This is a genomic window from Arthrobacter rhizosphaerae, assembly GCF_023062595.1.
GTDB lineage: Bacteria > Actinomycetota > Actinomycetes > Actinomycetales > Micrococcaceae > Arthrobacter > Arthrobacter rhizosphaerae.
The window spans coordinates 166,064-223,734 of record NZ_JALLAN010000006.1; the positions used below are offsets into that span (position 1 = coordinate 166,064).

The 57,671-nt window shown below is 61.9% G+C and carries 45 protein-coding genes, 1 tRNA gene and 2 pseudogenes (2 of these 48 running past the window's edge); 24 read left to right on the forward strand and 24 right to left on the reverse strand.

What is annotated here, in order from left to right:
- The 5 genes from MU551_RS10505 to MU551_RS10525 form a co-directional block, all read left to right on the forward strand.
- On the forward strand, positions 1-449 hold the 3' portion of the coding sequence (locus MU551_RS10505) for a recombinase family protein (RefSeq protein WP_247043737.1). The gene continues 148 nt to the left of window position 1, outside the view; the window shows 449 of its 597 coding nt (coding positions 149-597); the start codon falls outside the window, past its left edge; it ends in the stop codon at positions 447-449.
- 7 nt (positions 450-456) lie between these two features.
- Positions 457-1,842 (forward strand): TnsB C-terminal domain-containing protein, encoded by a 1,386-nt coding sequence (locus MU551_RS10510; protein WP_247043745.1) that lies wholly within the window; start codon positions 457-459, stop codon positions 1,840-1,842.
- The gene (locus tag MU551_RS10515; protein WP_247044048.1) at positions 1,842-2,654 is read left to right on the forward strand and encodes an AAA family ATPase; all 813 of its coding nucleotides are present in this window, start codon (positions 1,842-1,844) and stop codon (positions 2,652-2,654) included. Before MU551_RS10510 ends, MU551_RS10515 begins: the two co-directional genes overlap by 1 nt.
- Positions 2,655-2,818: 164 nt before the next feature.
- Positions 2,819-3,988, forward strand: a complete 1,170-nt coding sequence (locus tag MU551_RS10520) for an IS30 family transposase (RefSeq protein ID WP_247043748.1) — start codon at positions 2,819-2,821, stop codon at positions 3,986-3,988.
- Between the two features lie 700 nt (positions 3,989-4,688).
- Complete coding sequence (locus tag MU551_RS10525; protein WP_247043750.1) at positions 4,689-5,345, forward strand: hypothetical protein; 657 nt, start codon at positions 4,689-4,691, stop codon at positions 5,343-5,345.
- A gap of 176 nt (positions 5,346-5,521) precedes the next feature.
- On the opposite strand, the gene MU551_RS10530 is transcribed toward MU551_RS10525, so the two are convergent.
- The 3 genes from MU551_RS10530 to istA all read right to left on the reverse strand — a co-directional run bounded on the left by MU551_RS10530 (position 5,522) and on the right by istA (position 8,394).
- Positions 5,522-5,806: a nuclear transport factor 2 family protein gene (locus tag MU551_RS10530; RefSeq protein ID WP_082506735.1), complete on the reverse strand. Its 285-nt coding sequence runs from the start codon at positions 5,804-5,806 to the stop codon at positions 5,522-5,524.
- A gap of 96 nt (positions 5,807-5,902) precedes the next feature.
- Positions 5,903-6,721, reverse strand: a complete 819-nt coding sequence (gene istB / locus MU551_RS10535; protein WP_247043752.1) for an IS21-like element helper ATPase IstB — start codon at positions 6,719-6,721, stop codon at positions 5,903-5,905.
- The gene (gene istA / locus MU551_RS10540) at positions 6,718-8,394 is read right to left on the reverse strand and encodes an IS21 family transposase (protein WP_247043754.1); all 1,677 of its coding nucleotides are present in this window, start codon (positions 8,392-8,394) and stop codon (positions 6,718-6,720) included. Before istA ends, istB begins: the two co-directional genes overlap by 4 nt.
- Positions 8,395-8,712: 318 nt before the next feature.
- Here istA and MU551_RS10545 point away from each other — a divergent pair, with 318 nt between their 5' ends.
- The 3 genes from MU551_RS10545 (at position 8,713) to MU551_RS10555 (ending at position 10,611) form a co-directional block, all read left to right on the forward strand.
- On the forward strand, positions 8,713-9,099 hold the full coding sequence (locus MU551_RS10545) for an Hpt domain-containing protein (protein WP_247043762.1): 387 nt from the start codon (positions 8,713-8,715) through the stop codon (positions 9,097-9,099).
- Between the two features lie 432 nt (positions 9,100-9,531).
- Positions 9,532-10,056 (forward strand): hypothetical protein, encoded by a 525-nt coding sequence (locus MU551_RS10550; RefSeq protein WP_247043764.1) that lies wholly within the window; start codon positions 9,532-9,534, stop codon positions 10,054-10,056.
- Between the two features lie 132 nt (positions 10,057-10,188).
- On the forward strand, positions 10,189-10,611 hold the full coding sequence (locus tag MU551_RS10555; RefSeq protein WP_247043766.1) for a hypothetical protein: 423 nt from the start codon (positions 10,189-10,191) through the stop codon (positions 10,609-10,611).
- 1,015 nt (positions 10,612-11,626) lie between these two features.
- Here MU551_RS10555 and MU551_RS10560 read toward each other — a convergent pair.
- From MU551_RS10560 to MU551_RS10575, 4 genes are all read right to left on the reverse strand, one after another.
- Positions 11,627-12,403 carry a class I SAM-dependent methyltransferase gene (locus tag MU551_RS10560; RefSeq protein WP_247043768.1) on the reverse strand — a complete coding sequence of 259 codons (777 nt, stop codon included), beginning with the start codon at positions 12,401-12,403 and terminating at the stop codon, positions 11,627-11,629.
- Positions 12,404-12,718: 315 nt separating this feature from the next.
- Positions 12,719-13,738, reverse strand: a complete 1,020-nt coding sequence (locus tag MU551_RS10565; protein WP_247043771.1) for a protein kinase family protein — start codon at positions 13,736-13,738, stop codon at positions 12,719-12,721.
- An 81-nt stretch (positions 13,739-13,819) separates the two neighbouring features.
- A complete protein-coding gene (locus MU551_RS10570) occupies positions 13,820-14,131 on the reverse strand; it encodes a hypothetical protein (RefSeq protein ID WP_247043773.1) in 312 nt (103 codons plus the stop codon).
- Positions 14,132-14,467: 336 nt separating this feature from the next.
- Entirely contained in the window at positions 14,468-14,635 is a 168-nt protein-coding gene (locus MU551_RS10575) for a hypothetical protein (protein WP_247043775.1), read from the reverse strand.
- Positions 14,636-14,749: 114 nt separating this feature from the next.
- On the opposite strand from MU551_RS10575, the gene MU551_RS10580 reads away from it, so the two are divergent.
- Positions 14,750-15,733 (forward strand): family 43 glycosylhydrolase, encoded by a 984-nt coding sequence (locus MU551_RS10580; protein WP_247043777.1) that lies wholly within the window; start codon positions 14,750-14,752, stop codon positions 15,731-15,733.
- 25 nt (positions 15,734-15,758) lie between these two features.
- Here the strand turns inward: MU551_RS10580 and arfA are convergent, their stop codons facing one another.
- From arfA to MU551_RS10615, 7 genes are all read right to left on the reverse strand, one after another.
- The gene (gene arfA / locus MU551_RS10585; RefSeq protein WP_247043779.1) at positions 15,759-17,294 is read right to left on the reverse strand and encodes an arabinosylfuranosidase ArfA; all 1,536 of its coding nucleotides are present in this window, start codon (positions 17,292-17,294) and stop codon (positions 15,759-15,761) included.
- Between the two features lie 306 nt (positions 17,295-17,600).
- Positions 17,601-17,741, reverse strand: coding sequence for a hypothetical protein (locus MU551_RS10590; RefSeq protein WP_247043781.1), 141 nt, complete (start codon positions 17,739-17,741; stop codon positions 17,601-17,603).
- Positions 17,742-17,826: 85 nt separating this feature from the next.
- Positions 17,827-18,837 carry a hypothetical protein gene (locus MU551_RS10595; RefSeq protein ID WP_247043783.1) on the reverse strand — a complete coding sequence of 337 codons (1,011 nt, stop codon included), beginning with the start codon at positions 18,835-18,837 and terminating at the stop codon, positions 17,827-17,829.
- A 181-nt stretch (positions 18,838-19,018) separates the two neighbouring features.
- Positions 19,019-20,539 carry an L-arabinose isomerase gene (araA, locus tag MU551_RS10600; protein ID WP_247043785.1) on the reverse strand — a complete coding sequence of 507 codons (1,521 nt, stop codon included), beginning with the start codon at positions 20,537-20,539 and terminating at the stop codon, positions 19,019-19,021.
- A 25-nt stretch (positions 20,540-20,564) separates the two neighbouring features.
- The gene (locus tag MU551_RS10605; protein WP_247043787.1) at positions 20,565-21,260 is read right to left on the reverse strand and encodes an L-ribulose-5-phosphate 4-epimerase; all 696 of its coding nucleotides are present in this window, start codon (positions 21,258-21,260) and stop codon (positions 20,565-20,567) included.
- On the reverse strand, positions 21,257-23,032 hold the full coding sequence (araB, locus tag MU551_RS10610; RefSeq protein ID WP_247043789.1) for a ribulokinase: 1,776 nt from the start codon (positions 23,030-23,032) through the stop codon (positions 21,257-21,259). The genes MU551_RS10605 and araB overlap by 4 nt, the downstream gene beginning before the upstream one ends.
- Positions 23,033-23,191: 159 nt before the next feature.
- The gene (locus MU551_RS10615; RefSeq protein ID WP_247043791.1) at positions 23,192-25,735 is read right to left on the reverse strand and encodes an alpha-L-arabinofuranosidase family protein; all 2,544 of its coding nucleotides are present in this window, start codon (positions 25,733-25,735) and stop codon (positions 23,192-23,194) included.
- Positions 25,736-26,027: 292 nt separating this feature from the next.
- On the opposite strand from MU551_RS10615, the gene MU551_RS10620 reads away from it, so the two are divergent.
- The 5 genes from MU551_RS10620 to MU551_RS10640 all read left to right on the forward strand — a co-directional run bounded on the left by MU551_RS10620 (position 26,028) and on the right by MU551_RS10640 (position 32,241).
- Positions 26,028-27,008, forward strand: a complete 981-nt coding sequence (locus tag MU551_RS10620) for an ABC transporter substrate-binding protein (protein WP_247043794.1) — start codon at positions 26,028-26,030, stop codon at positions 27,006-27,008.
- Between the two features lie 98 nt (positions 27,009-27,106).
- Positions 27,107-28,630, forward strand: a complete 1,524-nt coding sequence (locus MU551_RS10625; RefSeq protein WP_247043797.1) for a sugar ABC transporter ATP-binding protein — start codon at positions 27,107-27,109, stop codon at positions 28,628-28,630.
- Positions 28,630-29,661, forward strand: coding sequence for an ABC transporter permease (locus MU551_RS10630; protein WP_247043799.1), 1,032 nt, complete (start codon positions 28,630-28,632; stop codon positions 29,659-29,661). Before MU551_RS10625 ends, MU551_RS10630 begins: the two co-directional genes overlap by 1 nt.
- Positions 29,661-30,677, forward strand: coding sequence for a galactofuranose ABC transporter, permease protein YjfF (gene yjfF / locus MU551_RS10635; protein WP_247043801.1), 1,017 nt, complete (start codon positions 29,661-29,663; stop codon positions 30,675-30,677). Before MU551_RS10630 ends, yjfF begins: the two co-directional genes overlap by 1 nt.
- 106 nt (positions 30,678-30,783) lie before the next feature.
- Entirely contained in the window at positions 30,784-32,241 is a 1,458-nt protein-coding gene (locus MU551_RS10640) for a family 43 glycosylhydrolase (protein ID WP_247043803.1), read from the forward strand.
- Positions 32,242-32,344: 103 nt separating this feature from the next.
- On the opposite strand, the gene MU551_RS10645 is transcribed toward MU551_RS10640, so the two are convergent.
- The 3 genes from MU551_RS10645 to MU551_RS10655 all read right to left on the reverse strand — a co-directional run bounded on the left by MU551_RS10645 (position 32,345) and on the right by MU551_RS10655 (position 35,450).
- Complete coding sequence (locus MU551_RS10645; RefSeq protein WP_247043805.1) at positions 32,345-33,373, reverse strand: LacI family DNA-binding transcriptional regulator; 1,029 nt, start codon at positions 33,371-33,373, stop codon at positions 32,345-32,347.
- Between the two features lie 66 nt (positions 33,374-33,439).
- The gene (locus MU551_RS10650; protein WP_247043811.1) at positions 33,440-35,107 is read right to left on the reverse strand and encodes a VWA domain-containing protein; all 1,668 of its coding nucleotides are present in this window, start codon (positions 35,105-35,107) and stop codon (positions 33,440-33,442) included.
- 270 nt (positions 35,108-35,377) lie between these two features.
- Positions 35,378-35,450, reverse strand: a tRNA-Lys gene (locus MU551_RS10655).
- A gap of 280 nt (positions 35,451-35,730) precedes the next feature.
- On the opposite strand from MU551_RS10655, the gene MU551_RS10660 reads away from it, so the two are divergent.
- The 6 genes and pseudogenes from MU551_RS10660 (at position 35,731) to MU551_RS10680 (ending at position 42,898) form a co-directional block, all read left to right on the forward strand.
- Positions 35,731-36,390, forward strand: coding sequence for a hypothetical protein (locus MU551_RS10660; protein WP_247043813.1), 660 nt, complete (start codon positions 35,731-35,733; stop codon positions 36,388-36,390).
- A 282-nt stretch (positions 36,391-36,672) separates the two neighbouring features.
- The gene (locus MU551_RS10665; RefSeq protein ID WP_247043815.1) at positions 36,673-37,290 is read left to right on the forward strand and encodes a DUF47 domain-containing protein; all 618 of its coding nucleotides are present in this window, start codon (positions 36,673-36,675) and stop codon (positions 37,288-37,290) included.
- 1 nt (position 37,291) lies between these two features.
- Positions 37,292-38,308 carry an inorganic phosphate transporter gene (locus tag MU551_RS10670; RefSeq protein ID WP_247043817.1) on the forward strand — a complete coding sequence of 339 codons (1,017 nt, stop codon included), beginning with the start codon at positions 37,292-37,294 and terminating at the stop codon, positions 38,306-38,308.
- 516 nt (positions 38,309-38,824) lie between these two features.
- Positions 38,825-40,651 (forward strand): annotated as a pseudogene (locus MU551_RS23750) (LamG-like jellyroll fold domain-containing protein); the annotation flags it as partial.
- Between the two features lie 195 nt (positions 40,652-40,846).
- Positions 40,847-41,341: pseudogene (locus tag MU551_RS23755) on the forward strand (LamG domain-containing protein); the annotation flags it as partial.
- Positions 41,342-41,434: 93 nt separating this feature from the next.
- Positions 41,435-42,898 (forward strand): family 43 glycosylhydrolase, encoded by a 1,464-nt coding sequence (locus MU551_RS10680; protein ID WP_247043821.1) that lies wholly within the window; start codon positions 41,435-41,437, stop codon positions 42,896-42,898.
- 118 nt (positions 42,899-43,016) lie between these two features.
- Here MU551_RS10680 and pstB read toward each other — a convergent pair whose 3' ends face one another.
- From pstB to pstS, 5 genes are read right to left on the reverse strand one after another with little or no spacing between them, the layout of a single operon-like run.
- A complete protein-coding gene (pstB, locus tag MU551_RS10685; protein ID WP_247043837.1) occupies positions 43,017-43,796 on the reverse strand; it encodes a phosphate ABC transporter ATP-binding protein PstB in 780 nt (259 codons plus the stop codon).
- 58 nt (positions 43,797-43,854) lie between these two features.
- Positions 43,855-44,958, reverse strand: a complete 1,104-nt coding sequence (gene pstA, locus MU551_RS10690; RefSeq protein ID WP_372489844.1) for a phosphate ABC transporter permease PstA — start codon at positions 44,956-44,958, stop codon at positions 43,855-43,857.
- Between the two features lie 12 nt (positions 44,959-44,970).
- Positions 44,971-45,903 (reverse strand): phosphate ABC transporter permease subunit PstC, encoded by a 933-nt coding sequence (pstC, locus tag MU551_RS10695; protein ID WP_247043849.1) that lies wholly within the window; start codon positions 45,901-45,903, stop codon positions 44,971-44,973.
- Between the two features lie 16 nt (positions 45,904-45,919).
- On the reverse strand, positions 45,920-46,051 hold the full coding sequence (locus tag MU551_RS23320; RefSeq protein WP_281507065.1) for a hypothetical protein: 132 nt from the start codon (positions 46,049-46,051) through the stop codon (positions 45,920-45,922).
- A 51-nt stretch (positions 46,052-46,102) separates the two neighbouring features.
- Positions 46,103-47,221 (reverse strand): phosphate ABC transporter substrate-binding protein PstS, encoded by a 1,119-nt coding sequence (gene pstS, locus MU551_RS10700; protein ID WP_247043851.1) that lies wholly within the window; start codon positions 47,219-47,221, stop codon positions 46,103-46,105.
- A 356-nt stretch (positions 47,222-47,577) separates the two neighbouring features.
- Between pstS and MU551_RS10705 the strand changes: the two genes are divergently transcribed.
- From MU551_RS10705 to MU551_RS10720, 4 genes are all read left to right on the forward strand, one after another.
- Positions 47,578-49,419 (forward strand): amylosucrase, encoded by a 1,842-nt coding sequence (locus MU551_RS10705; protein ID WP_247044051.1) that lies wholly within the window; start codon positions 47,578-47,580, stop codon positions 49,417-49,419.
- A gap of 76 nt (positions 49,420-49,495) precedes the next feature.
- Positions 49,496-50,389 (forward strand): polyphosphate kinase 2, encoded by an 894-nt coding sequence (gene ppk2 / locus MU551_RS10710; protein ID WP_247043853.1) that lies wholly within the window; start codon positions 49,496-49,498, stop codon positions 50,387-50,389.
- A 4-nt stretch (positions 50,390-50,393) separates the two neighbouring features.
- Positions 50,394-54,344 (forward strand): Pls/PosA family non-ribosomal peptide synthetase, encoded by a 3,951-nt coding sequence (locus MU551_RS10715; protein WP_372489845.1) that lies wholly within the window; start codon positions 50,394-50,396, stop codon positions 54,342-54,344.
- The gene (locus tag MU551_RS10720; RefSeq protein ID WP_247043855.1) at positions 54,341-55,741 is read left to right on the forward strand and encodes a M1 family metallopeptidase; all 1,401 of its coding nucleotides are present in this window, start codon (positions 54,341-54,343) and stop codon (positions 55,739-55,741) included. The genes MU551_RS10715 and MU551_RS10720 overlap by 4 nt, the downstream gene beginning before the upstream one ends.
- 19 nt (positions 55,742-55,760) lie before the next feature.
- On the opposite strand, the gene MU551_RS10725 is transcribed toward MU551_RS10720, so the two are convergent.
- Positions 55,761-56,441 carry a 4'-phosphopantetheinyl transferase family protein gene (locus MU551_RS10725; RefSeq protein WP_247043861.1) on the reverse strand — a complete coding sequence of 227 codons (681 nt, stop codon included), beginning with the start codon at positions 56,439-56,441 and terminating at the stop codon, positions 55,761-55,763.
- A gap of 133 nt (positions 56,442-56,574) precedes the next feature.
- On the reverse strand, positions 56,575-57,671 hold the 3' portion of the coding sequence (locus tag MU551_RS10730) for an RICIN domain-containing protein (RefSeq protein WP_247043864.1). 805 nt of this gene lie beyond the right edge of the window; only the last 1,097 of its 1,902 coding nucleotides appear in the window; its start codon lies beyond the right edge, outside the window; it ends in the stop codon at positions 56,575-56,577.

The following is a 57,671-nucleotide window of genomic DNA, read 5'->3' on the forward strand; positions in this document are numbered from 1 at the left end:
TGAAGAAACTCCTCGCGTATGTGGAGCCAGGTGACACGGTCGTCGTGTGGCGGGTGGACCGGCTCGGTCGGTCCTTGATCGATGTGTTGAACACGGTGAACCTGCTGCGGGAACGCGGTGTGTACCTGAGATCCATTTCGGACGGTATTGATCCCACCACAATGTCGGGCCGTCTGATGCTGAACATGCTTGCGACTTTGGCCGAGTACGAGCGGGAGCTGATCGTCGAACGCGTGAACGCGGGCATTGCCGCGGCGCGCCAGGGCGGAACCCGGTTCGGTCGGCCACTCTCCGATCCTGTCGTGATAGCCGACAAGCTTCGGATTGTCACCGACGCGCGGGCAAAGGGCCGCACCGCCGAAGAAGCAGCCCGGCTCGTCGGTTGGAGCCGGGCAACGCTATACCGTCACCAACAGGCCCTCGCCACCCGCGAGAGCACCAAGATGTAGCTGCGGCATGGACGGCGCGGAGCGGTGGCGGATCCTTCGACTGCACGTCGAAGATGAGATCCCACTCGCGGAGCTGGCCCGGGATACGAAGGTCAGCCTGCGCACTCTGGAACGCTGGCACAGGTTGTTCCAGGAAGGTGGCATCGCAGCGCTGGACCCACGTCCCCGCATCGATGCCGGCACGCGCCGCACGGCAGCGGAGACCGTGGCGTTCATCGAACGGCTCGCTCTGACAAAGCCGCGCCCGAGCCTTTCGACGCTTCACCGGCTCGCTGGCGCCGACGCCCGACAAAGGAACGCCCCGGCGCCAGGCTATTCAACCGTCCGGGACATTGTTACTGCCCTGGACCCAGGGCTCGTCACACTCGCTCTGGAGGGGCCGGCCTCATACCGTGATCGGCACGAACTCGTGTACCGCCGGCGGGCGGAACGGCCGAACCAGATATGGCAGGCAGACCACACCGAGCTCGACATCCTCATCATTGGCGCCAACGGCAAACCGGACCGTCCCTGGCTGACCGCCGTGATGGACGACTATTCCCGGGCAATCTGCGGATACACCGTCTTTACCGGCGCACCCTCAGCCCTGAATACAGCACTAGCACTGCGGCAGGCGATCTGGCCCAAACAGAATCCGTCCTGGGTGATGTGCGGACTGCCTGACATCCTGCACGTCGATCACGGCTCTGACTTCACCAGCCACCACCTTGAACGCACCGCCGTCGCGCTGCACATCCGAACCATCCACTCCACCGTCGGCCGGCCTCAAGGCCGCGGCAAGATCGAGCGTTTCTTCGGAACGATCAACACGGAAGTGCTCGCCGCGCTGCCAGGACGCCTGGGACCGGGAACCCGCACACCGCAGCCCGTGCTCGACCTGCCCACACTCGACCGCGAGATCGGGGCATTCATCACCACGTACAACGAGCGGACTCACAGCGAGCTCGGCACATCACCCAGGGACGCATGGGTCGCTGACGGCTGGCTTCCACGCATGCCCGACACTCTCGAAGAACTCGACGGGTTCCTCCTCGCCGTCCCGAAGAACCGCGTCGTGCAACGCGACGGCATCCACTTCCAAGGCCAGCGCTACCTCTCGCCCACGCTGGCACCATTCGTCGGGCGCACTATCACCATCCGCTACGACCCCCGAGACATCTCCGAGATCCGCGTCTATGACCATGGCACCTTCATCTGCACCGCCATCGACGAGGACCACCCGAATCTCCGGCTGAGTTTGCGTGACGTCGAAGCCGCGCGCCGGGCACGTCGGCGCGAACTGCGCCGCACTATCAACGACCGCATCCCGATCATTGCTGCCCGCGAACGACCTCGAACCGCTGAACCACCGCCCCGCCGGCCGCGGCTTCGCACCTACGAAGAGGACGAATGATGGACCAGCCATTCATCGTGACCAAAGAACACCGGCGTTTCACCGAGTTCGCCAACGCCGTGCGAAAAGAGCACACCATCGGCATCTGCCATGGCGACGCCGGCGTCGGCAAAACCAACTCCGCCCGGCGCTATGCAAATTGGGATGCCCTGGAACCCTACATAACAGAGTGGCGGTCCCGCGACGCAGAGGAAGATGCCAAACACTACTCACTCGCCAACAGATCCCGCGCCGTCTTCTACACACCCGAAGTACTCTGCCGCCCCAGAGAACTCATGGCAGAAATCCACCTCTCCCAGGTCCGGATCGCCTCCTGCATCGATGGCCACCTCCGCCGAAACGACCCAACAACCCCTCGCATCATGAACGACATCACCAAGCTGGTCGAACTGCTCATTATTGATGAAGCCGAACGCCTCACCCCAACCGCGCTGGAACTCCTCCGCGACAACCACGACCGCACCCATCTCGGGATCGTCCTCATCGGCATGCCCGGCATCGACCAGCGATTCCGCCACTACCCTCAGCTCTACAGCCGTCTCGGCTTTTCCCACCGCTACAGAGCACTCGGTCGCGACGAGCTCTTGTTCGTCCTGGATCGGCACTGGAAACGACTCGGCCGATCACTTGACCCGGACGACTTCACCGACGCCCAGGCAATCGCCGCGATCGAACGGATCACCCGCGGAAACTTCCGGCTCCTTGAGCGGCTCTTCCCCCAGATCACCCGTGTACTGAAGATCAACCAACTCGAAACCATCACCGACGATGTCATCGAAGCAGCCGCCAGCACCCTGGTCATCGGCAACTAACGACAAAGAGCGTCAACAAAACACCGCCAAAAAGCTCCGAAGTCCACACGAAATCCTCCTGTGAATCGCAGGGATACGCGTCGGCATTTTTGTGGCCCTAATTGTCACGCCTAGCGCCCGTAAGCCGAACCTTGGGTTCTTGCGGTGATTGCAACACTTAGCGGATGGGTGTTGTCATGGCGAGGTATTCGATTTATGTAAGACCGGATCTTCTGCAGCTGTTCTGGGCCGGGATGCAGGCTGGTGATTTCATCACTGACGCGGTTGTCCCGATCAATTCGAACAGGCGGACCGGGCGCCGGGTCCTGTTCGAGGCCGGGGGTGTCAGGCCACGCCGCGGCAGGGATTTGAAGGGCAGGTGCCTGACCTTTGCCCAGCGTGAAGAGATCGCGGTGTTGCGCGGCCAGGGACATTCGTTGCGCCGGATCGGGGCGGTGATCGGCAGGTCTGCCTCGACTGTGTCCCGGGAGCTTCGGCGCAATTCATTACCCGGGTTGCCCTATCGGGCGACGTCGGCCCACGCGCTGGCGTATGAGCGCGCTTCTCGGCCCAAACCGGCGAAACTGCACACGAACACTGGGTTGCGTGCGAAGGTGGAGGAGGATCTGCAAAAGAAGTACTCGCCTGAGCAGATCGCAGGACGCCTGCGGGTGGAGTTTCCCGATGAGCCGGAGATGCGGGTGTCACCAGAGACCATTTACCAGTCCCTCTATGTTCAGTCCCGTGGAGCCCTGAACCGTGATCTGGCCGCGTGTTTACGCACAGGACGTGCACTCAGGCAGCCCTGCAGGAAGGCCGGCCAGCGGAAGAACCGGATCCCGGGGATGATCAATATCTCTGAACGTCCCCCCGAGGTTCAGGACCGTGCGGTGCCGGGGCATTGGGAGGGCGATCTCATCATCGGCAAAGGCAACCTGTCCGCGATCGGGACCCTCGTGGAGAGAACCACCAACTACACGATGCTCGTTCATCTGCCCGATGGCTACAAGGCAGAGCAAATGCGAGACGCCCTGGCAGCGAAGATCAAGACACTCCCCGAGGCGCTGAGGCATTCCCTCACCTGGGACCAGGGCATCGAAATGCAGGCCTGGAAGAGCGTGAAAATGGACACCGGCATAGACATCTACTTCTGCGACCCGCACTCACCCTGGCAACGCGGCATCAACGAAAACACCAACGGCCTGCTGCGCCAGTACTTCCCCAAAGGCACCGACCTGAGCATCCACAGCGCCGAAGACCTCGACTGGGTCGCCCAGGAACTCAACGACCGGCCACGCAAACGACTAGAGTTCAAAAAACCGATCGAACTGATCGAAGGACTCCTGTTGCAATGACCGCCTGAATCCGCCGAACCCTCAACGTTCACTTTTTCATGGATCGGATCGAGTGTTTGGAAGCTGCATTCAGCGTTTTCGCACGTCACTCGGTTCGCTCTGACTATGTCAATCCTTTTTGGCCCCGGCAGGACGGTTATGTCTGGCCCCACCAAAAGTCCTCAAGCTCTGTTCCTGGACGAACCAGCGGAGTCACTGAGCCATAGGAGATGCAGGTAGCGGATCCCCGACACGTGTTGGTTAGAGAAGCGGACCTGCATGTCCGGCGACAAGCAGCCAGCCCTCTTCTTCATGAACCCATACTTGCGTCATAGGCATGCGGTAGGGCAGTGGCCCAAGCCCGCGCCACCAGGGACGAGGTGCGCCGGCTTATCGGTGGAGCCGGACCTCGTCGGCAGCTCATTGACTTGGAAGCGCAGGCCGGGGCCTGATCAGGCGGCGAGGGCGTAAGAACCAGACCGATATCGGGCGCGGATCGGTATTTCCAAGGTGTATCAAATGCAGCGCTATTGGTGATCGATTCGACGCATGAATCGGTCGAAGGGTGTACCGGAGGCGTGCCTTCTCTGGGCGGCGCAGTCCGCAGCAAGTGGGCAAAGCGTTACTAAAATCAGTCCTAGATCTCCTCGCGTCAACAACGCCGCTTCCATTCTCCGGACCACGAACTACCGGAATTGAGCCGAACCCGTAAGCTAACGTCATGACCGCGTCGAGCTTTCTTTTCCAGGACCGATCTTGGCGAACAATAGTGATCCCCTGGGGCACAGACTTCAACTCACGCTTGCGAAGTGCCGTCGCGGACGCGCCCCCTGAAATAGCTAATCCGGCAATCCCTTCGGAACTTGATAGATACCGGATCACGAACGATAGTTCGCTTAGCCTCCTGGACTCGCGTCAGGTCGAGCCGAACGGTCTGTTGCCCTTCCACATCTGCGCCACGGCGTTCCGAAGTTGGGCTCCCGCCGAGGAGGAACTCCTCGACTACCAGCGGCAGTGGATAACGCATCCCGAGGCCACCTTGGAATTTCGGCTAGTCGATAATTACCTTTACGCTCTCATCTGCGTTTACCAATTCAATCTGGCGAACCTCTCTCTGGTTGACGAGTCGAGCGACTTCTCCATGCTCCAAGGTGCCCTGTCGAGCATCCAGAGGGCCCGTGGCCTACTCCAGCAGGCGATCCCATTCGAGGCGTCCCTAAGGGATGACCTCAACGGCTTTCCTTGCCCGACCGAGCAGGTTCGCAACGCCGTCGAGCGCGCCACCGCCACCCACGCCGCAAAGATATCAATACCGCCCTTTCCTCGGCTACCGCCCACTGCTCGGCTGCATCAATCTGCATCTCCTCTGGATAATTAAGTCCTATTCGGTTCAGTGGTCGTAGGCCGTCAGTGAGCGTTTTCGGGGGTTCGTTGGTTTCCGGCTGTGTCCATGGCGGTTCGGCGCACGAGCAGCCGGTCGGCCAAGCTCCAGAGCACGTAGGTGGGGCCGCTACAGTTGTCCAGTGAGACCCAGTGCACCAACCCCGACATGCACTATTGGTTTTGGCTGCCCATCGTTGTTACGTCGTCGGTGACGAGGCACGTAAGAACTGCCATGTCCCCGATCACCGTGATATCCGCCTGCTCAAGGGTTTGGGCGTGCCACGTGTTCTGGCCTTCTATGTTGGACCGAAGGTACGTCTCCCGATTGAACTGGTCTCCTTTATGGGATGTCCAGCAAAACTTGGGGTGCAAAAGCCGACTTAGCGTTTCTCCGTCACGTCGCGCCAGGGCATCTGCGCGCTTTAGTGCAGCACTCAACACTTCGTGATCGGTCATTGGTCCAGTCTGTCAGTTATTGCTAAACACTGAACATCTGCCGCAGTGTCGAGTGCCCATACTTTCCCCAGGACGGTCGTAACCATGATCGACCGATTAGCTCGCGCTCTGTTGGGCGATGGTGTGGGCGAGCCGGTAGGAGTCCGTGCCGGTTTCGATGATCGTGCCATTGAAGGTCAGCCGGTCCACGATCGCGGCGCACAGGCGTGGGTCGCTGAAAGTTTTGGTCCAGCCGGAGAATGACTCGTTCGATGCGATTGCGATGGAATTCTTCTCCTCTCGTTCGGTCAGGACCTGGAACAGGAGTTCGGCGCCCCGGCGGTCCAGTTCCATGTAGCCAAGCTCGTCGATGCAAAGCAGGTCCACGCGGCCGTAGCGGGCGATGGTCTTGGCCAGGACCTTTTCATCGGCGGCTTCGACGAGTTCGTTTACGAGCCGGGTAGCGAGGGTGTACTTAACCCGATAACCCTTCTCCGCGGCGGCAGTACCGAGTCCGATGAGCAGGTGGGATTTGCCGGTTCCGGAGTCCCCAATCAGGCAGAGGGATTGTCCTTTGCGGATCCATTCCCCGGTGGCCAAAGTGTGGATGGTGGCGGGGTTGATGTTCGGGTTTGCATCGAAATCAAAGTCCCCGAGCCACTTATCCCGGGGAAAGTTCGCAGCTTTCACACGGCGGATGGACGAGCGCCGGTCCCGGTCGTCGCACTCCGCCAGCAACAGCTCGGCCAGAAATCCGTGGTAGGAGAGTTGTTCCTTCCCGGCGACGGTGAGGGCTTCGTCCAGAACCCCACGGATGGTGGGCAAGCGCAGCCGGCGGCAGGCCTGGTCCACGGCGGCAACCGCTGCCTGTTCGGTCAGGCCGCGGCGCCGGCGCAGAGTCGGGGTGATGGTGGTCGTCGGTGCGGTGGGGCTCATGCGATGTTCTCCTTCGACGCGGTTCCTGCAGGGTGTTCGGAACGTTTGGCCAGCAGCTCGTCATAGGCACTGACCGAGGGCAGGGGCCGGGCGTCAGGCGGGAGCCCGGCAATGACGGCGGCGGGGTCCATCAGCCGGCGCTGGGTGAGACTGACAACCCGTTGCACTTTCAATTCGCCGTGAGCACCGGGATGACAGTCGGAACTGGCCCCACCCCATGAAGATGCCGCGGCGTGTCTGCGGGCTTCGACCGCGACGACGTCGGCACTGACAGCACCCACCCCCAGCGCCGCAGTGATGCCTGCATGGATGTCTCCTGCGTCCATCGAGCGGTGCAGCAGCAGGACGTCGATGAGTTCACGGGTCCCCTCGGCGTCACCGTTGACCCGGCGAGAGGCAGCCCAGAAGGCCTCATGCGCGCTGGTGAACGCACCAGACTCCCGCGCCCTGGCCAAAGCAGTGGAGCCGGGAAGGGCGCCGGGTTTGGTCTTGAGTACTTCGAGATAGTGATCCAACTGGACCGATTGCCCGGACCGGGCAGCGACCCGCTGATGCCTGGCGGCCACGGTGCGGCCGTCGAAGAGCACGAGCTCGGACGCCCGCAACGAGACCCGGACCCTCCGGCCGATGAGCCGGGCCGGGACGGAGTACTTCACCATCCGGACCGTGACCATCGAAGACCTATCAACTCGGGGTGTTAGCACCAGACCTGGATCAAATTCCCCCGCCGGCAACGAGGCCAAGAACGGCCGTTCAATCTCGAAGTCCTGACCGATGGTGCGGATCCTGTCATTGATCCGCCGGTGATCGTCCTGGGCTTCCCATCCCCGGATGCGGTCATTGAGCTCATCCAGGGAACCAACGACTGGCATGGGCGAGAGTCTGTTGCGCCGGAACCAGCCCACCTCGCCTTCAACTCCGCCCTTTTCATGGGCGCCTGCGATGCCAGGCTGGCAATAAAAGGGATCGAAGCCGTAGAACGAACGGAACAACACCCACCGGTCGTTCTCATGGCGCTGCCGGCCTTGCCCGAACGCCACAGCGGTGACCGCGCTGGTGAGATTGTCGTATCGGATGTGTTTAGTCGGGATGCCGCCAAGAACGTTGAAGGCCTCGATGTGGCCCTCGAGAAAGGCTTCCTGGGCCTGAGTCGGGTAAATCCGGTGAATGGCTCTGCCCGAATGCGACAGCCGGAAGATGAACATGTGGCACTTCGTCTTCACCCCGTTCAGCACGACATAGACCTCGCCGAAGTCCACCTCGGCTTCGGCGCCCGGCGCGTGTTCCTGAGGAACAAACACCTCAACGCGGCGTCCGGCCTCCACATCAATCTGGGCCCGACGGACCCTTACGTAATCACGCACCGTGGAATACGAGAGCTCCTGCGCACCGTGCTCTTCGATGAGCCGGGCCAAAATCCTTCGTGCGGTATGACGCTGCTTCCGCGGAGCCGTTGTATCCTCGATCAGCATCGCGTCGATCGCGCCCTTGAACGGCTCCAGCCTCCAGGACACCCCTTGTCTCTGTTTGCGCTCCGGAGGGGCAGCTGAATCCAGTGCCTGCCTCACAGTTCTTCTGTGGACTCCGTACCGGGCGGCCAACGCACGAACCGACAGGCCCTCAACCCGGGCGTCCCTTCGGATCCGCGCGAACAACTCCACTCTCGACTCCATCCAGACCAACCTTCCGCCGCATCCATCCACTGATGAATCCAACGTTGAAGGTGGGGCCACAAATAACCGTCACAAGGTGCCCGGCGAGTCATGAAGTGGGGCCAGATATATCCGTCCTACCGGGGCCATCCAAATCTGTCACAGCCATCGCTCCCAAGTTTGAGGGAAGCTTGGGATTGATGCAGTTTTGAGTAAGTTCTTGTCGATTAGGGTGTGTTCCTTGAGAGATGGCGGGCAATGTTATTCATGCCAGCAGGGGGTTGGCATGAACGAGTCAATCCTTCTACTCTCCTGGCGGTTTGATGCAACGGAAAAACGATGGCCGGAATTGATCCGGTACTGGACGATTCCTGTTTCCGGATCCTGGCCTACGAACTCGACGGCGAAAGCATCGCACTTCGGTTCATCACCGAATTCCGGAACATGCTCCCGTCCCGGATGAACAGGATCCAACGCGCCGTAGGCGATCAGGACCTGAGCGCGGCCATGGATGCCGTACTGAGCCTGGCATCTTCAGCGTCCATGGTGGGAGGACTTCAGGTCGCACACCAATGCCGCAGCATCGGCCATGCTGTGAAGAATTCCGATTTCGTCACCGCCCAGCACGCCAGTGTGGTGCTCGAAGGGCAAACACAGGCCCTCGCTAATGAGCTCACTGCGATGCTGCACGCGCGTGGTTGCAGATTTGGCGGATGCTCAGCCTAAGGCGCTCTCCAAGACTCCCTCATTTAGTACCGTCAGTCTCTTTTACACTACGTCGCACAGACGTAAGATGTACCCGTCGGGAGCCATGTATAAGGCCTCAGTGTCGCCTGCCGTTGATGGCAGGCATCCCGCCATGACTGGGAATCGGCGGATTCATTTTTGCATTATTTGCACTGAAAGAATCCAAATATCAGCATGAACAATTAGCCGTAGACTGCCTATCTGTTGAGTGGCGAGGACAGGCATAGGCAAAGGCACTCCTCGCTCGTCCGATTTGAAAGGCGCAGCTCATTGTGGATGCTGCGGCCTTGTGGCTTTGGGGTCTGGAAAAGGCTTCCGAAGCGCACACGGACCGGCGCATGCCGGATTCCCGAGTTCCTGTTATTTGTGCCTTCGGGTCGAGGCCCAGGGCACCTGCAGAAAGCCTGAAAAATGAAGCTATCACTCCGTCGCGTCCTGACTCTGTTCGCGGCAATCCTGTTCGTCCTCGTAACGGGTATGACTGCGGCACATGCGGTCACAAACTTCGCCAACGCTCCTCAGGGAGCCCACTACGCGCGCGGCGCCGCCGAACCCGTCTGTACGCTCAATGGCCTCACCGTAACCTGCACCGGCACGCAAATCGCAGGCGTCGGGAACACGAACGCAACGGTAGAACTGGCAGTCACCAGCACCTTCACGGGCGTGTGCCACAACCCGGGAACGAACAACAAGGTCGTCGATCCGTTCACGGAGTCCGAGACAACAACGACCTCGTCAGAGCTGACCTCCACCAAGAACGGCAGGCTGATCGTCCCTGCGCAGAGCGCGACCGGAACGAGCTCGGAGGAGTTCCTGGCCGATTTCAGCTGCCCGAACCCCAACTGGACACCGGAAGTCACCGGCACGGCCATCAGCTACGAGTACACGCTGACCTTCGCGGGGTTCACCGAACCTGCCATCCAGATCGCGGGTTAGTCGACCGCTCATGAGGTGAGCAGGACCCCCCAAGAGCAAGTTACACAAGTATCCGCAACATCTAACCAAAACCTGCGGACTGCACGGCCCCGGAGAACCGATTCTGTCGGCTCCGGGGCCCATTTATGATCGATGAGCGATAACCAAACCGTACCGTCGGCGACTGCGGTGGTACGGCGCCGCTACTGCTGTGACTACTGGGTGGTTGAAACCACAACACCAGCAGGACACGACACCGCAGCACCACAGCAGGCCGTTGTTGGAGCCGGCGGAACAGTGACTCTCACGTTCACCGACCCCCGCGACTTCAAGGTCATCGTTCTCGTGTGCAAGGAAGCAAGCAACTCCCTGTACGCCAGCACAGTAACGGTGGACGGAGAGGACAAGACCTCCTGGCAGCAGCACCGGCCGGCCTCACCGCCGCCCAACTCTGCGGACTGGGTGGCGCGGCCTACGATGACAAGAGCTACGGCAACCATCCGGCAAACGTCAACATCCCCCAGTAACCCAATCCACGAAAACAGGAACGGATCGCTGACGCCAGCCACAAACTAAATAAGTGCAGGGGCCAGCCGACGTGCCAGCCCCTGCACTTGCCCAAGCGAGAAGGCGTTCTGATCCCCTTCCGAATCAACAAGTAGCGGGCTCTAAAAAGTGGGTATTTGCTACTCGTGCCCAAGAGGCCGAACTGACGTTAACTAAAAGGGCAAACACCTTGGGATGATATCGGCCACCTTCTGAAACGCAACATTTTTCGGGAACAGACACCAGTCAACCGGATACCGAGCGGGGCCGACGGCGATGAATCCTCTGAGACCAGGATTCCCCCCAGTCGTCGTCGGCCCTTCTTTTATGCCTTTGAGAGCCGAAACAAAGCGTGCGTGGCTGTGGTTCTCACGATCAAATTCGTCGTGGCCAGAGTAGACACGGCCAGTCCCTCTGCATTCCGTAACCTCGGAAATACCCATTTCCCTTGCACCTGTTTCGAGTTTTGACCTAACGGTAAATCAGACCGTACTCGGTGGACGTTGCTGCTCATGATGAAAGGACAAGACATGGCTGAAGACTTCGTCGTCGTCGGCGGCCTGGTCCTCCCCTGGGGTACGAGTTGTGGTCGTCCCGGAATCTGGATGGACATCACGGAACGGAGATTAGTCTTCCGCCACAGGTTCTTTGGTCGATTCATCGGTCCGTGGATTGTTGAACATGAGCGGATAGCGAGCGTGTACCCGGAGCGCGGAGCTTTGGGGACCGCGGCCGCGTCTGACCGTTACAGAATCCGGACTCGAAGTGTGCAACGGGGACAAAACCCACTACATCCCATTTACTGCCATCGAAGACATCCAAACCCGTACAAATTCGTCATCACAGCACACGGCAAAAGTACAGCAGCCAAGTGGGCCTACCGGAGGATGCAGGCATCCGTATCAACTTCCATACGACTGGAGCCTACACCCGGCCCAGCAGTAGGTACCGCCCGTCAGCCGGTGCCTGAGCGGGACGCTACATGGCCGTCCGGTCTTGCCGCGGACGGTGTGATCATGCGACGCCGGGATGAGGAGAATGTGGGTCAGGTCGGTAACTCTGCGCGTCGCTGAGCGGTGACGAGATAATTCGGTTGGGTCGCGTCGTACGTGGACCCTGCGAGGCTTAGACCTGCGGCCGCGACATCGGCTAGGAGTTCCTCGTGGCGGAAGGGCCAGATCGGCAGCAGTTCGTTCGTCACCTGCAGCTGGTCACCGTCCTGGAGTGCTGCCACGGAGATCTGCAGGTGGTGTTCGGCGTCCCATGAAGGCGGCACCTGCCAGGAGTACACCACCACTGCCTTGCGGCCGGCGCGTTCCACGAGCCGGTCCCAGACGTCCAGCCTGCTGCCGGCTGAGCGGATCTGCTCCCAGTTGCGGGAGGTCAGCGCCAGCACCCCATCTGTCGCCAACACGAATGCCATACCGTCGAGTGCGGCGCGCCGGCCACTGCGTCCGACGGCGTGCGCGAGCGAGTTCCCGACACACAACACAGCGTCGAACCGGTCCTGCCAGCCTTGATCGGGTAGCTGGTCCCAGCGGCATACCCGCGTCGACACCTCGACTCCGTGAGCGCGAGCCAGCGCCTGGGTCCGCTCGACCATCGCCGGGCTGGCATCGCACGCGGTGACCCGGAACCCGGCCTCAGCCAGCCCCACCGCCAGCAACCCAATCCCGCAGGCGCAGTCCAAGATCTGTCCCCCCGGGTCGAGCCCCGCCGTCACCATCTCGAACGCCTGCGCATTGCCCGCCGGGGACGCCTTAGCATCCGGCACCAGCCACTCATACACCGACGCCAATGACCCGTAAGCAACCTCACCCACAGTGATCCCTCCCCACGCACATCCTGGCACGCCCCTTGTCGCTTTGTTTGCCTTCCTGGCCGTTCATCGTAGATCGCGCGGATGCTCGGCTCAAGGCTCAAGGTTCAAGGCTCGATCGCGCCTAGCGGCGCAAAGCTCGCTCCTCCACCGGTGGGCAGCATGCGCGGGCTGCGGGCCATCGCATACCCCGATCCACTGAAGACGAATCGAGAGGCCGCAAGCGCTCGTGCATGGTCCGCCCCAAACTGGGTCCGTCAGCGGACGTCCGCAAGCGGATCGCTCACTGGGACGACTGACCGTCTTGGGCTCCAAGGTCTAGGCGTATCGATACTGCGGAGCGAACGCATCCTCCATAAGGACGCCGAACATCTCGGTTATGTAGACAGCGACACTCGCATGCTGCGCAATCAGATCAGCACCGTCGCCGAGTGCCGCACGCACTGGGTCCAGCGCTGGTGTGGCTGGGTCAGCTGCGGCGGCACGCAACAACTCCAGCCGCTGCGGACCGGAGGTATAGCCGAGTTCGAATAGCGTCCAGTGGAACAGGTGCATCAGGGCAGTATCACGGTCGAAGCCGTCATGATCGGGCATCGATGCTTTTTCCTCCGCAGTGAGGTCAAATTCGCGGTGAAGTGCCAGGCCGAAGTCCGTGAAGAGCAGCCTGCCCTCCCGTACGAGGATGTTTCCCGGGTGCACGTCAAAGTGCTGGAATCCCTGGCTGTTCATCCATGCTGTGGCTTCAAGAAGTTGGTCGACCACGTCAGGGAAGACGGTCGCCCCAGTGCCCTCATCTACACACCTGCGCACCCAGGCGCCCAGCGTCTCGGGCACGTACTCAAGGAAGAACACCATGCTTTTAGATGCGGACTTCATCGCGGCAAGTTTGCTCTGCATTTGAGGCCAATGTGGCCCCCACTGGCGGGGAGAAGCATCGCCGTCGAACTCGCTGAGGTCTGCCTCACACGTCAGGTCCAACACTCGCCAGTTGAGCAGCAGCGGGAAGAAATCCACGGTTCCAGCTTGAACCCACGTGGAGGTTGCTTGATGTGCTGCCAGTTCCCGCCCGACCGCGTGGGTAGGGCTTCCTATGCCGTAGTGAGAGACGAAGGGAAGGTGAAGCCGGCTTGTGGTGGCAGTCGGATCAGCTTCTTCGACGCTCGTCAGTGGGAGCTGTTTCAGGAAGGCAGTCTGTTCACCGATGCGGACTTTCTTGGTTGTTCCCCCGATACCAACGCCTACTGGCTCAGCAGCATCGAGAAGCATTTGCACGCCGGCATCATCGAGCCCGGCGAGCAAAGTGGAAATACTTTGGGCTTCCTTTAAACGCGCCGTCATCACTACACCCTAAGGTCCGGTGCTTGCCGCGCAAGCCCTCGGGTCAATCCTTCGGGCAGTGTCGGAACAACAGCGAGGGCGTCACGACACCGAGAACACTTCAAGCGTCTTCGGCCAAACGACCACATAAAGATCTCCATCGGCCGGCCTATATGCCGCCCGTACGCCAACCCATCGTGGGTCATGTCCCAGCGATGTCATCGCGTCCTGAAACGCTTCGAGTGGTCGGTCGGTGTGGACGAAGATGTTCATCTGGCCGGCGCCAAAGTCGTGGCCGTCTACCAAGCCGTGTGCATCCGGGAGGTCTGCGTCCAGGAGACCCTCCATCGAGATGAGCGCATCAAAGTCGGTATCAGAGGTAGCTGGCCACTGCAAAACGAGGATGTACTGCATATCTGCCTACCAAGGGTAAGGGGGGGTGGACGGAGACCTTTGAGGAAAAACTAACATTCAGTCGTTTCGCTCGTTTTGAGAGCGTGCAGGCCCTCGCCCTTTGAGGAGTGAAGATTCTAAAGCCGGACCGTCCCGCAAGCCAATTCTTCAAGGCCACGCAAACGGTCACGGACACTGCCCTGAAGACTCCACGCGCAGTCTTGAACGTCTCAAATACGATCGATTGATGAGGCGAGCCCGGTCACTCGCGTTGGTTTCAATATCCACGTGGCTGAGGTCGGGGCCGGCATCCAATATTGCCGTTTGTTGTTGTTGAGACCCCGGCCGCCGGCCGCGTCAATCTGATTCCGGGCCAAGGTCCAGTTCTTCTTCGTCGCCGTCCGGCACGGCTTGGTTTGCGATCAGGTCCATGCGGTCAGCAGCAGTAAGGCTGCCGTCTCTTTGGATCTCTGCGATGTCCTGGCTGTCGATTGACTCGGCCGATTCAGGGTTGGATTCGGACATCTTCGTCTCCCTTGTGGTCCATAACTGCTACCTGGATGGCCAGAATAGCTTCGTCAATCCAGCCAGTCCAGTCCCCCCTTCCATGGCCTTCTCCAACGTTGTAAACTCTTCGTCATGATCCCTGACTCCCCTCTCTTCCGCTGCCCCGTATTCGACGGCGCCGCCGACCCCACAGTCATCCACAAGCGCGGCACGCAAGAGTGGTGGATGTTTTACACCGCACGCCGGGCAACACTTGCGGCGGACGGATGTGAATGGATTACCGGCACCCGGATCGGGGTCGCCGTCTCCCGGGATGGTGGATCGTCCTGGGAGTACCGCGGCGTGGTGGACGGTCTGGATCCGGAGGAATCTCCCGGTCTCAACACGCACTGGGCGCCGGAGGTTGTTTGGCACGAGGGGAAGTACCACATGTTCCTCACATGGGGTGCCGGAGCACCCGGAACATGGGCTGAACAGACAGAGCGCCGTTTGGTTCACTTCACCAGCGATGACCTTGAGCAGTGGGACTTCATCGAAAGGATCGACGTCGGTTCAGAGAACGTGATCGACGCCGCCTTCGCTGTGGTGGCGGACGGCCAACCACGCCTGTGGTTCAAAGATGAAGTAGACGGCGCCACCACCTGGTCAGCCGTGAGCAACGATGCAACAGGCCTCACCGGCTGGCGGCCGGAAGGGCAGGTGATTGGCCGCCCCGCCCACGAAGGGCCCAACGTTTTCCTGCTGGGAGGGTGGTACTGGATGGTGGTGGACGAATGGCGCGGCCAGGCTGTGCACCGTTCTGTAGACGGCCTGATGTGGGAGCGGCAGGAGGCCAACAACGGACTCATCCTCGACGCTCCCGGGAGCGGCCCCGATGACGCTACGTATGGCAGACATGCAGATGTTGTCACCCAGGGCGACCATGCCTACATTTTCTACTTCACCCATCCCGAGTGGCAGGACACAGAAATGGTCAACGGACTGCTCGACCCCGCCCAGGCACTGCGGGAGCAGCGCACCAGCATCCACGCGGCCCGCCTCCACGTAGAAGGGGGAGTCCTGGTCTGCACCCGAGACCTGGACTCCCCCGTCAACCTGGACCCTGCCCTTATCTGAGCAATACCCGGCTCCTAGCTAGTCGCTAGGCGTCCACAGCAAGGCGGATCATGCTCCAGGACACCGCCGGAAGCTCGGCGGTGAGCCGCCCGCCGTCGAGCTTTGCCGAAGGGTTTTCGGTGGGCAGGACCGACGTCGAATCGTCAGCGGTTGCCTGCCAGTACGGGTCCTTGTTCGCGTAGGTCACAGCCTCGACGACGCGCACGTTGCCCAATCCAGCGACGGCAGCATCCAAGGTGAGCGCATCCGTGACCGATCGGTTTACGGCGAACACCACCGCCTCACCCGTCTCGGCGTCGAAGGTGGCCACTGCTGACAGCGCGTCGAAGTTCTCGATTTTCCCGGCGTTGAGCGAAGGCGATTCCAGTGCAACCTTCAGCACGGTACCCGCGGCGTGGCGGGAGGTGAGCGCGAAGGGGTGGAACGAGGTCTGCTTCCAGGCGCGGCCACCCGGCTCGGTCATGATCGGGGCAATAACGTTAACCAACTGGGCAAGGCTGGCGGAGTGCACCCGGTCCGTGTTCCGGAGCAGGGTGATCAGGAGATCACCGACGACGACGGCGTCCGCCACCGTGTAGCGGTCCTCCAGCAGCACGGGTGCCACGGGCCAGTCCTTGCCGCTCGGAACCTTGGATTCCGCGCGGCTGCCATGCCAGACATTCCACTCATCAAAGGAAATGTTCACCTGCTTGGAGGACTTCTTGACCGACTTCACGTGGTCGATGTGGGCCACGGTGTCGCGGATGAACTGATCCATCTTGTGGCCCGCGGAAAGGTGCTCCTGCAGGTCGCCGAAGTCTTCAAAGTACTGGTGGGCGGAAACGAGGTCCACCAGGTCGTAGGTCTCCGTCAGGACAACACGCTCCCATTCCCCAAAGGTGTCCATACCGGGTGAGGAGCTTCCGCAGGCCACGAGCTCCAGGTCAGGCTCGATCATCCGCATGCCTCGCGCTGTGTCCGCTGCGAGGCGTCCGTACTCCAGGGCGTTCTTGTGGCCGATCTGCCAGGGACCGTCCATTTCGTTGCCAAGGCACCACATCTTAATGCCATAGCCGGTCTCCGCGCCGTTGGCCCGGCGCTGATCCGAGAACGCGGTGCCGCCGTCGATGTTGCAGTATTCAAGAAGGTCCAGAGCCTCCTGAGTGCCCCGGGTTCCGAGGTTTACGGCCATCATTGGTTCGACGCCGGCCTTCACAGTCCATTTGGCGAACTCGTCCACGCCAACGTGGTTCGGGTCCGTGGTGTGCCAAGCGAGGTCCAGACGGACCGGGCGCTTTTCCACGGGCCCCACACCGTCTTCCCACCGGTAGCCGGAGACGAAGTTTCCGCCGGGGTAGCGAATGGTGGAAACCCCGAGCTCGCGCGTGAGCTCAAGCACGTCGGTGCGGAAGCCGTCCTCGTCAGCAGAAGGATGGCCGGGCTCGAAAATACCCGTATAGACGCAGCGGCCCAAGTGCTCCACAAAGGAGCCGAAAGTTCTCCTGCGTACCGGCCCAACCGTGAAGGCGGGGTCGATGGTGATCTGTGCCGTGGCTGATTCAGTATTGCCTGTATTACTCAAGGGAAGGATCCTCGCTCTAGTTCTACAACGTTATAGAACATTCTTGAAGATAGAGCTTGGTACGTCAAGGGATTTGGAATATCAGCCCCGAAATTCCTCCTCAATGGATAGACGCTGCCGCCGCGCCCCCCAGCAGCGCGGCGACAGCTTGGGTGAACAGAGAGAGAGGCCAACCTGGACTTTGGCAACAGTCGATCAACCCGGGCAGGGTTGTTCAGCCCGCTGCTCGGCCAGGAAAGGTGCCGGGTGTCTGGCCGGGTGACCCGGCCAGACAGCCGGTATCGAAAGCCGACTAACTATGGACAGCTAGTCGGTCGGGGCCAAGGGGTCCGGCCAGTTGCCGACGGCGCCCCGCACCACATGCGGCCACCAACCGGTCCGCCCTTTGGCGGAGGACCGTTCCCGGGTTATGGCCCGGGCACAGTCCAGTCGGGTGCAAACAGACATGAGATTCTCCTGACTGAAGTTTCATTCCGAACGCTGACAGCGTCCGGGGCCTTCGTCTGCCTGGAAAAGGGCAGAGTTGACCCATTCAGTCGGGGGTGGACCCGGGATCGAAAGGTGGAGCGGCGGGTGGCAGCTCCTGGAGGCTGGGCATTCTGCCAAAGCGAGCCGCCAAGGGAATTGCCCAGAACGCTGGCACATCCGCCCAGGCCTGGGCCCCGCCACCGGCAGATCCGGTAGTTGCGGAACCTGGAACGGCAGATAGGGCAGCCTGGAGGCGCCGTTCTCCGGGGACGGGTGTCTCCGGTACCGGCGCTGATCCAGCGGGCTCTCCCATAACCGCCAGCGCGTGCAGCGCAGGCGGGATCAAAAGCGCCTGACCTGTTCTTGTTCCTGCCGTGATTTGACCAGCGGGGTCACCATCCGGGGATGGCGAAGTCAGCCCGGAGTTTGCCTCAATGGCTGCGATACCTGACTGGTCTGCCGGCGCTTCGCTGGTTTGGCCGTCTTCGGTACCCTCTTGACCCGGTAGAGGGACACCAGGAACGGGGGGAAGCATCTCCGGCAGAACAGGCGAAACTACATCGGTTCCTGGCAACGGAGCCGGCGGGACAATGTCCACGACGCCGTCCACCACGCCCGGCAGGACGCCCACGACGCCGTCCACCACGCCCGGCAGGACGCCGTCGACGATCTCCACAACGTCCGTGACCACCGGCAGTGCGGGATCTACCGTTGAATCAACGACCCCCACTACCTCAGCGAGTCCTGCGTCGACGGCCGGAAGGGTGCCCGCGACGGTCTCAGTAACGGCATCGGTCACGCTATCGGTCACCGTGTTCACTGTTCCGGTCACGGCATCTGTTACCGGCAGCAGCGTGTTCGCCGGGGGTTCGGCAGCCGGAAGCGGCACGGCTGTGGCGGCGGCATCCTTCAGAGTGGTGGTGCCGGTCTCCGTCAACTGAGGCACGAGGTCAGGATCCAGCAGGGCGGCGTTCGCGGTTCCGGCGCTCCAGATCAGCCAGGTCAAGGCCGCGAAAACGGCAAATAGAAGAGGGCGCAGGACACTTCGGCGACGATCATTTGGCGCGAGGTCCATTTTTCACCCCCACATGCACAACGGGAGGCCAGAATACGCCCAACGCCATAGCCTCGTCTAGACCACGGCGCTGCGTTCCAGAACCTGGCAGACCCCGCAGGCGAACAGACTTAAACAGAAGCGGGGTGTGGCAGATATTCGCCGCACCCCGCTCTGTTCCCACAAAGGGAAGTGTCAGCCCTTAGAGCCCGCCAGCCAGTTTGTAGTAGGCGGCGTTCCAGTTCAGTTCTTTCTTGAACTGTTTGATGGTGGTGTTTTCGTCGATGGTGAGCAGTTCCGTCTGGGCAATCTCGGCGAAGTCCTCGAACACATCCATCCCGACGGCGGTGGAAAGCACCGTGTGGTGCGCCGCTCCGGCGGTGAGCCAGGCCGCAGCAGACGTGGCGAAGTCCGGCTTGGGTGACCACAGAGCCCGGGCAACGGGGAGGTTGGGCAGGGGCTGGTCGAGGTCCACGACGTCAACGGCGTTGGCTACCAAGCGGAAGCGGTCGCGCATGTCGGACAGGGCCACCACCACTCCGGGACCGGCGTCGGTGTCAAAGACCATGCGGACGGGGTCTTCCTTGCCGCCGATGCCCAGCGGGTGGATTTCAACGCGCGGCTTGGTGGCCGTCAGGGACGGGCACACCTCGAGCATGTGGGCGCCGAGGATCTTTTCCTGGCCGGGGGTGAGGTGGTAGGTGTAGTCCTCCATGAGCGAGGCACCGCCGGGGAGCCCCGCGCCCATAACCTTGGCGGCGCGGACCAGGATTGCTGTCTTCCAGTCACCCTCGGCGCCGAAGCCGTAGCCGTCGGCCATGAGCCGCTGAACGGCCATGCCCGGGAGCTGCCGGAGCGCGCCGAGGTCCTCGAAGGACGTGGTGAACGCGGCGGAACCGTTGGCTTCCAGGAAGCTGCGCAGGCCGAGTTCGATCCGTGCGCTGTAGCGCAGCGACTCGTGCCGGGCGCCACCGGCCTTCAGCTCCTCAGCCACCTCATAGAGATCCTCGTATTCAGCGACCAGCTTGTCGACATCGGAATCTGCAGCGCCATGCACGGCGTCGGCGAGTTCGTTCACGGACCAGGTGTTGACCGAAACGCCGAACCGGAGTTCGGCTTCGGTCTTGTCCCCCTCGGTGACCGCGACGTTGCGCATGTTGTCACCAAAGCGGGTCAGTTTCAGGGTCCGGACGGCGGCCCAGCCGGCGGAGGCGCGCTGCCAGACACCCACCTGGCGGGTGACCTCGGGGTTGGACACGTGGCCCACAACAGTTTTGCGCGGGATGCCCAGGCGGGACTGGATGTAGCCGAATTCGCGGTCGCCGTGAGCGGCCTGGTTCAGGTTCATGAAGTCAAAGTCGATGTCCGCCCAGGGCAGTTCGACGTTGGCCTGGGTATGCAGGTGCAGGAGCGGCTTGCGGAGCAGGTCCAGGCCCTGGATCCACATCTTGGCCGGCGAGAACGTGTGCATCCAAGCGGTGACGCCGATGACCTGATCAGCAGAGTTGGCTTCCAGTGCGGTGCGGCGGATCGAGTCCGAGTCGGTCAGGACGGGCTTCCAGACCACCTTGACCGGAACGGAGGATGAAGCGTTGAGCTGGTTGGCGATCTCCTGCGACTGCGCTGCGACCTGCTTCAGGACGTCCTCGCCGTAAAGGTGCTGGCTGCCGGTCAGGAACCAGACTTCATACTGCTCGAGCGAGGTGTTGTTGGCGTTGTTCATGGTCTCTCCTGGAAAAAGTGGGGGCCTACTGGCCGTAGACGTTCTGGTAGCGGGCGTAGAGGGATTCGATGGCTGCTTCATCGATGGGCAGCGGTTCGCCCAGCTGCCGGGAAATGTGGACGGTGCGTGCCACTTCTTCGCACATGACGGCCGCCTTGACGGCGGATTTGGCGTCCTTGCCGATGGTGAATGGGCCGTGGTTCTGCATGAGGACTGCCGGGGAATGGGAGTCCTTGAGCGTGTCCACAATGCCTTGGCCGATGGAATCGTCACCAATGAGGGCGAACGGCCCCACGGGGATGGATCCACCGAACTCGTCGCTCATCATGGTCAGCACGCAGGGGATTGCCTCGCCCCGTGCTGCCCACGCTGTGGCGTAGGTGGAGTGGGTGTGCACCACTCCCCCTACCTCCGGCATGTGCCGGTAGACGTACGCATGGGCGGCAGTGTCCGACGACGGCGCGAGGGCCGGGTTGCCCCACTCACCCTCCGTGGGGTCACCGTTCACAGGGGTCCCAAACAGATCCGTGACCACCATCGATTCGGGGGTCAGATCGTCGTAGGAGACACCGGAGGGCTTGATGACCATGAGGTCATGGCCGGGGACGCGGGCAGAAACGTTGCCGGCGGTCCACACCACCAGTTCGTACCGGGTCAGCTCCCCATGGAGGGCACAGACCTCGGCGCGAAGCCGGCCGATTGTTTCCAGGAGGGTGCTCATGCGTCCACCTTCTCATTCCGCTCTGCGGCGTCGGATTCGCTGGCTTCAGTGGGGTGCCTGCCCAGGCCGGGTTTGGCCGCCCGCTGGATTGCCTTGAGCCGGTGCATCACGTCGTTGGCGCCACGGCCGAAGTAGTCGTGCAGGGTGCGGTATTCCTGGAAGAGCGCTTCGTAGGCAGCCACGTTCTCAGGGATGGGCACATAAACTTCTCCGGGCTCGGACCCCATGGCTGCCGCTGCTTCCCGGATGTCCGGGTAAGCGCCGGCGGCCACAGCGGCGTGGATGGCTGATCCCAGGGCAGGTCCCTGGGTGGAACCGATGGTGGAGAGCTGCAGCCCTGTGGCGTCCGCATAGATCTGCATCAGGAGCTTGTTCTTCAGGAGCCCGCCGGCCACGATGAATTCCTTGACCGGTACCCCTGAGTCCCGGAACGCGTCCACAATGGTGCGGGTACCAAAGGCCGTGGCCTCCAACAGCGCACGGTACGTGTCCTCCGGCTTGGTGGCAAGGGTCTGGCCAACCACGACGCCGGAGAGTTCGTGGTCCACCAGCACCGAGCGGTTACCGCTGTGCCAGTCCAGCGCAATCAGCCCGTGCTCGCCGATGGCCTGGCGGGAAGCCAGTTCCGTCAGGTACTCGTGGATACCCAGACCCGCGGCGGCGGCTGCCTCGTGGTACGCCGGGGGAACACCGTTCTTGGTGAACCAGCCGAAGATATCGCCCACACCGGACTGCCCCGCCTCATAGCCCCAAAGGCCATCAACGATGCCGCCGTCAACCACGCCGCACATGCCCGGAACCTCGTGCAGCTCCGTTCCGTTCATGACGTGGCACGTGGAGGTTCCCATGATGGCAACCAGCTGGCCGGATTCAACGGCCTTCGCTGCCGGTGCGGTTACGTGCGCGTCAACATTTCCGACGGCGACGGCGATGCCCTCCGGCAACCCGGTCCATGCGGCAGCCTCGGCGGTGAGGTAACCGGCGGCGTCGCCAAGGCGGCCGATGGTGTGCTCGAGCTTGTCGCTGACGAAGGTCTCGAAAGCAGGGTTCAGTGCGGTGAGGAAGTCCGCAGAAGGGTAGCGGCCGTCCTGGTAGATGCCCTTGTAACCGGCGGTGCACGCGTTGCGGACATAGTTCCCGCTCAGCTGCCACACAATCCAGTCAGCTGCTTCCACCCAGTGATCCATGGCTTCATACGCCTGCGGGTCTTCTTCCAGAAGCTGCAGGCCCTTCGCGAATTCCCACTCTGAGGAGATGAGGCCGCCGTAGCGGGGCAGCCAGCTCTCGCCCAGTTCAGCGGCGAGGGTGTTGATGCGGTCCGCCTGCGGCTGGGCGGCATGGTGGCGCCACAGCTTTACGTACGCGTGGGGGCGGTTGGCGAATTCCGGCAGTTCGTTCAGCGGGGTGCCGTCAGCCTTGACGGGGACCATCGTGCAAGCCGTGAAGTCGGTGGCGATACCAATGACCGCGGCAGGGTCGATGCCTGCGTCGGCGATAGCAGCCGGAACCGCATTCCGGAGCACATCGCGATAGTCGTTGGGCACCTGAAGGGCCCAGTCAGCGGGAAGCCGCACACCGCCGTCGCCCGCCACATCGGCAGGCAGCGCCTCCGTGACTACAGCATGCGGGTAATCAAATACACCGCTGCCCAGCTCCTTGCCGTCCGCGACGCGGACGACCACAGCGCGGCCGGAGAGGGTGCCGTAGTCAACGCCGATGACGTATTGCTCAGCCACGGAACCGTAGGGAGCGGGAGATTTCTCGTTCTGCATATCTGCCTCCAGGGAAGAGGCAACGACCTCTTTTGCCTTCGTTGGAAATTGATGGTTAGTACCAATTGTGAACGCTAACACGATCAACGTCAAGACGCTGATAGCGCTTTCGGAAAGGTGATACCCAGCCGTCGGAACCGGCTGGGTATCACCTCAGTCTTACTTGGCTTTTTGTACGTCAACCGGCGCAAGCCGGATGAACGTCACTGATTTCGGTTGGAAGTTGTATGTGAAATTAGTGCTTGCTCCTGTGAAGACACTGGCTGCCGGCGCCAGGTTTTGACCATCATCCGTAGTGGTCAAAGTGGTTACCGCGGCACTAGAGCTGATATTTGCCGTTCCGGCCACTTTGATATCGACGGCGGCCGCCTCACCCGAGGTGTTGACCACCTTGATGATTGTTTCCCCTGTCTCGGCATCTTTGGTGGCAACGGAGTAGATGGGATCTACCGGAGTTTCGTCAATCGTTCCCCAGAGGACATTGTCGAGGTACAGCTTGGCCGTCGGCCCTGTGACTTCGATCCGGATATCGTACTGGCGGCCGGTCTCAATGGTGGTGCCGGTTTCGATCAGGGTGCTCTTTGCCCCGTTGACAGCCTTCTCCACCACTGACTTGCTGTTATTCCAGCCACCCAGATTCCACCAGTAGTAGTTACCGGTGTCCTTGACCCCGAAAGCGATGAGGAACCCTTCCGCGCCGGCTGTTTTGGTGGCCTTGGTCTTGAGTGTGTAGTTGCTCCACGCCGGGTTTCCGGCCGTGACCATGGTGTTCAGCGCTGTGGTGCTCGACTGGACGTACGCGCCGTCCTGAACTGACCAGGATCCAGCTCCATTGCCCGTCCATGCCGAGGCCGTGCCGGAGAAGTCGTCGGCAAACAGCTGGCTGCCGTCCGTACTGGTGACCGTCACGTCGTCGTACTTTGCCGCGGTGGCCCACGTCGAGAGCCCGATCTGGCCGGTGACGGGTGCCACCAGGCTTGGGGGGTTGTTCTGGGAGCTGGGCACAACGTGGCTGCCGACATTGTTCATGAAGAGTTTCTGCACTTCGAAATTGGGGGTGGTCCTGATGGAAGTGCCGTTGAAGAACATCAGGTCCGGGCTCCACTGGACGTTTGCTTCGTTGGCGATCAACGGGGCGTAGGAAGCCATCCGGACAACGTCGGCGTTCCGCTCCAGGCCTGTCATGAAGGACGCTTCGGCCAACGCGTTCTCGGGCTTGTTGGCCAACGAGGCGAACTCGCCCAGGAAGACCTTGTAGCTGTCGCGGTTATAGGAGTCGTAGCGGTGGTTGTTGGTCAGGAACCAGTCGGGCGAGTTGTAGTAGTGCTCGTCGACGAAGTCCACCTTGCGATCGGCATTGAACTTGGAGAGGTCATCGAAGTTGGCCCCTTGATCGTCCGGGCCGGTGTTGCCGATGACCTGGATATCGGGATACGCCGCCTCAACAGCATCCTGGAACTGGGTGAAGTACGCCTTGAACTCAGGCTTGTACTCCTCGTTGCCCAGGCTGATGCGGTCCAGGTTGTAGGGCGCAGGGTGGCCATAGGCGATGCGCTTGGCGCCCCATTCGGTACTGGCATCACCATTCGCGAACTCGATCAGATCCAGGGTGTCCTGGATGTACTTGTCCAAGGTTGCCTGGTCCGGTACGGCACGGTTGTCGCCGCAGCCGGTGACCCCTACAGGCACCACTGGAACAGGGATGGCCTTGAGGTCTTCGGCCCACTGGAAATACTCCATGTAGCCGAGGCCGTAGGTCTGGTTGTAGCCCCAGAAGTTCCTGTTGGCGGGACGCTGCTCAACCGGGCCAATGGTTTCTTTCCACTGGTACGTGCGGGAGCGGGTGTAATTGGGCGCAGAGTAGGAGTCGTAACTGCCGGTGTTGACGATGCAGCCACCTGGAAACCGCAAGAATCCCGGGTTGAGCTCAGCGATTTTTTCCGCGAGATCCTTACGAAGCCCATGGCCGTTCCAGGTCTCCTGGGGCATCAGCGAAATCATGTCCAGACGGACTGTGCCTGTTCCCTGGACAACAGTGGAAAGCCGTCCCGACGCCGTCGAGGCCCTAGGCGAAAGAGTCACGTTGTATTTCTTCCAGGCGTCGCCCTTGACCTTGATGCTGGCCAGGTCGAGGCGGGTGCCTTCCGGTGTTTCCAGTGCGACGGCGAGAGTGGAACCTGCCGGATTGGAGGTTCTGGCCCAGACGGAGTAATCGTACTTCTGGCGGGCATCCAGCCGGTGTCCGCCGTTCCAGCCGCTGTTACGGACTCCGACGCCGGCTCCTGCGCCAGCGCCGGCAGCAGCTGCCTCGACCAGCAGGTAGTTCCGGTTGTTCTCGTTGAGGCGATGGTCGTCATTCTGAACTGTGGCCGTACCGGCGCTTCCGCGTTGGAGGATTTCCCATGCGCTGAGCGGAGTAAAGCCGCGGTTGTCCGCTGCATTGAATTCGAAGGACCTGTTTTGCACGAGTTCGGCGTAGATGCCCCCGTCCGCGCCCTGGTTGATGTCCTCGTAGAAGGCCCCATACATCGTCGGAGCTATATCAGGACCGGCTTGGTCTTCATTGACTGTAATGGTGCGGTTGCTGGTGTCGGCGTGGGCGTGAAGAGCCGGCGCGAGGGTGAGGGTGGCTGCCGCGAGCGATCCCGCCAGGGCCATGGTGCAAGCCCTCTTTACGGGACTCGGACGAACTGTGCTTTGCATGGGAGGTGAGAACCCTTTCTCCATTGAATGGCTGCCGTCCTGCCTGCTTGTGAACGCTAACAAGCCGGCGGCTGTAGAAAGTATTGTTCAGGGTCCGGTCAAAAGTAAAGGGTGCCCGCGACAACCAAGGCGCCTGTCCGCGTCATAAACCGGCAGTGTCCCAATTGTGATCTTCACTACTTGACGCACCGCATTGTTAGCGTTCACACTTGCTGGCAGAGCAAGCAGCTCACAGCAATGGCGGTGTTAGGTCTCCCGCCTGCATGTAACTAACGCTTCCGGGAGGAATGTTGTGTTTAAGAAATCTCTAGTCGCCGTTATGGCAGCGTCAGCTATTGCCCTTACTGCCTGCGGAGGTGGCGGCCAGGCCGCTTCCAGCACCGGCGGTGCCGATAAGAAGATCGTGATGGGCTTCGCCCAGGTCGGCGCGGAAAGCGGCTGGCGCAGCGCCAACACCAAGTCCGTCCAGGAATCCGCCAAGGAAGCCGGGATCGACCTGAAGTTCTCCGACGCGCAGCAGAAGCAGGAAAACCAGATCAAGGCGATCCGGTCCTACATCCAGCAGAAGGTCGACGTCATCGCCTTCTCCCCCGTGGTTGAATCCGGCTGGGACACCGTCCTGAAGGAAGCCAAGGACGCGAAGATCCCCGTGATCCTCACCGACCGTGCCGTGGACTCGGCAGATAAGAGCCTGTACAAGACGTTCCTGGGCTCGGACTTCGTCCTTGAAGGCAAAAAGGCCGGCGAGTGGCTCGTGGGCGAGTCCAAGGCCGCCACCGACACCGTGAACATCGTCGAAATCCAGGGCACCACCGGTTCCGCCCCCGCCAACGACCGCAAGGAAGGCTTCGAAGCTGCCATCAAGGCTGACCCGAAGCTGAAGATCATCGCCTCCCAGAGCGGTGACTTCACCCGCAGCGGCGGCAAGCAGGTCATGGAAGCCTTCCTGAAGAACAACCCCGACATCGACGTCGTCTTCGCCCACAACGACGACGAAGGCCTCGGCGCGATCGAAGCCATCGAAGCCGCCGGCAAGGTCCCGGGCAAGGACATCAAGATCATCACCATCGACGCCGTCAAGGACGGCATGACCGCCCTGAGCGCCGGCAAGATCAACTACATCGTCGAGTGCAGCCCGCTGCTGGGCACCCAGCTCATGGACCTCGCCAAGAAGGTCCTCGCCGGCGAAACAGTCCCCGAGCGCGTCGTCACCGAAGAAACCACCTTCACCCAGGAACAGGCCACCAAGGCCCTGCCTACCCGTCAGTACTGAGCCCCGCTCACCTGATCGTCCATGCGGCGGCACAGCACAGCACAGCAACACGCTGCCCGCGTGCCGCCGCACGGATCAACACAGAAAAGATATCTAGGATGAACGAACTCGTTCCGGTCGTCGAGATGACCGACATTGCCATCGGATTCCCAGGGGTTAAGGCCCTTGACGACGTCAGCTTCCGTCTTTTCCAAGGCGAGGTACACGCCCTTATGGGCGAAAACGGGGCGGGCAAATCCACCCTTATCAAGGCGCTGACAGGCGTCTACACCATCGATTCAGGCCGGATCACTGTCCTCGGCCAACAGAAAAACTTCTCCACCCCTGCGGAATCCCAGGCGGCCGGCATCAGCACGGTCTACCAGGAAGTCAATCTCTGCACCAACCTCACCGTCGAAGAGAATGTGATGCTGGGCCGCGAGCCCCGGCGTCGCGGCTCCATCGACTGGCGTGCGGTGCGGGCCCGGACCCGTGAGGTATTGGCCCAACTGCACCTCGAGCACGTGGAACCGGGTTCCCTGCTTTCCGAACACTCCATCGCCGTCCAGCAGCTGATAGCGATCGCCCGCTCCGTTGAGGTCAACGCGAAGGTCCTGATCCTGGACGAGCCGACGTCAAGCCTTGATGCGGATGAAGTGAGTCAGCTCTTCCGTGTGATCCGTGACCTGCGCGACCGCGGCGTTGCCATCCTGTTCGTATCGCACTTCCTGGAGCAGGTCTACGAGCTTTCAGACCGCATGACCGTCCTGCGCAACGGCAAGCTCGTCGGTGAGTACATGACCCGGGACCTTTCCCGCATGAACCTCATTTCAAAGATGATCGGCAAGGACCTTGAGGTCCTTGAGGAACTCGACCAGGCTTCCACCCGGTCCCAGGCCAGGCTCGCCGCCAATGCCCAGCCGTTCTTGGAAACAGCCGGTCTCGGAAGAAAGGGCTCTGTCTCCAACGTCAATCTCTCCATCTACCCGGGTGAGGTAGTGGGGCTGGCCGGACTGCTCGGAGCCGGGCGAACCGAAACAGCCCGCCTGCTTTTCGGTGCGGACAAGGCCGACGAAGGTTCCATCAAGATCAAGGGGGAGCCGCTGAAAATGCGCAGCCCCCGCACCGCGATCGATCACGGCATCGGTTTCTGCTCCGAAGACCGCAAAGAGGAAGGCCTGATCGGCGACCTCACAGTCCGCGACAACCTTGTGCTCGCGATGCAGGCCACCAAAGGTTGGGCCCGGAGGATCCCCCGCCGCGTGCAGGACGAACTTGTTGCCGAATTCATCGAGGCCCTCGACATCCGTCCGGCAAACCCCGACGCGTTGATCCGCAACCTCAGTGGTGGCAACCAGCAGAAAGTCCTGCTTGCTCGCTGGATGGTGACATCCCCTGATCTGCTGATCCTGGACGAGCCGACGCGCGGCATCGACATTGGCGCAAAAACCCAGATCCAGAAGCTGGTCAACCGATTGGCGTCCGAGGGCATGTCCATCGTCTTCATTTCCTCGGAACTTGAGGAAGTGCTCCGGCTCAGCGACCGCATCGCCATCATCAAGGACCGGGCCATGGTCGCCGATATCAGTAACGACGACGTTTCCGTCGAGGACGTCCTCACAGTCATCGCCGGAGGCGCATAATGAAATCCATTCTGAAAAACCGGCTGGCCTGGCCGGTCATAGCCCTGGTCGCCCTGCTGGCCGTCAACCAGATCTTCCGCGCCGACTTCCTCAGCCTCAGGATGCAGGACGGCCACCTCTATGGCAGTCTCATCGACATCATGCGGAACGGCGCTCCCACTATCCTCATCGCGCTCGGCATGACCCTGGTCATTGCTTCACGCGGCATCGACCTTTCCGTAGGCGCAGTAGTGGCCATCGCCGGCGCCGCATCATGCGCCTATATCGCGGCCTCCCCTGAGCCCGCTTCACCCGTCACAGCAGCAGTAGCGGTCCTTATCGCCGTGGTGGCCGGCCTGGTCCTCGGAGTCTGGAACGGGTTCCTGGTTTCCACCATCGGAATCCAGCCCATCATTGCCACCCTGGTGCTCATGACCGCCGGACGCGGAATCGCCCAGCTCATCACGGACGGCCAGATCGTGTCCGTAACCAACGACAGCTATAAGGCAATCGGGGCGGGCTACCTCTTCACGCTCCCCATCTCGATCCTGATCACCGCCGTCGTGTTCATCCTGGCGGCTGTCCTGACCCGGAGGACCGCACTGGGCACCCTGATCGAGGCAGTGGGAATCAACCCGGTCGCAAGCCGGCTGGCAGGCCTTCGCGCCCGCAACATCATCTGGATCGTATACATCTTCAGCGCATTTTGTGCCGCTATCGCCGGACTGATGATCAGTTCCAATGTCACTGCAGCGGACGCCAACAACGCCGGCCTCTACATCGAGATGGACGCCATTCTCGCCGTCGTGATTGGCGGTACCTCCCTCGCCGGAGGCCGCTACAGCCTGGTGGGAACAGTGGTGGGGGCATTCATCATCCAGACCCTCACCACCACCGTTTACACCCTTGGCATTCCGCCGGAGGTCACTCTGGTGTTCAAAGCCCTGGTGGTCCTCACCGTCTGCCTGTTGCAGGCCCCCAAGGCCCGGAACCTCCTGAGGAACCTCAAGCCGGCAAGCCCGCTCCGAACTAAGGAAAAGGTCGCAGTCTAATGTCTCCCCTCTCCACAGTGGCCCCGCCCACCGTCAAAAAAACCTCGTCCGTCGGGAGCCGCCTCCGTGGCGGCGCCCGCTATGCCCCCACCCTCGCTACCCTTGTCCTCTTCATCCTGATGTTTGTGGTTGGCGCCGGAATGTACCCGAGCTTCCTGTCCGGCCAGGTCCTGTTGAACCTCTTCATCGACAACACGTTCCTGATCGTGCTTGCAGTTGGCATGACCTTCGTCATTATCACCGGCGGAATTGATCTCTCCGTGGGAGCCGTCGTCGCGCTGTCCATGATGGTTACGGCCACCATGCTTCAGAACGGCTGGAACCCCGCGATGGTGATTCTCGCCGTGCTGGTGATCGGAGGAGGACTTGGCCTGCTCATGGGGATGGTCATCCAGTATTTCGACATCCAGCCCTTCATCGTGACGCTGGCGGGAATGTTCCTGGCGCGCGGGCTTTGCTACGTGATCAGCCTCGACTCGATTTCGGTCACCGATCCTTTCTTCACCAGCATGGCCCAGGCCCGCATCCCGCTCTCGGAGGAGCTGTTCATCTCTCCCGGTGTGCTGATCGCGCTCGTCGTCGTCGGCCTGGCGTTCTTCATCCTCCACCACACACGCTTCGGCCGGACCGTCTACGCTATTGGCGGCAACGAGAACTCCGCCATGCTCATGGGCCTCGCGGTCAAGAGCACCAAGATCCTCGTGTACTGCGTCAGCGGCCTCTGCTCGGCGATAGCCGGAATTCTGTTCTCCTTCTACAGCCTCTCCGGCTACAGCCTGGCTGCACAAGGAATGGAGCTGGATGCCATCGCCGCCGTCGTCATCGGCGGAACCCTGCTGACCGGCGGCGTGGGCTACGTACTCGGCTCGGTGGTAGGTGTCCTGGTTCTGGGCATCGTCCAGACCTTCATCGCCTACGACGGAACGCTCAGCTCCTGGTGGACCAAGATCGTCATTGGCGGTTTGCTCCTGGTCTTCATCCTGCTGCAGAGGCTCTTCACAAGACGCACAGCCTAGACAGGACCGCTCTCCAGCCTCACCTCCTGAACTCACGCATGACTTGGGCCCTGCATTTTGTGGGGCCCAAGCCATGCGAAGGCACAAACGAAAGGACACCTCTGCAATGACTGCTTTGTCTCAATCTCCCCTTTCCCGCCGTTCCTTCCTGGGTACCGGATCAGCTGCAGCTGCCGGCCTGCTCCTCACCGGAGGCAGCACGGCCAATGGCCTGTTCAATGCTTCCTCCGCCAACGCCGCCGCCGGACCGCAACCGGTGATCAACCCGATCGTCAACCAGCGGGCCGATCCATGGCTCGTGAAACATACAGACAACAGGTACTACTTCACTGGCTCAGTTCCCGAGTACGACCGCATCATTATCCGGTCCTCGTCCACCATCTCCGGACTCGGCAGCGCCCCCGAAGCCGTCGTGTGGAAAAGGCCGCCGTCCGGCACCATGGGAGGCCATATCTGGGCACCCGAACTGCATCACTTCGACGGCAAGTGGCACATCTACTTCGCGGCCGGTGACAGCACGGACGTTTTCCGGGTGCGGATTTACGTGATCTCCACCGACTCGGCCGATCCTGCTACCGCTGTGTGGGAAGAGCCCGTACGCGTCTTCACCCATGCCGACACCTTCTCCCTGGATGCCACCACCTTCGAGCACGCCGGTTCACGCTACCTGGTATGGGCACAGGCCGACTCCGGGGTGAACTCCAGCCTCTTCATCGCAACCATGGGTTCGCCGTCGACGCTTTCAAGCACGCCCGTCCGCATCGCCGTGCCCACGTTGCCCTGGGAGACCATAGGCTTCCGAGTCAACGAAGGGGCCGCCGTCATCAAGCGAAACGGCCGCATCTTCCTGACTTTTTCCGCCAGCGCCACCGACGCCAACTACTGCATGGGCCTTTTGACCGCTGACGAGGACGCAGACCTGCTCGATGCAGCCTCCTGGATCAAAACCCCGACGCCGGTATTTACCACCTCTGATGCAACCAAGCAGTACGGCCCCGGCCATAATTCCTTCACCGTGGATGAGGCCGGTAACGACGTGATCGTCTACCACGCCAGGTCCTACCGGGCCATCACCGGTGATCCCTTGTACGATCCCAACCGGCATGCGCGGGTGCAGCGCCTCCACTGGAACGCCGACGGCACGCCCCAGTTCGGCGTTCCCGTCGGAGACGGCCCGTTGCCGTTCCGGTGGCAGCCAGCCGAAGCATCTGAGCTCTACCTGGCTCACGACGGAACCACTGTCACGGCGGCAGCAACACCATCCCTGGCGGCCTCCCAGTTCCGGATACTCCCGGGTTATGCCAAGAATAACTCTGTCCTGATCGAACCGGTCCTGACCAAGGGACGCTACCTGAGGATCGAAGGTGGCAAGCTTGTCATCGGATCCGTCCCCGGCGCCTCCTCCGCCTTTATCCAGCGGAAGGGATTGTCGGATAGCGCAGGCTTCTCCTTCGAATCAGTCGACGTCCCCGGTTCCTACTTGTGCCTGAGCCAGGGGATCCTCACAGTGTCGAAGGTCGCCGCCAGCCAACGGGCAGCCGCCACGTTCAGGCTGACGACCTGATGCCCTGAGTTCCCGGCGCGAGCTGGCAGGGAATGCCCTCAAACTCGAATTTGAGGGCATCAGCTGCCAGTTCGCGAGGGTGGTTCCGCGCGGAGAGACCGGGTTAGGCCTTCACTACCGCTGCGACAGTGGCCGTACTTTTGCGGATCACCAGTTCGGGGGTAACGACGACGCCGCTGACCTCAGCACCTTGCTCGATTTCGCCCACCATGGCGTCAACGCAGCGCCGGCCGAGTTCCTCGAAGTCCTGGCGCACGGTGGTCAGCGGCGGGACAAAGTAGGCTGCCTCCGGCTGGTCATCAAAACCGACCACAGATACGTCTCCGGGTACGCTGACTCCGGCCTCGCTGAAGGCACGCAAGAGCCCGAGGGCCATCTGGTCATTCCCCACAAAGATGGCTGTCGCTGTGCGTTTCTCGGCCAATTTCCTGCCGATCTCGTAGCCACTTCCTGCGCTCCAGTCACCTTCCGCCATGAGGTCGTCCTCAAGGCCGGCCGCACGAAGCGTCTGGCTCCAGCCCTCAGCCCTCGCGGCGCCGTCGATCCAGTCCTGTGGGCCGGAAATGTGGCCGATCCGGCGATGGCCCTGGTCAATGAGATGCCTGACGGCAAGTTCCGCGCCACGCTTCTGGTCCACCATGACCCCACTGACGCTGTCGTTTCCGAGGGAGCCCACAGCCACCACGGGAACTCCAAGGTCCATCTCGTCCAAGGCGTGCAGCGTTTCGGAGTGCGGAACCACCACCACGATTCCATCGACGGACTGATCCTGGAAATGCCTCAGGGCATCGGAGATGGTTTCCCTGTTGACGGTTTTGAGCGCCGCGATGCTCACAAAGTATCCGGCATCACGTGCCGCCTGCTCCACGCCCAGGATTGTGTTGGCGGGACCGTACTGCGACAGCTCGCTCCCCAACACCCCGATGGTCTGGGAACGGCGCGTCACCAGGCTCCGGGCGGCAGAGTTACGGCGGTAGCCCAGCTCCGAAATGGCCACCTCCACCCGGGCCCGGGTTGCCTTGCTGACATTCGGATGGTTATTGACCACCCTGGAAACTGTCTGGTGGGACACACCAGCCAGTTCCGCTACGTCCTCAAGGCGCGGTAGTCGCCGGCCGTTGGTGTTCGCCACGAATGGGCCTTTCCACTGGGAGAGTATTGATCCATATCTTATGACCCCCGGCTGCTTACGCAGTATCTATTTCCGCCGCGCCAGAAGTGCGTCAGCAAAAACACTGGGGATATCCTGGGCTGCCCGGGCCACATAACTTGTTCCACCTGTTGCCGCAGAGATTTTCTGCAGTGTTTCGGCGTCGGCATCCTCCGTTATACCGATGGTGACGATCACCACCGGTTTCGCGGGATCCCGTTCGCGCTGCAGAGTCTCCAGCAGTTGATCAAGTTCCAGTGACTCGGCGTCGTCGTTGGCGCCGTCGGTGAACAGTATGACGCTGTTGATGGCGCGGGAGTCGTAGGAGGCCTGCACAGTCCGGTAAGCAGCCAGGGTGGAGTCGTAGAGCCCGGTGGCTCCCCCGGTGCGGTCAGAGAGCCCTGCGATGCCTGCCACAAGGCGTTGACGCTGGGTGACGCCTTCCACCACCTCGTCCATCTTCCGGATGGGTTCAAGCTCGAGGTAGTCCTGGTTCCCGCCGCCAAGGCCGATGGAGAAGGCCCACAGTCCCAAAGCCGCCGTGTCCGGGAACAGCTTGCTGCCCGTAGTCGCGGCCTGCTGCGTCAGCTGCATCCGTGTCTGTTCACCGGCCGGAAGCTCCATGGAACCGGAGACGTCCATTACCACCAGGGACCTGAACGGAATGGCCTGAACGGCCCAGGCGCTCAGCGTCTGGCTGACTGCTTGCGCCGAAGCAGGTGCCAGCGCGACGACGGCGCCCACCCCCTTCTGATTCAGCAGGTTGCTGCTGTCCGCCGGCCGCAAGCCTTGTTCGGCCAGGCTCGCCTTGCCTTCGTCAGTGCCCATGGCCTCTGCAAGAGCCTTCGCTGCCTTTCTTATCACCTCAGTGCGGGAGCCGTTTCCAGCCGTGGCAACCAGAGGGTAGTCCAAGGACACTGCGCCGCTTTTCGGCACCGATGCCGTCAAACTCGCTCCTGAGGTTGTCTTGGAAAACTTCAGCCAGGCTTCCTCGGTGACAATGGCGAAGCCGCCGCTTGCAGCGACTGACTCGAGCTGTTCGGAATCCGAAAGCTTCGCCCCCGAACGCTGGCTCTCCTTCTGTGCGAGCTGCGCAGTGATTCCTTGGAGCGCTTTAGCGTCCGTCAGGCCGGACTGCACCTCAGAAACCGCCCCCAGCAGCGCCACTTCACCGCTCCCGCTGACGAGGGGATCACCAAAACGCACTCCCGGCGCCTGCAGGGCACTGAGCCATGTGGCGAAAACCTGGACCTCGCTTGTGCGCCCCACGATGACTCCCGGGGTTGAGGCCAGCGAGGGCACGATTACCTCTGGAGGTGATGCCGTCACCACCCTTTGAACCCGGACGGCGGAATCTGCAACCCACAAGTCCGGTGCATCCTTGTCTGCCGCGACCTTGCCGGAAAGCTCCGGCTGGCTCAGCGTCTGGAAAGTGAAACTCACGCACACTTCAGCCGGAACCCTGGACGCAGCCTTCTCCAGCGCCGGTGTCATGTTGGGATCTGCCCCGACGGTCACTTCCATCATTACGCTTTGGCATTTTGTAGCCTCAGCCTCAGCAGGAGTCCGCATGCCCGTGATCCAGACGACGGCCCCGGCCGCCACTGCAATAGCGACGACGGTTCCGAAAATCATGGCTATCCGGTGCCAGAAAAACGGCGATCGGCGGGGAAACTTGCCATGACGCGCACGGCGGGCGGCTCGACGAGCTGACATGGGCGATTACCTATCTGCTGGGGGGATTCCCGCAGTGCGCCGGAGGGGGCCGGACAGCATTTGCCCAAGCCGGGAAATCCGGGCGGGCGTACGGAAACGAGTTCAGTATACGTAGCGAAGTGCCCTGTATCACATTCGAGACCTGAGATGCGAGTCATCACGCGGCGATTCGCGAGCACTTCAGATGAATTTTCAGGCGCAGAAGCAACAAAAAACCCCCGGCTTCCTGCTGACAGGACGCCGGGGGTTTTCCACTCTTCGCTAAAAGAGTGGGCCCTGTGGGGCTCGAACCCACGACCCACGGATTAAAAGTCCGATGCTCTACCAACTGAGCTAAAGGCCCCAACCAACAACCGAAAAACGGTCATCAGCCCATTCCATTTCTGGACGTTAACACTGTACCCCAGACTTGTGGCTGCTTTGACGCGACCGAGCGCGCCGCCGTCGTGCTTCCCTCCGTCCCCTCTGCGCCATTTCGACGGTTCCCTGCCCAAACGACGACGCCGAACGTCGAGCCGGCAGGGAACCATCGAACCGGGCAGCATGCCTGGGCCGATGCCTGCCCGGAAGCCGGTATAGGCCATGCTCGATTTCCCATACACCACAGGAGTAGCGTGGGGGGCATGAACGAGCAAGCGGGGTCCAGCCACTACGGCGGAGCGAACAGGCACCATAAGCCGAAGCCTTTCGCCCCGATCGATTTCGAGCCGTTCGCCGGCGGCGCGGATCCCGCGCGCGTCTCCGAAGCGGCCCATCTCGCTGCCCAGGCGCTGGTCCAGCATGGCCGGGACAGCGATGATCCGGTGATCACGCAGAGACTGGTCAAGCTGGCCGATGAACAGGGCCTGGAAGCGATCGCCGAGATGTGGGCGGAGAGCCCGGCACGGTCCCTGCCAGGCGCCTTGTGGCGGCTTTATGCCCTCCGCGCAGCCACCATTCAGGATCCGGAGAGGATCTCCCTCTACTTCCGGGCGGGCAAGGACACAGCGCAGGTATCCAATGTTGTGGCTGGCCCGGCTGAACCTCCGGGAGCCCAGGAAATGAAGGAAATGGCTGACGCCATCCTCTCGGGCGCGTTCGACGGCGAGTTCGACGTCGCGCTGGAACGTTCCGCCGCCTTCTGCCGGGTGGTGGCCTTGGGCCAGGCCACTTTGGCGGACAACGCCGAGCACAGCAATGAGGGGCACGCATCGAAGCTGACCCGCAATTCGCACCTGCTGGTCAAGACAGCTGAGGACCTGGAACATGCCGCGAATGCCTGGCGCCTCGGCGAACTGGACTGACGGCGAAGGTCCGCTTCCCCTGGCTGAGAGAGCCGGTTTTGGGGCTGCGAGCCTGCCACGGGAGGCCCTTACTGTCAATGTTGACTTGGTTGGGGCAACGTAGAACACTGAGACTGGTGCCGAACCGCGAAACCCCCGGGCTTCAACATTCAGCCGCCTAGAGCGGCCTACCGCCGAGAGGCGTATCCGGTTCGGCACCACTTTTGTGTCCGGATCCATCACCGTGTTCCACTACAAGATAAACAGCCCTGTCAGTTCCTCCCCCAAGACCGGAAAACCCACGTGAAACTGCGCCTTTTCCCCCAGGAGCCCGCCGGGCTGAACCTCCTCGCACAGATGGCCCGCCAGATCGTCCTGGCAACCGGGACCATGGCGGAAATCCTCGGCACGCCCGCAGCAGAACACGCCCGGCTCGTGGAAGACATGCATAACCATGAGGCAAAGTCAGCGGAACTGCACTTCGCGCTCCTGACCCATATGCGCACCAGCTTCGTGAACCCGCTTCCCCGCGAGGATATGTACGCCTTGTCGCGGTACCTCAATGAGGCCATCGAAAAGCTGGACGCAGCCGCAGACCTGGTCGCACTGTACAAGCTGGAGCGGCTGCCAAAGCGTGCCGCCGATCAACTGGAGATCATCAGCCGGCAGGCCGAACTCACCGTGGACGCAATGAGGAGACTGAACAACCTCGACGATCTTGAGGACTACTGGATCGAAATCCTGCGGCTGGCTAAGCGTGCTGAACGTACCCACCGCGTCTGGGTGGCCGACATGCTCAAGGACATGAAGTCCGTACAGTATGCCCGCAACCGCGACATCGCTACCCAACTCGTGGATGTCACCAAGGATATGCGCCGAGTGGCCACCCAGGTAGGCAGCATCATCGTCAAGGAATCCTGAGGTGACGGGGGTCTTTTTCACTCTGGTGGTGTTGTTCGCCGGGACCTTCGCCTTCCTCAACGGCTTCCGCGATGCTTCGGCTTCCGTCGCGCTGGCCGTCCGCACCCGGGCGCTGACTCCCACCGTAGGGGTTTTGCTCGCTGCCTTGTTCAACTTTATTGGCGCCGCCCTGAGCGCCGCCTTCGCCCTGACCGTAAGCCACGCCTGGGTGACGGTACCCAGCGGCGACGGCGGACTAACCATCCTGCTCTCAGGGCTTATCAGCGCCGTGATTTGGGGCGTCTATACGTGGCGGCGCGGCATACCGTCCTCGTCCACGCACGCATTGGTGGGAGGGCTGGCGGGGGCAGGGCTGGCCAGCCTCGTCCTGGGTGGCCCTGGCGTCGGCGGGGTGGACAACTCCATGCTGTTCCAAGTGGTGCTGCCACTGCTGATTTCGCCCATCATCGCGTTTGTGGGCGCCTATCTATTGGTGTGGCCGGCCACATGGGCAGCCCGCTATACGCCGCCAAATGTGGTCAACAGCCGCTCCCGCAGGATCCAGGCGGTTGCTGCCGGAGCCGTCGCTTTCGCCCATGGCCTCCAAGACGGGCAACGCACCAGCGCCATCCTCCTCCTTGCGTTGCTGGCTTCCGGGCAGACTGACGGTACCTCCATGCCAATGTGGGTGGCTCTACTGACAGCCGCGATGCTGACGGTTGGAACGCTCGCGGGAGGTTGGCGCATTTCGCACACCATCGGCTACCGCATGGCCAGGATGGACCCACTGCGGGGTTTCGTGGCCCAGATCTACAGTTCGCTGATCCTGCTGTTGGGCGCCATCGGGCTCCATTGGCCTATTTCCACCACCCACACGGTGACCACCGCTACCCTCGGTGCTGGAAGCAATCAGCCTTTCCCTGAAACCAACCGCCGCCTGGTCCTGCGGATCCTGTCCTTTTGGGTTCTCACTCCAATTGTGACGGCAGCAGCTGGCCTGGTTCTGGCGCTGGCACTCTCCCCGCTTCGAAGCAGCTAGCCTCTTTTGGGCCGCTGCGTAAGCGTGTTCTCACTAACCGCTATTGACGGATCCAAAGTCTTCATAAATACTCTAATCCAGCCGATGTTAGCCCTAACAATTTTTCCCTGGCACCTGGAATGTCCCGAAAGTGATAGCGAACTTGCCTCGTAACCCGAGACAGGTTTTCTTGAAATAGCGCTCCCTCGACGACGACGGGCGTAAGAAAGGCGGCAGGGCGCCGTCGGCCCGTCCGTTCATCACCGAGCCCTCTCAAGGCTCCCCTTCAGTCAACGACTGAAACCCCACTGCGGCACCAGCCCTCCATGCCTGGCCGCCGCATGCTCAATTGTTTTTCCCGCCGCCCGGACCACCGTCCGGCGACCCCCCATGCGATATGGCCTCGCAGTTCACCGCGAAGGCCATTGCACAAGCACGGAAAGTAGCAATGGAATGCGACAAAGACGACGTTTACGCTCAAGCCTCGCAGGAGGCATCCTGCTGGGGCTCCTGGTCCCCGGAGCTTCCCTCCCAAGCATGGCCACCGCAGCCGACAGCCGCCTGGTTCTCGAATACCAGCTCAACGAAACAGCCGGCACCCGTGTTATCGACTCGTCCGGCAAAGGAAATGACGGCACACTGGTCAACGGTGCCGTCCCTTCAGGCCCTGCGGGAGTAAAGCTGGATGGCGTAAATGACTATGTCCAGCTTCCAAACAACATTCTCTCGGGCCTGAGTGCCGTCACGGTCAGCACAGAGGTCCTGATCGAGGCGGACCAGCAGAATCCCTACTTCATCTACGGCCTCGGAAACTCCACCAACGGAGCAGGAAACGGCTACCTCTTCACCACCGGGAACAACTACCGCACCAGCATCGCCACCGGCAACTGGTCAACGGAACAGACCGCCACAAGCACCCAGGCCCTTCCCCGCGGTGCCTGGAAAACCCTCACGTACACACTCTCCGGCGGCACAGCTGTGCTGTACCTCGACGGAGTGGAAGTCAATCGAAAGACCGGTGTCACCATCACGCCGGGCTCTATCGGCGGCGGTACCACCACGGCGAACTGGATCGGACGGTCCCTGTATTCCGCCGACAAGTACCTCAAGGGCAGCGTACGGAACTTCAGGATCTACAACGCCGCACTCACCCAGCAGGAGGTGACCGCGCTTTCCCCGACGGACCAAAGCCGGGCAACGGACGCAGCGAACTCAATCACGGTAGTCAATGCCAATGATGTGCGTGGAAACCTCACGCTCCCCCCAACAGCCCAGGGCCTGCCCGTCACCTGGACGTCGTCAAATCCTTCGGTAGTGTCCACCACGGGCGTGGTGACCCGCCCTGCCACCGGGACTGACGTCACGCTGACGGCCAAAGTCACTTCCGGCTCCGCCCAGGCATCCAAGACGATTGTGGCCCATGTGCGGGCAGCGGCAGTCCTTGCCCCCTATGCCGGATACGCATTCAGCTACTTCACAGCAAGCACCATTGCGGGCGAGAACATCTACTTCGCCGCCAGCAATGGAAACAACGCTTTGGACTGGACTGAGCTGAACGCCGGTCAGCCCGTCCTGACCTCCAATCAGGGAACCAAGGGGCTTCGCGACCCGTTCCTGGTGCGTTCCCCCGAAGGCGACAAGTTCTACCTGATCGCAACCGATCTCTCCATCGGCAGCGGGACTACCTGGGACGCTTCCCAGCGCACCGGAAGCAAGTTCCTGGAAGTCTGGGAATCCACCGACCTTGTTACATGGTCCGCCCAACGGCATGTGAAGTTGGCACCGGACACAGCCGGTAACCTCTGGGCTCCCGAAGCTGTTTACGATCCTTCCCTTGGCGCCTACGTGGTCTTCTGGGCCTCCAAGCTGTATGCCGAATCGGATGTAAACCACACCGGCAATACCTACAACAAGATGATGTACGCCACCACGCGGGACTTCGTTACGTTCTCCACTCCCCAGATCTGGGTTGATCCGGGACAATCCGTCATCGACTCCACTGTGGTGAAGGAAGGCAATACCTTCTACCGCTTCACCAAGGACGAAGGAAGCGCCTCGGGCTGCGCGGACATCATCCAGGAGAAGTCCAGCAACCTCCTGGCCGTTGACCTTCCCACCACTTCCCCCAAAAACTGGACGCTGATGGACTCCTGCATTGGCAGGGACGCAGGCACTAAAGCTGTTGAAGGCCCCACCGCCTTCAAGTCCAACAGCGAAAACAAGTGGTACCTCTTCGTGGACGAATTCGGTGGCCGCGGCTACATTCCGCTGGAGACTGCCAGCCTGGAAAACCCGAACTGGAAGGTGCCGGCGTCCTACAAGCTTCCGGCCAGCCCGCGGCACGGAACGGTCATCCCGGTCACGCAGGCCGAACTGACAGCGCTCAGGAATGAGCCGACCCCTAAACCGGCCAACGCCAACGGTGAAATCCTGCGGTACTCCTTCAACCAGACCACCGGCACCACCGTCACGGATTCCTCAGGCAACGGCCTTAACGCCACGGCTGTCGGCGGAACCACCTGGCAGACCGGAGGGTCCCTCAAGCTGAACGGCACCGACGGTCACGTCGACCTGCCGGATAACCTGCTGGCCGGCATTGTGGACGTGACCGTCGAAGCGGACGTCTTTGTGGACGCCGCCCAAAGCGGAAGCTATTTCCTTTACGGGATAGGCAACACCAACTCTTCGGGCGTCGGCAACGGCTACCTCTTCGCGACGGGCAACTCAACGTACAAGAACGCGATCGCCACCGGGAACTGGGCCACCGAACAAAGTGTCACCGGCACGGCCGCGCTTCCCCGAGGAACCTGGCAGCACTTGGTCTACACCCTCAAGGGCGACGTCGCCACCATCTACAGCAACGGCGCACAGATCTCGCAGGCGAGCGGAGTGACCATAGATCCGCGTGAGATAGGCGGCGGCCAGACCAGCTCCAACTACATCGGCCGTTCCGTCTACTCGGCGGACAAGTACTTCTCCGGCCAGATCAGGGAATTCGCCATCTACAACCGGGCGCTGACGGCTGCCGAAGCAGTCACTCTCTCAAGCAAGTAATCACCGCAAAGCCCAATGACTGGGCGCCAAGTCCGTACCCGGCGCCCAGTCATGGCACCAGCCACCAAGCACTAAGCACCAGAAAGAAGTCCAATGCCTATAACCCAGGGAACACCAATCAGCCGCCGGGGAATCCTCACCGGCCTTGGCGCAGCCGCTGCTGCCGCCGCTTTCCCTCCTCTCGCCTTGGCGGGCGCCACAACTGCTTTCGCTGCTGCCGTCAGCCAGACGAACCCCTTGATCCTGAAGCGTGCGGACCCGCACATCATGCGCCACACGGACGGAAAGTACTATTTCACCGCTTCCGTACCGGAGTACGATCGCCTGGTAATCCGGTCTGCCTCCAGCCTCGCGGGGCTCGGAACCGCCACGGAAAAGGTTCTATGGACCCGCTCCGCAGGCACCATGGGCGGACACATCTGGGCACCGGAACTGCACTTTTTCGACGACCGCTGGTACATGTATTTCGCAGCAGGGACATCCGCCGATCCATTCCGCGTCCGCCCATACGTGCTGCAGTCCAGCGGCCCGGACGCGATGACGTCCACTTGGTCTGTGCTGGGCCGAATCTTCACCGCCTGGGACACCTTCTCCCTGGATGCAACCACCTTCGTGCACAATGGCCAGCGCTATATGGTGTGGGCCCAAGAGGAAGCAGCAGTGGGTCCAGGGACCAACCTCTACATCTCGCGTATGAGCGGTCCCGCCACGCTGACGGGACCGCAAGCCCGCATTTCCGTTCCGACGTTGGCGTGGGAACGGGTGGGGCATGTTGTGAACGAGGGGCCGGCGGTGATCATCCGCAACGGCCGCGTCTTCTGCACCTACTCCGCCAGTGCCACCGACGCCAACTACTGCATGGGCCTGCTCACGGCATCGGCCACGGCTGACCTGCTGAACCCGGCATCATGGACCAAGTCGCCCAGCCCGGTCTTCAAATCCTCGGAAGCGACCAGTCAGTACGGGCCGGGACACAACTCGTTTACAGTCGCGGAAGACGGGGTATCGGACATCCTCGTTTACCACTCCAGGGACTACCGGGACATCAACGGGGAGCCGCTCTACGACCAGAACAGGCACACGAGGGTCCAAAAGCTTTACTGGAATGCGGACGGGACGCCCAACCTGGGAATCCCGCTGAAGAACGGCCCTTTGCCCGTGCGGCTGATGTCGTTCAACTTCCCCACCCGTTGTGTGCGCCACTACCTCAATGAGGCTCGCCTGGACGCCGACGTGACACTCCTTGCCGACTCCCAGTTCAACCTCAGCACCGGGCTGGCTGGTGGCACTTCTGTTTCACTGGAATCCGCAAACTTCCCCGGCAAGTACCTGGTGGACAGGGGCACCTCTGTCCGGTTGGAGACGTCTGACGGCAGCGCGTCCTTCGCGGCAGCGGCCTCCTTCAACAGGCGTTCAGGCCTGGCCTCCAGTTCGGGCGCTTCCTTTGAATCTGTGGCCAACCCCGGAAGGTACTTACGCCACTTCAACTACAAGATGGTGGTTCAGAGTGTCAGCGCAGGAGTGGGCTACCAGGACGCGACGTTCACTCTGGACTAACAGGCTCGTAGAGTAACCGCACTGACTGACCGTTGGCTGCCGGTCTCCTTTTCGGGACCGGCAGCGGACGACGGCGGCGTGGCCGCCCAGGGCGGCATGGCCCCTCAGCTGACAGGAATTATCCGAACCGGCCGGAAACGTAGTCTTCCGTGGCCTTCTGGGTCGGGTTGCTGAAGATCGTGTGCGTGTCGCCCACCTCGATCAGCTTGCCCGGCTTGCCTGTTCCGGCGATGTTGAAGAACGCAGTCCTGTCAGAGACGCGCGCTGCCTGCTGCATGTTGTGGGTAACGATGACCACGGTGTACTGGTCCTTGAGGTCGTTGATGAGGTCCTCGATGGCCAGGGTGGAGATGGGGTCCAATGCCGAGCAAGGCTCGTCCATCAGGATCACCTGGGGCTCAACAGCAATGGCGCGGGCAATGCACAGGCGCTGCTGCTGCCCGCCGGAAAGGCCGGATCCGGGCTTCTGGAGCCTGTCCTTGACCTCGTTCCAGAGGTTCGCCCCACGCAGGGAGCGTTCCACCAGGGCATCCGCCTCGCCCTTCGACATCTTCTGGTTGTTCAGCTTGACGCCTGCGAGGACGTTGTCGCGGATCGACATCGTGGGGAACGGGTTTGGACGCTGGAACACCATGCCGATCTGGGAGCGTACAGTCACAGGGTCAACGCCCGCGCCGTAAAGGTTGTCGCCGTCGAGCAGCACTTCACCTTCAACCCGGGCACCCGGAATGACTTCATGCATCCGGTTCAGGGTGCGCAGGAAAGTCGACTTCCCGCAGCCGGACGGGCCGATGAAAGCCGTGACGGATTTGGCTTCGATGTTGATGCTGACGTCTTCGACGGCAAGGAACTTGCTGTAGTAGACGTTCAGGTCCTTGACGTCGATGCGCTTTGACATGTTGTTCCTTCACTTACTGAGGTACGGATTGAAGTTTAGTTCCAGCAGGGCTGCGGTACTAGCGGCCGGCCTTGGGCGCGAAGACCCTTGCGATCAGGCGGGCGCCGAGGTTCAGCAGCATTACCAGGATGATCAGCACCAGGGCCGCTCCCCAAGCACGCTGGGATGACGGATCCGGGTTGGAGGGCGACGTCGGATTCAGGATCTGCGTGTAGATGAACGTAGGCAGTGACGCCATCCAGCCGCTGAAGACATTGGCGTTGATCGCCGTTGCAAATCCGGCGGTCACCAGGATGGGGGCCGTTTCCCCAATGACGCGGGCGATAGCCAGGGTGACACCTGAAGCGATGCCGGAAATCGCCGTCGGGATCACCACTTTGAGGATGGTGCGCCACTTTCGGACGCCCAAGGCGTACGCCGCCTCGCGGAGCTCGTTCGGCACGATCTTCAGCATTTCCTCACTGGAGCGGACCACAACGGGAATCATGAGGACGGAAAGCGCGACGGCGGCCACCGCACCTGTTTTGGTGCCCGGCCCCACGATGGCAAAGAAGAATGCGGCAGCGAAGAGCCCGGCGACGATGGACGGGATCCCGGTCATGACGTCCACAAAGAACGTGATGGCGCGGGCCAAAGACCGGTCAGCGCCGTATTCGACGAGGTAGATGGCTGTGAGCAGCCCGACCGGAACGGAGATGACGGTGGCCAGGAGGGTGATCTCCAGAGTGCCGAGCAGGGCATGGTAGATGCCGCCTACCACGGGAGCGCCCTCTTCGACTGCCTTGTTGTCGAATACGCCGGTGACACCGTTCATGGAGCTGCTCATGAACCCGGGAGCGATGAGGCCGGGTATGCCGTTGACCAGCACAGTCCAGATCACGGAGACGAGCGGGAGGAGAGCCACGATGAATGCGCCACTGACAAGGCAGGTAGCCAGCTTGTCCTGCGCCTTGCGGCGGCCTTCAACAACCGCGCTCCAGCCCACCAGGCCGGCAGCGAACAGAATGGCTGTCACAATCCCCCAGCCGAACGGGTTGAAGCCGACAACGGCCAGGATGGCGGCGCCGATTACCATGGCGAGGGCCAAGACAATGTACGGCGCAGCCTTGGGCAGCTGGCCCTTGGTGAGGGAGGACCGTTTGCGGACCGGGGTGGGGGTCATGGTGGCGGTCATTTAGTTGGCTCCAGAGAATTCTTTGTGCCTGCTGATGATCCAGCGGGCCACAATGTTCACGGCGAGGGTGATGAGGAACAGCACCAGGCCGGCGGCGATCAGGGTGCTGACCTTCAGACCGCTCGCTTCGGGGAAGTTCAGGGCAATCTCTGCGGCGATGGTCTGGTTTCCGGACTGGATCAGGCTCGCGGTAAGGGCGCCTGAGGAGAGAACCAGTGCAACAGCCATAGTCTCGCCAAGTGCCCGGCCGAGGCCAAGCATCACGGCGCTGATAATTCCCGGGCGGCCAAACGGCAGCACAGTCATCTTGATCATTTCCCAGCGCGTAGCACCCAAAGCCAACGCGGCTTCCTCGTGCAGTTTGGGGGTCTGCAGGAAAATTTCGCGCGTCAGGGAGGTGATGATGGGCAAGACCATAACCGCGAGCACAATGCCGGCGGTGAGGATGGTTTTGCCTGTGGCCGAGGCTGGGCCCTGGAAGATCGGCAGCCATCCCATGTTACTGGCGAGCCAGTTGTAGGCCGGTGATATTTCCTTGGCCAGGAAGGCAGCTCCCCAGGCGCCGTAGACGACCGAGGGAATGGCGGCCAGCAGGTCAATCACGTACCCAAGCCCGGAGGCGAGCCGGCGGGGAGCGAAGTGGGAGATAAAGAGGGCAACTCCGATGGATATCGGGGTGGCGATCACCAAGGCGATCAGTGCGGCGATCAGTGTGCCGATAACGATCGGCCAGATGTAGGCAAAGAAGCCTGCGCCGCCCTGGATCTCTGCCCCCGGCGCCACCAGCGCAGGAATGGCTTGGATGACGAGGAAGAGGGCAACGCCAAACAGGACAGCAAGGATGAGGCATCCCGCCGCGAGGGTGGCTCCGGAAAAGACCTTGTCCCCGGCGGGTCCTGCGCCCCGGGAACGTGTCAGGGAGGTGGTGGTCACAAATGATCCTCTGGGATCAGAACCGCTCCGGGAGAATGACCTTCGCCCGGCAGTGGTGGATTCTGGTGATGCTTCGGACAACAGCCAGAATCCCTGCCCCGGCCGAACGGTCGATGACCGTCACACCGGAGCAGGGAACCTGGTTCATGCTGGTGTTTCCACTATGCCTCGGCACAGTTGGAATCCCTAGGACTGGGCCTTAGGACTTCACCTTGATTGATTCGATTGTCTTGAGGGCCTTGTCCTGCAGCTCAGCTGACAGCGGCGCAGACTTGGCGGCGTCAGCTGCAGCTTTCTGGCCTTCCTCGGAGACAACGTAGGTCTCGAAAGCCTTGACGAGGTCAACCGTCTCCTGGCTTGCGTAGGTGGAGCAGACGATGTGGAAGGACACCAGCACTACGGGGTAGGCGCCTTCGGCAGAGGTCTTGCGGTCAAGCTTGATGGACAGATCGTTTGCTGAACGGCCCTCGACCGGCTTGCCTGCATCGACGGCCTTGGCTGCAGCATCTGCAGAGATCTTGGTGAAGGTTTCGCCAACTTTGATCTGCGCAACGCCCAGCTTGCCGCTGACGGCGGAGTCATCCGCGTAGGTTACAGCGCCCGGGGTGTCCGTGACGGTCTTGACGACGCCGGAGGTGCCCTTGGCGTTCTCGCCCTGCAGGGTTGCGGGCCAGACGCCTGAAGCCTTGTCAGTCCAGACCTCCGGTGCTGCAGCCGCAAGGTAGTCCGTGAAGTTCGTGGTGGTGCCCGAGTCATCGGAGCGGTTCACGGGGGTGACCTTGAGGTCCGGCAGGGTGACGCCCGGGTTCAGGGCGGCGATGGAGGCATCGTTCCAGGTGGCGATTTCGCCACGGAAGATTTTGGCAACGGTGGGAGCGTCAAGCTTCAGCTCGGTGAGTCCCGGGAGGTTGAACGCGATGGCGATCGGGGAGATGTAGACGGGGATGTTCAACGCACCGTCCGGGCCACAAGTCTTCTGGGAGGTGGCGTATTCGTCATCCTTCAGATAAGCGTCCGAGCCACCAAACTGGGCCGAACCGTCCAGAAGAGCTTTACGGCCTGCGCCGGAGCCGTCCGGGGAGTACTGTACGGTGGCGCCCTGGTTCGCAGCGGCGAAGCTGGTCTTCCAGGCATCCATAGCCGCGCCCTGAGCGGAGGAGCCGATGCCAGTGAGCGTGCCAGTGACCTTGGGTCCTGCAGAAGTTCCGTTGCCGGCGGGTGCGGTACCGGTAGCGTTGTCTGAACCGCAAGCGGAGAGCGCAAGTGCGCCGGCTGCGATAACAGCGATAGCCGCGTGGCGGCCGAAGTGTGCCTTCACTTAGATGTACCCCTTCCAGGGTTATTCAGTGCGGGCAGGGCCGGAGACGCCCTGCAGCGCGATGCGTACGTTGTGTACCTTCAACGAAGTTATGGGCTTCAGGTAACGGGACGCCCTGACCAAGGTGAACGCAGGGTTAACGACGGCGGCATATTGGCTGACACATGGCCGGTCACCGTTGCGTCAATGATTCCGGAGGCGTAAGGACGGCGGACCCTCGACGCGCTTGACTAGACTTTCAGCCAGTAGAACGAACCGCAACCTTCTCCAAGGAGCAGTTTTCCATGCCCGAGCTTACAGAAGCAGATCAGATCCAAAACCGGAAGGTGCTCGACGCCGTCGCCGAGCAATCAGGCATGGGACCTGGAGATCAGGACTGGGCCGACTTCGAGCGGCGCTTCTGCCGGCATTTTCCTGACCTATCCCGGTTGTTCCATTCGCTCTATGGCTCACGGCCGGACTTTCAGCGCCAGCTCACTTCGCTCCTGCTCGAAATCGCCCGCTCCTGGAAGGACAGGCCCGCGGACTTGAAGCTCGTCGACGCCGGGCGAGAGGGCAATAGCGACTGGTTCCAGTCCAACCAGATGCTCGGCGGGGTCTGCTACGTGGACCGGTATGCTTCCGACCTTGAGGGCGTCCGCTCCCGGATCCCCTACTTCAAGGAGCTGGGCCTCACCTACCTGCACCTGATGCCGCTGTTCCTGGCACCCGAGCCGCACTCCGACGGCGGTTATGCCGTCTCCAGCTACCGCGAGGTCAACCCCAAACTCGGAACCATGGAACAGCTCCGCAACCTTGCCGCTGAACTCCGGGCCAACGGCATCAGCCTGGTGGTCGACTTCATTTTCAATCACACCTCTGACGAACACGAATGGGCCCGCAAGGCCGCCGAGGGCGATCCGGAATACAGCGGCTATTACTGGATCTTCCCGAACCGTTCCCTGCCCGACGAGTTTGAGAAGAACGTTCGCGAGATTTTCCCCGACGACCACCCCGGCTCCTTCATTCAAATGCCTGACGGACGGTGGGTCTGGGCGACGTTCCATTCCTTCCAGTGGGACTTGAACTACTCCAACCCGGAAGTGTTTCGTGCGATGGCCGGGGAGATGCTCTTCCTGGCCAATCAAGGAGTGGACATTCTCCGGATGGACGCTGTGGCCTTTATCTGGAAGCAGCTCGGAACAACATGCGAGAACCTCCCCGAAGCCCACACCCTGTTGCAGGCCTTCAATGCCGTTTGCCGCATCGGTGCCCCCTCCCTCCTCTTCAAATCCGAAGCCATCGTCCACCCTGACGAAGTGGCCTTATACATCGATCCGGCAGAGTGTCAGCTCTCCTACAACCCGCTGCAAATGGCCCTGATCTGGGAAGCGATGGCCACAAGGAACGTTTCCCTGCTCTCTCAGGCACTGGAAAGGCGGCACAACATTCCGCCGGGAACGTCCTGGATCAACTACGTGCGCAGCCACGACGATATCGGCTGGACTTTCTCCGACGAAGACGCCGCAGAGTTAGGCATCAACGGCTTCGAGCACCGGCGCTTCCTGAACTCCTTTTACGTCAACCGGTTTCCAGGCAGCTTCGCCCACGGTGTTCCTTTCCAAGACAATCCCCGCACCGGCGACTGCCGGATTTCCGGAACGACGGCGTCCCTCTGCGGACTGGAGGACGCTTCCGCACAGGCGCTGGAGAGGATCCTGTTGGCTCATTCTGTGGTGTTCAGCACCGGCGGCATCCCCCTGCTCTATCTCGGCGACGAAGTGGGCCAACTGAACGACTACCAGTACGCGATGGAAGAAGGTCATACGGCAGACAGCCGCTGGGTACATCGGCCGCACTACCCCGCGGCACAATACGAAAAACGCCACGACCCCACCACCGCGGAAGGCACAATCTTCGGCGGGTTGCAGAGGATGATTTCAGTGCGCTCTGCCACGCCGGAAATGGCAGGCACACGCCTTATTGACTTCAACACCCACAACCAAAGCGTTCTCGGCTATCAGCGGCCAGGTGACGGCTCGGCGATCCTCGCGCTGGCCAACTTCAGCGATGAGCCCCAGGACATTCCGTCCACGACGTTGTCAGGATTCACCCCTGATGCCGAAGATATCCTGTCCGACAGTCCACTGAGCCTCGGCTACGGAATCACCCTCAACCCACGGTCCTACGTCTGGCTCAGGGTCCGGCCGCAAGCCTAGGATTGTGCGGATTCACATTCCATACTGTTGTTTCTCCGTTCATCAGGAGTTCACCGGGTGGGCGTACGTTCTGCCGGTGAATGTATTCGATCTGTCCAACCACGGCTTCAGCGTGCTCGACGATGATGATGATGACCCGGTTCTGGTCAGTCCTGACGGCGCCCCCGTAGACACCTGGCGGGAAGGGTACCCGTACACCGCGCGGATGACGCGGGAGCAGTACGAGATGGAGAAGCGGTTACTTCAGATCGAACTACTGAAACTGCAGAAGTGGATAAAGGCTACGGGCCGTCGCCTGGTGGTGGTCTTTGAAGGGCGGGATGCAGCCGGTAAGGGCGGCACTATCAAGCGCTTCACCGAGCATCTGAACCCTCGCGGGGCCCATGTGGTGGCGTTGGAGAAGCCCAGCGAACGTGAGCAGTCACAGTGGTACTTCCAGCGCTATGTGGCCCATCTGCCGGCTGCAGGCGAGATCATCATGTTTGACCGTTCCTGGTACAACCGGGCAGGGGTAGAGCGGGTCATGGGATTTTGTACCGACGTCCAATACCAGGGGTTCCTTCGACAGGCTCCGGCGTTCGAGCAGGTTCTGACCAACGATGGTATCGACGTCGTGAAGTTCTGGTTTTCCGTGTCCCGCACCGAGCAACTGACACGGTTCACCATCCGCCAGGTGGACCCGGTCCGGCAATGGAAGCTCTCCCCCATGGATCTGGCCTCACTGGATAAATGGGATTCCTACACGACAGCCAAGGAGACCATGTTCCGGGCCACGGACACCGACTGGGCCCCCTGGACGGTGGTCAAGAGCAACGACAAGAAACGCGCCCGACTGGAGGCTATGCGCCATGTGCTGCACATGTTTGATTATGAGGACAAGGACAATGAACTTGTTGCCGCGCCGGACAGCCTGATTGTTGGCCCCGCTTCAAGGATCTTCGAGGACGGTGAGAGTCCCGGTGGAAGTTAAGCCTGTGGTTGCCACGCCTGTCGCAGGCGCGAACGGGTTGCTGCAAACCCACAGCCCCCAGCTGACGGGGGCACTGAAGGCCTCCGTCCCCCGCACCCTCATAGAAGTTTTTGAAGCTACCGTTGCGGCGTATCCCGACTCATCCGCCCTTGACGATGGCCGTGCCTGCCTCAGCTACACCGAGCTGCAAGCAGAGGTCAGGGAATATGCCCGCCAGCTGCACAGCTCCGGCATTGGGGCGGGGCACAGGGTGGGCGTCCGGATTCCCTCAGGGACCAACGAACTATACGTGGCGATCCTGGCTGTCCTTTCTGTCGGAGCGGCGTACGTCCCGGTCGACGCCGATGACCCGGAGGAGCGTGCCAGGCTCGTTTTTGCCGAAGCCGGGGTCTCCGCCGTGCTCGGCGCTGGAGGCATCCAGGACGCTCCCGCCCCCGGGGGTTCCTTGCCCGAGCCCCGTCCGGCCGCACCGGAGGATGACGCCTGGATCATTTTTACGTCAGGATCCACGGGGACGCCCAAAGGTGTTGCGGTGACACACCGCTCTGCGGCGGCATTCGTCGACGCCGAGGCAAGGCTCTTCCTGCAGGAGGACCCCCTCGGTCCTGCCGATCGCGTATTGGCAGGCCTCTCGGTCGCCTTTGACGCCTCGTGCGAAGAGATGTGGCTGGCATGGCGGCACGGTGCATGCCTGGTTCCGGCTCCTCGCGCCTTGGTCAGGACTGGAATGGACTTGGGTCCGTGGCTGGTCACAAAGGGCATTACTGCCGTCTCCACCGTGCCAACGCTGGCAGCCCTCTGGCCCGTTGAGACACTTGACGCCGTCCGGCTGCTGATTTTCGGCGGCGAAGCATGCCCGCCGGAGCTGGCGGCCCGCCTGGCAGTGCAGGACCGCCAGGTTTGGAACACGTACGGACCGACCGAAGCCACGGTAGTAGCCTGCGCGGCGTTAATGGACGGATCCGGCCCGGTCAGAATAGGCCTTCCGCTGGATGGCTGGGATCTGGCCGTGGTGGACTCCAAAGGCATTCCGGTGGCTGAGGGCGATATCGGGGAACTGATCATCGGCGGAGTAGGACTGGCCCGGTACCTGGACCCGCTCAAGGACGCCGAAAAGTTCGCCGCCATGGAAAGCCTGGGATGGGACCGCGCCTACCGCAGCGGCGACCTCGTTCGCTATGAACGCGAGGGCCTTCTGTTCATGGGCCGGGCCGATGAACAGGTCAAGCTCGGTGGCCGGCGTATCGAACTGGGGGAAGTTGATTCCGCCTTGCAGGCCCTGCCCGGAATCCACGGCGCAGCTGCCGCAGTAAAAAACACCGGCGCGGGACACCAGGTCCTGGTCGGCTACCTTGCCCCGGCGCCAGGCATCGAGCCCGACCTTGCCGCCCTTCGTGAGGTGCTCGCCCTGAGTCTCCCAGCCGCGCTGGTTCCCATGCTCGCCGTCGTCGGCTCCCTCCCCGTAAAGACCAGCGGCAAGGTGGACAGGGCCGCCCTGCCGTGGCCCCTTAAATCCCTGGCGGAAGAAGCATCTGCCGGCACAGCAACCCTGGATCCGGTGGCCGCGTGGATCGCCGAGCAGTGGGCTGCGGTCCTGGGTGGGACGCCCGAAGGCCTGGAGGCCGACTTTTTCGCCCATGGTGGAGGCAGCCTGGCAGCCGCTCAGCTGGTATCCGCGCTACGTACGCGATATCCGACGATCACTGTCGCTGATATCTACTCCCGCCCGCGGCTGGGCGCACTGGTGGAACTGGCCATGGCATCGGGCGACGGAGGGGCTGCAGTTCCTCCGCGTGAACGTACCGTCAGACCGACGGCCCGGAAATCCCAAGTCTTCCAAGTGCTCATAAGTGCGCCCCTTCATGTTCTGGTGGGTATGCGGTGGCTGACTTATCTCATGGCCGGGAACAATGTGCTGTCCGCGCTTGGTGTTCTGACCGCCGCGCCCAATGTTTCCTGGTGGTGGGTGTTCGCTTCCTGGGCGGTCTTCGTCAGTCCGTTGGGGCGCATGGCAATTGCTGCGGCTGCCGCCCGAATACTCCTGCGCGGGGTGGTTCCAGGCGCCTATCCCCGATCGGGGAAAGTGCACTTGAGGCTGTGGCTGGCAGAACAGATCGCGGACCTCGCCGGGGCCGTCAGTCTCGCAGGGGCCCCTTGGATTCCCTACTATGCCAGGGCGCTGGGGGCGAAGATCGGCCCGAACGTGGACCTCCATTCCGTGCCTCCGGTCACCGGGATGCTCTACCTCGGTCCGGAATCCTCGATTGAACCTGAAGTGGATCTCTCCGGCTGGTGGATCGACGGTGACCTGGTCCATATCGGGCGCATCCATGTTGGCCGTGGTGCGACAGTTGGCTCCCGCAGCACTCTGATGCCCGGTGCCCGGGTGGGGGCCGGAGCCGAGGTCTCCCCCGGTTCAGCCGTTCTGGGGAAGGTCCGCGCCAACCAGCACTATGCCGGATCACCGGCGGTGAGAATAGGCAAGGCCCGCCGGGACGTTCCCGTAGATCCGGCGCCCGGTAAGGGCTCCAGACTCTGGTTTCCTGCCTACGCTGCCGGGTCCGCCCTGCTCGCTGGGATCCCGTTTTGCTCGGTGTTAGCAGCGGCCGCCGTAGTGGCCTGGGCGGTCCGCGGCCAGGATTCCCTCACCCAGGCCTGGCCGACTGTGCTGGGAGCTGTGCCTGTGGCGGCTGCCGTCTGGTTCATTGCCAACCTCCTGCTCACTGCCGGCGTGGTCCGCATCCTGGGGATCGGCTTGAAGGAAGGCCATTACCGGGTCCGCAGCCTGACGGGATGGCGGATCTGGGCCACCGAGCGGGTGCTGGACGCAGCCCGGGACCTGCTGTTTCCGATCTATGCAAGCCTGTTCACCCCGGTGTGGTTGAGAATGCTCGGTGCCAAGGTAGGGCGCAACGTCGAAGCCTCCACCGTCCTGCTTTTGCCTTCGATGACCACAGTCGGTGACGGCGCTTTTCTCGCCGATGACACGATGATCGCCTCGTACGAACTCGGAGGGGGCTGGATGAAGGTCGCTCCCGCGAAGATCGGCAAACGCGCGTTCCTCGGGAATTCCGGCATGACCGGCCCCGGTCGCAGCGTCCCTAAGAATTCCCTCGTCGCTGTGCTCTCGGCTACACCGGCCAAGGCCAAGTCAGGCACGTCCTGGCTCGGCAGCCCTCCCGTGAGACTCAGGAGGTCAAAGCTCGACGCCGACCAAACCCTGACGTTTGATCCTCCGCTGCGGCTGAAAATATTCCGTGCATGCTGGGAACTGTGCCGGGCGATTCCCGTGGTCCTGACTGTAGGCATCGCCGCTGGAGTCCTGCTGGCTCTGGACCTGCTGGCCGGCAGCACCGGAGGATACATCGCTGCCGCCCTCTTGGGTGGCGTCATCGTCCTGGTGGCCGGGGCTGTGGCGGCGGCGGCCTCCGTCGTCGCGAAATGGACCCTCGTAGGCCGCATCGAAGCCAGCGAACATCCGCTGTGGAGTTCTTTCATCTGGCGCAACGAGGTAGTGGACACCTTTGTGGAGATGGTGACCGCGCCCTGGTTCGCCCGCTCCGCAACAGGCAGCCCTGCCCTCATTTGGTGGCTCCGCGGCCTGGGCGCATGCATTGGCTCCGGCAGCTGGTGCGAGAGTTACTGGCTGCCCGAAGCCGACCTTGTCACCCTTGGCGAAAACTCCACGGTCAATCGTGGCTGCGTGATCCAGACGCACCTGTTCCACGACCGCGTCATGAGCATGGCAGCGGTGACTCTGGAGGACGGGGCCACCATAGGTCCCCACGGCGTGATCCTGCCCGCAGCACGCATCGCCGCCGGAGGCACCGTCGGCCCCGCGTCCCTCGTGATGCGCGGGGAGACAGTCCCCGCAGGCAGCTATTGGATCGGAAATCCCGTAAGCCCGTGGTCGGTAGGGCCCGGCGGACCGGGTCAAGTTACGATGATAGGGTGAACCGACCTTTCGCTTCCCCTGAACTGGGCCGGACACTCCTCCCGGATCCGCTGCCGGACCCCTACACGCCCGGGCACGGTTCCTCGGACTTCAACGTTTCGCGGTATGAGCTGCACCTTGACTACCGTGTGGCCACCAACCGCCTCGAGGCGCATGTGACAGTCTCCGCGACCGCAAGCACGCAGCTGACATCCATCATGCTGAACCTTTCAGGACTCCGCGTCGTAAAAGTCAGGGTGGACGGCCAGCGACCCGCACGATTCATCCAGCGGGAGGGGCGCGTCGTGGTCACCCCCGCCGCCCCCCTCTCGGAAGGATCCGACTTCAGCCTGGACATCCGCTATGAAGGACGGCCCGGCCCCCTGAGGGGAAACTGGGGCGACGTAGGCTGGGAAGAACTGACCGACGGCGTCCTCGTCGCCGGACAGCCCACAGGAGCACCGTCCTGGTTCCCTTGCAACGACCATCCCAGTCGCAAGGCCAGCTTCGGGTTCACTGTCACCACCGACGCGAACTACCAGGTGGTGTGCAACGGGACCTTGGTTTCCAGGCATGCGAAGGCCAGCCGGGAAACGTGGGTCTACGAACAATCCGAACCCATGGCCACATACCTGGCGACGGTACAGATCGGCCGCTACGAGATCGCGCCCCTGGCGAGCGCCGTCCACTCTAATGAGCCTGGAGCCGGCGCCCAGAACCAACCGGCCGCTGGGGTCCGGCAGCTCGTGGCGGCGCCGGCAGTCCTGATGGGACGCGCGCAGGCTACCCTTGCCCGGCAGGACCAGATGATGGCCACCTTTGAAACCTGCTTCGGACAGTACCCCTTTCACTCCTATACCGTCGTCGTCCCGGACGACGAACTGGAAATTCCGCTTGAGGCGCAGTCGCTGTCGATCATCGGCCGCAATCATCTCGACCAGCGGTGGGAGTCGCAGCGGCTGATCGCCCACGAACTGGCGCACCAGTGGTTCGGAAATTCTGTAACAGCCTCCTCCTGGAAGGACATCTGGCTCCACGAGGGTTTTGCGTGCTACGCAGAATGGCTATGGTCAGAAGCCTCCGGCCAAGGAACGGCAGCGTCACGGGCAGAGGCTGCCCGGCAGGGTCTCGCCGCCAAACCGCAGGATCTGCTGATCGGAGACCCCGGCCCGGAACTGATGTTCGATGACCGCGTATACAAGAGGGGTGCTTTGGCCCTGCATGGCCTGAGGACCGCTATGGGCGACCCGCTCTTTTTTGGGTTCCTCAGGGCCTGGACAGAACGAAACCGCTTCGGATCAGTGACCACCGGTGATCTCATTGGGCTGGCACAGGAACTGTGCGAAGGTCTACCAGGCTTCGATGCGGAGAGCATCCTTCACCCTTGGCTCTACCAGTCACGGCTGCCTCAACACTGAAGCCCCCTCGGGAAACCTGTCAGGATCCGTCACCAAGAGTTGCCAGGGCCGCGATGGTTCCGGAGGGAAGCCCAAGCCGCCCGGGTTCCAAATCAACCAGTGCGACCCCCTCAAGCCGGTCCCCGGTTACATCGCACGATGCAGGGTCCCGTTCCAGCCCCTCGCCGATGGCCTTTAAGAAGGCTTCCTTCCGCGCCCAAAGCCGCGCCCGCTGGTGATGCCCCTCGGCCGTCGTCCCGGATGCGAGGCCCATGCGTTCCTGCGGAGTCAGGACAAGTCCGTCGAAGCCCGGAAATGCCGTCCTGTCGATCTTTTCCGCATCGATTCCAACCCCGCGAAGGGCGCCACCGCGAACAACGCCAGCCAGGAGGACCCAGCCGCTTGTGCGGCTCAAACTCAGCAAAGGACCCGGATGTCCATCGTTGAGGGCGTAGCCCGGCCTGCCATGATCCCCTTTTCGTCCGCCGCAACGAGGGCATTGGAAGTCTGCCACCAAAGTCTCCGGTGGAACGCCTTCCAATTCAGCAGCGAACAACCGCAAGGCCAACCTCCCGGCCAGGAAGGCAGAGGCATCTGACGGGTTCACGAAACGAATCGCGCGCCGATGTTCCGACTCGTCGAGCATCTTCAATTCGGAAGCACCGGGGGCCAGCAGCTCTACAGCCCTGACTGCAACCCCTCCTACCTCCGTATCGCGCACATTAGCCATTGTAAGGACCGGCGATCTTCCCCGTCCGGCTAAATTCCGCTTGGAAGGCGAGAGGTAGGGGAGCAGCTATGCTGCTCCCCTACCTCCCGGTGTTCTGCTCCTACAGCATCTCAGCGACCGTCGATTACGGGGTCACCCGAAATTGCTGGCAGGTGTTGTTCAAGTTGGACCACTGGTTTATGCGGGTGCCGTTGGCCAGACCGCAGCCAGCCAGGTCAAGCACCTTCCCGCTGTGCGCAGCGACGAAGTTGATGGTGCCGTCCTGCCTGTGATCGATGCGCCATCGGGTTCCGTTTTCTGTGCACGCAGTCTGGGTCACATCTGCTCCATCGGCGGTGCTGGACGCTGAAACGCCCAGGCAGAGGCTCGGCGCGGACTGGGGGTGGATCTGGACGTACCCGCTTGCTGCCGAAGAGAAGCTCCACCGCTGGCAAGGGCTGCCGGACCACTCCCATTGCTGCAGCAACGCTCCGCTTGCCGTAGAGCAACCGGGAATATCGAAGGACTTACCGCTCGCCGCGGACACGATCCCTACGTTGCCGACAGGCTTTAGTGCCCACTGCTGGCAGGCGTTGCCCAGCGAGGTCCACAGCTGGACCTTGGATCCGGAGGCGACGGAGCAGCCAGCGGCGTCAAGGACCTTCCCGCTGTTGCGGTTTGTCAGCGACGAGTAGCCGTCCGCGGCGGGAGCGGGCCGCCACTCCTGGCAGGCGTTGGCCAGCCAGGACCACTGCCGTACCTGGGTTCCGTTGGCCGTGCCGCAGTTCGCAGCATCCAGGGATTTATTGCTGGAAGCGCCCACCAGCCGGTAGTAACCATCCGCCGTCGAATCCAGCTTCCAGCTGCTTGCAGGAGTGCCAGTACAGGCCGTCTGCACCAGACCGGCACCGTCGGCACCGGAACCGCCGCTGACAGTGGCGCACAGGCCACTGTTGCGGTTGACGAGCTCATACGCGGCGCCGTTCACCGGCGTCGTGATGGGTCCTCTTTCGCCGCTGGGGACGTCAACTTCAGTTGAGGTGGAAACCGGCTGCCCCAGCAGAGGACTTCCGCCGGCACTCCAGGAGACGGGCTGTGCCCGCGTGGAGCGTTTCTTTTCACAACCGTCTCCTGATGAATTGTTGCCATGGTAGGCGTTCCAAACTTGCGTACCGTCCGGGGAGGTGAAGAAGTCGTTGTGGCCTGGTCCGAAAACGCCGTTGGCTTTGCTGAAAATCGGAT

Excerpts from the sequence above, each read along its gene's own strand:
- MU551_RS10615 (WP_247043791.1), bottom strand. The coding sequence starts at position 25,735 with ATGCAAAGCACAGTTCGTCCGAGTCCCGTAAAGAGGGCTTGCACCATG.
- MU551_RS10530 (WP_082506735.1), bottom strand. The coding sequence starts at position 5,806 with ATGACCGATCACGAAGTGTTGAGTGCTGCACTAAAGCGCGCAGATGCC.
- istA (WP_247043754.1), bottom strand. The coding sequence starts at position 8,394 with ATGGAGTCGAGAGTGGAGTTGTTCGCGCGGATCCGAAGGGACGCCCGG.
- MU551_RS10625 (WP_247043797.1), top strand. The coding sequence starts at position 27,107 with ATGAACGAACTCGTTCCGGTCGTCGAGATGACCGACATTGCCATCGGA.
- MU551_RS10650 (WP_247043811.1), bottom strand. The coding sequence starts at position 35,107 with ATGTCAGCTCGTCGAGCCGCCCGCCGTGCGCGTCATGGCAAGTTTCCC.
- MU551_RS10555 (WP_247043766.1), top strand. The coding sequence starts at position 10,189 with ATGAGCGATAACCAAACCGTACCGTCGGCGACTGCGGTGGTACGGCGC.
- MU551_RS10550 (WP_247043764.1), top strand. The coding sequence starts at position 9,532 with ATGAAGCTATCACTCCGTCGCGTCCTGACTCTGTTCGCGGCAATCCTG.
- MU551_RS10660 (WP_247043813.1), top strand. The coding sequence starts at position 35,731 with ATGAACGAGCAAGCGGGGTCCAGCCACTACGGCGGAGCGAACAGGCAC.
- MU551_RS10570 (WP_247043773.1), bottom strand. The coding sequence starts at position 14,131 with ATGCAGTACATCCTCGTTTTGCAGTGGCCAGCTACCTCTGATACCGAC.
- MU551_RS10705 (WP_247044051.1), top strand. The coding sequence starts at position 47,578 with ATGGGACCTGGAGATCAGGACTGGGCCGACTTCGAGCGGCGCTTCTGC.
- MU551_RS10630 (WP_247043799.1), top strand. The coding sequence starts at position 28,630 with ATGAAATCCATTCTGAAAAACCGGCTGGCCTGGCCGGTCATAGCCCTG.
- pstA (WP_372489844.1), bottom strand. The coding sequence starts at position 44,958 with ATGACCCCCACCCCGGTCCGCAAACGGTCCTCCCTCACCAAGGGCCAG.
- MU551_RS10575 (WP_247043775.1), bottom strand. The coding sequence starts at position 14,635 with ATGTCCGAATCCAACCCTGAATCGGCCGAGTCAATCGACAGCCAGGAC.
- MU551_RS10680 (WP_247043821.1), top strand. The coding sequence starts at position 41,435 with ATGCCTATAACCCAGGGAACACCAATCAGCCGCCGGGGAATCCTCACC.
- MU551_RS10515 (WP_247044048.1), top strand. The coding sequence starts at position 1,842 with ATGGACCAGCCATTCATCGTGACCAAAGAACACCGGCGTTTCACCGAG.
- MU551_RS10545 (WP_247043762.1), top strand. The coding sequence starts at position 8,713 with ATGGCCGGAATTGATCCGGTACTGGACGATTCCTGTTTCCGGATCCTG.
- araA (WP_247043785.1), bottom strand. The coding sequence starts at position 20,539 with ATGAACAACGCCAACAACACCTCGCTCGAGCAGTATGAAGTCTGGTTC.
- MU551_RS10565 (WP_247043771.1), bottom strand. The coding sequence starts at position 13,738 with ATGACGGCGCGTTTAAAGGAAGCCCAAAGTATTTCCACTTTGCTCGCC.
- yjfF (WP_247043801.1), top strand. The coding sequence starts at position 29,661 with ATGTCTCCCCTCTCCACAGTGGCCCCGCCCACCGTCAAAAAAACCTCG.
- MU551_RS10520 (WP_247043748.1), top strand. The coding sequence starts at position 2,819 with ATGGGTGTTGTCATGGCGAGGTATTCGATTTATGTAAGACCGGATCTT.
- MU551_RS10525 (WP_247043750.1), top strand. The coding sequence starts at position 4,689 with ATGACCGCGTCGAGCTTTCTTTTCCAGGACCGATCTTGGCGAACAATA.
- araB (WP_247043789.1), bottom strand. The coding sequence starts at position 23,032 with ATGCAGAACGAGAAATCTCCCGCTCCCTACGGTTCCGTGGCTGAGCAA.
- MU551_RS10510 (WP_247043745.1), top strand. The coding sequence starts at position 457 with ATGGACGGCGCGGAGCGGTGGCGGATCCTTCGACTGCACGTCGAAGAT.
- MU551_RS10595 (WP_247043783.1), bottom strand. The coding sequence starts at position 18,837 with ATGGACCTCGCGCCAAATGATCGTCGCCGAAGTGTCCTGCGCCCTCTT.
- pstB (WP_247043837.1), bottom strand. The coding sequence starts at position 43,796 with ATGTCAAAGCGCATCGACGTCAAGGACCTGAACGTCTACTACAGCAAG.
- MU551_RS10605 (WP_247043787.1), bottom strand. The coding sequence starts at position 21,260 with ATGAGCACCCTCCTGGAAACAATCGGCCGGCTTCGCGCCGAGGTCTGT.
- MU551_RS10590 (WP_247043781.1), bottom strand. The coding sequence starts at position 17,741 with ATGTCTGTTTGCACCCGACTGGACTGTGCCCGGGCCATAACCCGGGAA.
- MU551_RS10580 (WP_247043777.1), top strand. The coding sequence starts at position 14,750 with ATGATCCCTGACTCCCCTCTCTTCCGCTGCCCCGTATTCGACGGCGCC.
- MU551_RS23320 (WP_281507065.1), bottom strand. The coding sequence starts at position 46,051 with ATGAACCAGGTTCCCTGCTCCGGTGTGACGGTCATCGACCGTTCGGCC.
- MU551_RS10640 (WP_247043803.1), top strand. The coding sequence starts at position 30,784 with ATGACTGCTTTGTCTCAATCTCCCCTTTCCCGCCGTTCCTTCCTGGGT.
- istB (WP_247043752.1), bottom strand. The coding sequence starts at position 6,721 with ATGAGCCCCACCGCACCGACGACCACCATCACCCCGACTCTGCGCCGG.